We start from the raw sequence: 55,186 nt of genomic DNA, 5'->3' as shown, positions 1-55,186 counted from the left end.
GGTTTGCGAAGCGCGGCAATCACGCTACGATCCTCTCCAAGAAAAACAACGAGGCGAGCGATGCGTATGCGGTTTTTTCTGCCCGCGGTGGCAGGTCTGTTCCTGGGCGTTGGCGTGGCTGCGGCGGGACCGGTGGAACAGTCCCTGCGGCCCGAGTTGCGCCCGTTCGGAGCAGATCCACAAGTTTCCGATCACACCAGTCTGCGCCCAAGCGCCCGTCCGGCCGACCTGAGCACCGATCCCGTCGTATCGACGAAGAACGCGGCATTCCAGCGTTGGGTCGATCAATACAAGGCGCGTGCCCGGTCGCGCGGAATCAGCGCATCTGTGGTCAACCAGGCGTTTCGCGGCGTGCGCTACAATGCTGACGTGATCGCCAAGGATCGCAATCAGGCCGAATTCAAAAAGCAGATCTGGGATTACCTGGACAACGCCGTCAGTTCCGACCGCGTGGAAAAAGGCCAGCGCGCGCTGCGTGCCAACCGGCGCACCCTGGACCGGATCGAACAGGTTTATGGCGTTGAAAAGGAAGTTGTCACCGCCGTCTGGGGGCTGGAAACCTATTACGGCGAAAAGCGCGGCACGCTCGACGTGATCGAAGCGATGGCCACTCTGGCTTTTGACGGACGCCGCGGCGCGTTCTTTGAAAAGCAGTTGTTCGCCGCCCTGCAGATCCTGCAGTCGGGGGACGTGGCCCCGCGCAGCATGCAAGGATCCTGGGCTGGCGCGATGGGGCATACGCAGTTCATCCCGACATCCTACCTTGCCTATGCGGTGGATTTCACCGGCGACGGAAAGCGCGACATCTGGTCGAACAACCCGGCTGACGCGCTGGCCTCGACCGCGGCCTACCTGAAAAGGTTCGGATGGAAGAAGGGTCAGCCCTGGGGTGTCGAAGTACGCCTGCCGCAGGGGTTCACCCCAACCGGCGACACGCGCCGGATGCCGTCGGACTGGGCCGCGCGCGGCGTGGTCGCGATGAGCAACGGACGCGCGGTGCCCGACTATGGCGCAGCCGCCATCCTGTTGCCCGCCGGCACGCGCGGTGCGGCCTTCATGGTGTTCGACAATTTCAACGTCATCAAACGCTACAACAATGCCGATGCCTATGCGATCGGCGTCGGCCACCTGGCGGACCGGATCGCGGGCGGACCGCCGATCCAGGCGGAATGGCCGCGCGGCTACAAACCGTTGAATTTCGACCAGCGCAAGGAATTGCAGACCCGGTTGAAACGCAAAGGGTATGGCGTGGAAAAGATCGACGGCATCGTCGGCCCGAACACGGTTGCGGCGATCCGCGCCTTTCAGCAATCCGCCGGGGTCGAACCTGACGGCTATCCCAGCCAGGCGGTGCTGCAACTCTTGCGCAGCCGATAGGGCACGCGCCCCCTTTTCAAAACGGCGGATATCCCGTATACGCCCGCATCCGCTCGGGGAATCTCTCGTGCGGATACTCCATTGGACCTTGCTGGACGACATCCCGGCTTGTGCCCAGAACCCTTAGAACCAAGGAGACCCCGATGTCGATCACTGCAGAAGACAAAGCCCGCGTCATCAAGGAATTCGCCACCAAGGACGGCGACACCGGTTCGCCCGAGGTGCAGGTTGCAATCCTGACGTCGCGCATCAACACGCTGACCGAGCATTTCAAGACCCACAAGAAGGACAACCACGGTCGTCGTGGCCTTCTGAAGCTGGTTGCTCAGCGCCGCAAGCTGCTGGACTACCTGAAGGGCAAGGAAGAGAGCCGTTACCAGGATCTCATCCAGCGCCTCGGCATCCGCCGCTAAGCGCACCCGATCCGGGAATTCAAACGCCCGCCCTGAAAAGGGGCGGGCGTTTTCTTTTTCGCGGCGGTCCGTGCCTGCCTATCTCTGGCGGTCGAGTTTGCGGATCAGGGCCGCCACCCTCTTGCCGATTGCCGTGCTGCCCTTGACGGACGGATGGATGCCATCCGCGGCGTGGAACGAAGTGTCCCCATCGGGAACAAGATCGGCGTTCGACAGAAACCACACCCCTTCGATCTGGCGCGCCATGACGGACAGCCGCGCCTCGAACGCGTCGCCCTCGTTGCGGCAATGATCGATCACCGTGGTCCAGCCGGGGCTGCGCAGGTAGCCGACATAGATGACGCGCGCACCGGTCTGACGGATTCTGCGCATGAGATCGGGCACTGCGCCGGTCTTTCCATCGGGGCTGACCATGCGGTCCATGCGACGCTGGCACCGGCTGCACCCGCAGCCAAGCCACAGATCGTTGCCGCCCCCGGTGACGATAACCCAGTCGGGATTTTCCTTGCCGAACTGCGCGCTGATCCGCATGCCCATCGCGCCTGTTATCGGCAGCGCATAGATCATGTGCGCACCGGATACCGCACGGCTTTCCACCGGCTCCTTGAGGATCGTGGATACGACTTGCGGGATCGACCGTGCGGCAAGTGAGTTCCACGCCATAAGCGAGTCGCCGATTGCAAGGATACGCGCCGTGGGGCGCGCCGGTTCCTCGGCGCCCTGCGTGGCGGCCGGTCCGGGTAAGCATAGCGTGGCAACCAGAATGGCCGCGATCAAAGTCGACAGAAATCGCACCCCGACCCCTTTTGTATTCGGTTCCACGGTCGCCACCCAGCCGCGCCGCACAACATTGCCCCGACACGATACATAGCAAACAACCTACCGGGAGTTGAACCGCATATTCCCGAAATGCCGCCCGGTTTTCGGATTGCGCCTGAAAAGGTTGTTCACAACTCTTTGCTTTCAAAAAGTTGCAAAACACTGTAAGGCGCCCCCATCTGAGACGTGACGCTCTGACCCCGGCGCATGGAAGGATGAAGGGGTCGGCGGCAATGGGGCCGCCATTCAAACGGGGACCCGGGATACGCCCGGGAGTGCCCCAGACAGGAAACGATGATGTTCAAAATTACGACGAAAACGATGCAGTGGGGCGATGAGACGCTCACACTGGAAACGGGCAAGGTTGCCCGCCAGGCAGATGGCTCGGTCATCGCCACCCTCGGTGAAACCTCGGTGATGGCAAACGTGACCTTCGCCAAGGAACCCAAGCCCGGTCAGGATTTCTTTCCGCTGACCGTGCACTACCAGGAAAAATACTATGCCGCGGGCAAGGTGCCCGGCGGCTTCTTCAAGCGCGAGGCACGTCCGACCGAAAAGGAAACGCTGACCGCGCGCCTGATCGACCGTCCGATCCGTCCGCTGTTCGTGGATGGTTTCAAGCACGAAGTGCTGGTGATGTGCACCGTGCTGTCGCACGATCTGGAGAACGATCCCGATATCGTTGCCATGATCGCCGCAAGCGCCGCACTGACGATTTCGGGCGTTCCGTTCATGGGCCCGATCGCGGGCTGCCGCGTCGGCTTTGTCGATGGCGAATACGTGCTGAACCCGGCTGTCGACGACATGCAGGATCTGCGCCTCAAGCCTGAACAGCGCCTCGACCTTGTCGTTGCCGGCACCAAAGAAGCCGTGATGATGGTCGAATCCGAAGCTTACGAGCTGACCGAAGCGGAAATGCTGGGCGCCGTGACCTTTGCGCACGAGCAGATCCAGCCGGTGATCGACCTGATCATCGACCTGGCCGAAGATGCCGCGAAAGAGCCGTTCGACTTCCAGCCGCCGGATTACAGCGACCTGTACGCAGCCGTCAAAGCCGCAGGCGAAGACCAGATGCGCGCCGCGTTCGCGATCAAGGACAAGCAGGAGCGCACCGCAGCCGTTGCCGCCGCGCGCCAGGCGATCAAGGAAAAGCTGACCGAAGAGCAGCTGGAAGATTCCAACCTGGGATCGGCCATGAAAAAGCTCGAAGCCGGCATCCTGCGCGGTGACGTGGTCAAGGGCGGCAGCCGTATCGACGGCCGTTCGACCACCGATGTGCGCCAGATCGTCTGTGAAACCGGCCTGCTGCCGCGCACGCACGGCTCGGCCCTGTTCACCCGCGGGGAGACCCAGGGCCTCGTCGTGACCACGCTGGGCACCGGCGACGACGAACAGATCATCGACGCGCTGCATGGGAATTTCCGCTCGAACTTCCTGCTGCACTACAACTTCCCACCCTACTCGGTCGGTGAGGCTGGCCGCGTCGGCCCTCCGGGACGCCGCGAAATCGGTCACGGCAAACTGGCCTGGCGCGCGCTTCAGGCCGTGCTGCCGGCGCCGACCGACTTCCCCTACACCATCCGCGTCGTGTCCGAGATCACCGAATCCAACGGCTCCAGCTCGATGGCATCGGTCTGCGGCGGTTCGCTGTCGATGATGGACGCGGGCGTGCCGCTGAAATCGGCCGTCGCCGGCGTGGCGATGGGCCTGATCCTGGAAGACGATGGCGACTATGCGATCCTGACCGACATCCTGGGTGACGAAGACCACCTTGGCGACATGGACTTCAAGGTTGCAGGTACCGAAAACGGCATCACCTCGCTTCAGATGGACATCAAGGTCGCGGGCATCACGCCCGAGATCATGGAAAAGGCCCTGGCGCAAGCCAAGGAAGGCCGGATGCACATTCTGGGCGAGATGAACAAGGCGATCTCGGGTGCGGCGGACTTCTCGGTCCACGCACCGCGCATCGAAACGATGCAGATCCCGACCGACAAGATCCGCGAAGTGATCGGCTCGGGCGGCAAGGTGATCCGCGAAATCGTCGAAGTGTCGGGCGCAAAGGTCGACATCAACGACGAAGGCATCATCAAGATCGCATCGCCCAATGCCGAAGCCATCCAGAAGGCGTACGACATGATCCACTCGATCGTGGCCGAGCCGGAAGAAGGCGGTATCTACAAAGGCAAGGTCGTGAAGATCGTCGATTTCGGCGCCTTCGTGAACTTCTTTGGCAAGCGCGACGGTCTGGTGCACGTGTCCCAGATCGAAAACCGCCGCCTGAACCATCCTTCGGACGTCCTGAAGGAAGGCCAGGAAGTGTGGGTCAAGCTGCTTGGCTTCGATGACCGCGGCAAGGTGCGCCTGTCGATGAAAGTCGTCGACCAGGAAACCGGCGAAGAGGTCGCCAAGGAAGACGCAGCCGAATAAGGCCGCGCCCTTTCCCGAAAACCGAAAAGCCCCGGCTGTCATGCCGGGGCTTTTTCTTTTGGGCGTCGGGTGACGGGATCACGACCGCAGACCTGTGCGAAACAGGTTAGCCGTCGTGGCACTCCACAAGGCCGCGCGCCCGCATCTGCCCCAGAAGGGTGGAAAGGTCGCTTCGGATCATTTCGATCGGGGCGTCAGGGAAAACGTCATGCAGCGCAGATGCGATATCGGCACCCGAAGCTGGGTCTTCCAGCAAGGCCCAGATGGCGCCGCCAACCGGGTTGAGGCTGAAGAAATTCCGCCCGTCCATCTGCCATAGGAACGTGTCGGCCCCGATGATCCGCTCGACCACGCCTTCGGATTGGCCGAACACGCAATCCAGATCCGCAGGTTCGCTTTCCTCGAGGCGCGCCAACAGATCGAGAGGCGGGCCCAGATCCGTGATGCGTGGGGCAGCCCCTTCGCCAAAGGCGTCACACACCAGCGCGACGGCTTCTTCGATATCGGAATAGACCAGCGTCAGGCAGGTCATGCCTTGCGCCAGGGCGGCCACCTGGTCGTAGTGATCTTCGACTTCGCCCGGATCGGCGATGTTCTGGCGAATGAGATGCGCGGCGGCTTCGCTGGTTTCCAGCTTGTGAAACCGCGCCCTTTCGCCCTGCTGACGCGACAGCAGGATCAGCGCGGACAAAGGCGCGGTGGTTCCGAACTGTGCCTGGCTGGGCAAATCGACGTATCCGTACCGGTGATCGAATATCGTCAGGTTGTCGTTCACGTAATCCTTGAACACCCCGGACACGGCACCGGGCAACGGCAGGCGCAACCGCGGCTGGATACCGAGGGCCACCGCGCCTTGGGGCACTATCGGAAGCACGTCGTCGCAGAACAGCTCGCACCCCGGTTCAAGACCCAGCCGCGTGACCAGCGTGGTCTTTCCCGCGCGATAGGTTCCGGTAAACGCGATCAGTTGCCCGCCGACCCGAACGGCACCACAGTGCAGACCGAACACGCCGGGGCGCGCATCGAGATAGGCCTGCACCAGATCGGCGACCGCACCACAGGTCGCGCCGGCCAGGCCAAGCCGCGTCATCGGTTTCTGGGACCACCACGACCGGAAGCTGTAGCGATCGCCATCGCCCTGTATGATTGTGGTTGGGACTTCCAGCTGTCTCGCCGGGCCACCCTGTCTGATGCCCCAAGCGGGCAGGACCGTTGCAAGGGCATCGGCAACGCCGTCGCTGTCGGTCAACTCGACCACATGAGACAGGTCATCGAACTCCAGTCTGACCGGACAAGGTTCGGGGGCGCACTTGTCGTGCGCCCCTTCGTTCAGATCGTTCATGTCAGGATACATGGATCCCGTTAGCGGCGGGCGCCGGACGGTCCCGACGCGCCCGAAGGCCCGGATCCACCGTAATCGTCGCCAGAGCTGCTGCTCGATCCGCCACCCGAAGGACCGGAACTGCTGCCGCTGTTTCCGCCGCCGGATGCGCCCGACCCACCGCCGGATGCGCCCGAACCGCCGCCGGAGCCACCTGCACCGCCGCCCGAGCCACCGGCACCACCGCCAGAACCGCCACCTGCGCCACCGCCCGAGCCGCCGCCCGAAGCGTGCGCTGCGCCAAGATGCATCATGACAGGAGCGACATAGGCCGCGCCCGCTGCCAGCCCAAGCCGCGCAAGCATGCGACGGCGGGACAGGTCGGTCTTGGTGTCATTGGACATCATTTCTCTCCTCTTCGGTTTTCCCAGCCGTTTCGCACGGCCATGTAAGGTAAACGTCCTGAGCCAGAGTTTATTCCGAAGAAGCTGGCAAAAATTCGGCATCATTGGCAAAACATTGCCCGGGGGCCGCCACCAAGCCATGACCGAACACCGGATCACGGCCGGCTTCACCCAGATCCTTGGCGCAATTCTCCATTGCCGCCACCGTCTGTTGAAGCGGAAGGGTCGGCGCGCGCAACCGCTGCACTGCCAGCGATGCCGTCACGAAAGGCGCGGCGTAGGATGTGCCTGATTTCAGGCGGCCGCCAGAGATCGACGCGGCCACCCAAAGCCGCACACCCGGCGCCGCAAAGTTGATGTATGGCCCTTGGTTTGCCTGCCTGTACGCGCGTTCGTCGCTGTCGATCGCCGTAACCGCCAGCACGGGTTCGAATGCCGCGGGATAGGCCGGCTCGGCTCCGGGTCCGCCGTTTCCGGCCGCCGCGACGACGGCCACGTTTTGATCGACGGCACGTTGGATAATCTGCTCCAACACGTCATTGCGCGGACCCGAAAAGCTCATGTTGATGACGTTCACGCCAGATTCCAGGAGAATGTCCATGGCCGATGCCAACGAGAACACGTCGGCCTGATCGCCGTAATATCCGCGATAGAACGCCTCGACAGCGATCAGCTCTGCATTTGGCAGCAAGCCCGGCACCCGGTAGTCAAGACGCCCGATCAGCATCGAGGCGATGGCCGTACCGTGCTGCCGTCCCGACGCCGGACGGCCCGCCAGATCCGCCTGGTGCACGGTCAGCTTCTGACCTTCGAGCGCGGGGTGGTCCTTGTTGATCCCGGTGTCGATCATGCCGATGCGCGGCGCGTATATACTGGGCCAGCCGGACCAGCCGATCATTTCATGCGCACCGCAGCCTTCACCGTCGCACAGGAATTCGTCAGGGGTGTATATGTGGTTCTGGTCGATCCGTGCGCCGGGCAGGATGTTGGACAGCTCGGACTTGCCCTGATCGACGGATCGGCCTTGCGGCAGATCGATCCTGTACAGCGTTCCGCCCAGCACCCTGGTCGCCCTGCGGCCGCGCACCACGTAACCTTGTGCGCCGGCGCGGGAGATATCGACGCCATCCGGCACGAAGATAACGATCTCGGGTGGCGGTGGTGGGCCTCTGCGAACCGTGCGTTGCGGTTGGTTGGGGGAACCGGCGGCACCCCGCCCCCCGGACCCGCCCTGACTGTAGGCGCTGCCGCTGCCGATACCGCTGGCGCCCGAGCTTCCCGATCCGCCGCCGGATCCCGCACCACCCGAGCCACCACCACCGGACCCGCCGCCGTCACCGCCACCATCGCCACCGCCTGACGCATGAGCCATTCCCAGATGCGTCAATGCCGGGGCGGTATAGGCGGTCAAGCCGGCCAGGCTGATCCGTGTCAGCAGCCGGCGACGAGTCAAATCGGGGGATGAATCGTCCCTGTCAGTCATGAATGAGGGTTCCCTTGGTGCAAATTGACGGCGCTACAGAACAAAACGAACCAGCCCGCCTGATTATTCCGCCGTAACGATAACTTTTTTCTGCATCCTGTCGGGAATAAACTCGCCGCTGAGGCGTTTTGTTTGCAAGTGAGCGAAAAACCGCGGGTTCAGGGACGAAGGTGATTGGTTGTGGCAGCAGCGGACAAACAGCAGATCGTCGAATTGCTGCCACGGCTTCGTGCGTTCGCGAGATCGTTGGCGCCCAGTTGGGATCAAGCCGACGATCTTGTTCAACAGACCGTGGAAAAGGGGTTGGCGAACCTTTCGGGGTTTACTCCCGGAACGCGGCTGGACAGCTGGTTGTTTCGCATCATGCGCAACACTTGGGTCGACCATCACCGGGCAACCCGCAATGTCGTTCCGATCGAGGACGCCGAAGCGGCGCAATCGCTGATCGGCGAGGACGGCCGCCAGGTCACCGAGGCCCGGCTTGAACTGGCCCGCGTCAGGGCGGCGATGGATGACCTGCCGCAAGAGTATCGCACGGTGCTGATGCTCGTCTGTGTCGAAGGCATGCGCTACCGCGAAGCGGCTGAGGCGCTGGAACTGCCTGCCGGCACGATCATGAGCCGGTTGTCACGGGCGAGGCTGGCACTGGCGCAATCGTTGGAAGTCGCGCCCGTCGAGACGCGCAGCAAAGGAGAAGCGCGATGAATGGTTTTGAAACCGAGAAGGTAAGTGACGAGATGCTGATGGCCCTTGCAGATGGCGAACTTGCGCAGGCCGATGCTGCCGCACTGCGCGCCCGGATTGCGGCCGACCCCGCGCTTGCGGCCCGTTTCGCGGTCTTCGCCGAAACAGCCGACGCGCTGCGCAAGGCCTTTGTGCAGCCGGACATGCCCGAGCGCCTGACTTCCGCCATTCATGCGGGCGATCACCGCGCGCCTTCGGGTGGTTCCGTGGTCGTCCCATTCCAGTCGCGTTTCTTCGGCTCGCCAATGGCCCTGGCGGCATCGCTGGTGATCGGGCTTGGCCTGGGTTGGATCCTGAACGGTGGAAAAGAAACGGGAACCGCGATCGGACTGCCCCAGGCAGCGGCTGCCCTTGCGGACGTGGCGACTGGCGAAACGCAGATGTTGGCGGGACTCGGTGAAGCTCGCGTTCTCGGCAGTTATGAAACCATGCGTGGACTTTGCCGATTGATCGCGGTGCAACAGGACACCGGGCATACGACACGGTTTCTGTCCTGCAGGGACCAGGCCGGTTGGGATACCGCCCTCGTGATCTCGGATAGCGCGGAGAACGGTTTTGCGCCCGCATCCGAGGCCGGAACCGAAATGGTCGATATTTTTCTCGAATCCATCGGCTCTGGACCGGCTCTCACACCCGAGGAAGAAGCGGAAAAACTGAACTGACGGACGACCCGACCGCAGAGCCCGTGCGCCGGCCTAGCGAATTTCCTGCGCTTGTAACCAAAACACCACTTCTTGGGTCTTGATCGCGGCCCTACACACTGGGTAGTGTCCGCAGCGTAAGGTATGGGGGAATTTGCCGATGATGTCTCGTCGTGCCGTTCTGGGCGGTATCGCCGCCGGGGCGCTGCTTCCGAATGTGGGGATGGCCAGCAAAGGGCGGTATTCCGTCCCGGCCGGGTACCAGCCGCGGATCGTCGATCTGGACACGTATTACGCAGCAGGCGAAATCCACGTCGACCCGAATTTCTTTGCGCTCTACCTGATGCTTCCGGACTACCAGGCCTGGCGCTACACCGTGGCCGTGTCACAACCCGAATTGTGGGAACCGGGCACATATAACCTGAAATGGAAGGCCGAGTGGCCGCGCTGGCGCCCCACCAACGCGATGATCCGGCGGAACCCCGCCAAGTACGGCAAGTATCGCAACGGTATGCCCGGTGGGCCGAACAACCCGCTGGGCGCGCGCGCTCTCTACCTGTTCGACGGCGATCGCGATACGTTCCTGCGCATCCACGGCACCACCCAGCCCTGGACGATCGGAACGGCCAGTTCGAATGGCTGCGCCCGGATGGTGAACGACCACGTCATTCACCTTTATGACCGCGTGCAGAAGGGCGCGAAGGTGGTGCTGCATCCACGCTGGGACCAGGTCGCCTGACGGGCGTAATCGCACGTCAGATAATTTCGTCCTCGTCCCAAAGGGGCTGGGCCTCCATGTGGGCTTCCATTCCTTCCAGCGCGGCTTCGGCATGGGCCGGGCGTTTTGTCTGGGCGATGTGAAACAGCGCATCGCCTTCGTTGACGACCGGCATGTTGGTGCGCCCGACAACGATCCCCGCGCTGTCGGCCAGAACCTCGACCTCGGCAACGCCGAACGGGTCTGCGATTGCGCCCAGTACGTCCCCCTTTTCCACAAGGTCTCCGACGCCGCGCCAGGCCCGGAACAGCCCACCCGCCCCGGCCCGGACCCAGCCGGAATTGTCGCACAGCACGGGCCGGGCGCGGCCCTTGGGAACGCCGCGCGCGCCGATCATGCCTTGCTGCTGCATCACCCGCAGGATACCCGCCACGCCGGCACGCGCCGCCAGTTCGTCGAAGCGAAGGCCCTCGCCCGCCTCGTACAGCAGGACGTCGACGCCCATGTCCTCGGCCGCCATGCGCAGCGATCCATCCCGCAATTTCGACGTCATCATGACAGGCGCGCCAAACGCCTCGCCCATCTGCAGCAGGCGCTTGTTTCCGGCTGTCAGGCGAATTTGCGGCAGGTTGTTGCGCTGGATCGCTGCCGAATGCAGGTCGATCCCGAAATCGGCGCGGGCCACCACCTCGGACAGGAAGATATGCGCCAGCCGCGCCCCCAAAGACCCCGAGGGTGAGCCGGGAAAACATCGGTTCAGGTCACGCCGGTCGGGCAGGTAGCGCGAGTGGTTCAGGAACCCGAACGTGTTCACGATCGGCACCGCCATCAGGGTGCCCGCCATCGAAGCGAGCGGCTTGGCACGCAGCAAACGCCGCACGATGTCCACCCCGATCACCTCGTCCCCGTGAATCGCGGCGCTGACGAACATCACCGGACCGGGACGGCGGCCATGCACCACCTGCACCGAAAGGCTGACCGGGGTATGATCGGAAAACGCCGATACCGGCACCTCGATCACGCGCCGGGCGCCGGGCAACACTTCGTGGCCCGCCAGCACAAACGGGGCAGGCCGCGCCGTCATCCCTTGCCCTTGGTCTTGGTCGCGCCGTCGCGGGCGTTCTTGGCGATGAAATCGATGATCATGCCCGCGATGTCCTTGCCGGTCGCCTTTTCCACGCCTTCCAGGCCGGGCGAGCTGTTGACCTCCATCACCACAGGTCCGTGGTTCGACCGCAGCATGTCCACACCGCAGACGTTCAGCCCCATGGACTTGGCCGCGCGCACGGCGGTCGACCGTTCCTCGGGCGTGATCTTGATCGCCTGCGCCGACCCGCCGCGATGCAGGTTCGACCGGAATTCGCCTTCGGCGCCGGTCCGTTTCATCGCTGCCACGACCTTGCCGCCGATCACGAAGGCGCGGATATCCGTGCCGCCGGCTTCCTTGATGAATTCCTGGACCAGAATGTTCACGCCCGCGCCGCGGAACGCCTCGATCACCGACTTGGCCGACCGCGCGGTGTCGGCCAGAACGACACCGATGCCCTGCGTGCCTTCCAGCAGCTTGATCACGACCGGGGTGCCCCCGGCCAGCGACATGACTTCTTCGGCCTTCTTCGGATCATGCGCAAAGGTCGTCACCGGCAGACCGATCCCGTCGCGCGCCAGCAACTGCATCGAACGCAGCTTGTCGCGTGACCGGCCGATCGCCACGCTTTCGTTCAGCGGGTAGGTGCCCTGCATCTCGAACTGGCGCAGAACGGCCAGACCGTAGAATGTGATCGACGCCCCGATCCGGGGAATGACCGCATCGTATTTCGGCAGCTTCGATCCGTCGTAATAGATTTCAGGCCGACGCGAGGCGATGTTCATCGAACAGCGCAGCGTGTTGATCATCTCCAGCTCGTGGCCGCGTTCTTCGGCGGCCTCTTGCAGGCGGCGGTGGGAAAACAGACGCGGGTTTCGCGTCAGCATGGCTATTTTCATTACTGGACCTCCTTTCGGTCCTGTTCTTGTGTGTTCTTCGAGAGCGTCGGAACCGGTGCACCGGCAAGGAACGACCGCCCCGCATCCACGAGGATGCGCCGGCGCCTGATCGCGGTCCGGCCCAGGATGATCGGCATGGCCATGTTCGCGCGGTCGGCCAGCGTGACCTCGATATGCCAGTGACGGTTGCCCAGCACCAAAAGCGTTTCGATCACCATGCGGTCCTGCGGTTCGCCACTTGTATTCTTTACCGAACGTTCCCCCAGCAAAGGCGCCTCGACGTCGCGCGCCCGCAGGCCGCTGGCATGAGGAATGTGAAACCGAACCCAGTCCCGCCCGTCCCTTTCGAAAGGGCGGATATGCGTGGCATGTATGGCAGAGCTGCGCGCGCCCGTGTCGATCTTGGCCTGGACCAGCGGGATTCCCAGATCAGGCAGGGCGATCTTTTCCCGCCAGCCAATGATCATTGGTGATTTCTTCACGCTTGTGCGTGGTGACGTCATGCACGCCTCTCCTGTCGCGGCAACGGGGCCCAGCCTGCCACAGCCGCGCCCGCCGCGTAAGACCCGATTTCCCGACAAAAGAAAAGAGGCCCTGCAATTGGGCCTCTTTCGGTGTGCCAGTCGGTCGTTAAACCAATCAGACGGCGTGCTTCGTCGTGCGCAGATAAGGCAGTTTCACGTCGATCTCGCCGAACTTCTCACGCGCCTGTTCATCGGTCAGCGTCAGCGCAACGATCACGTCCTGACCGGCTGTCCAGTTCGCCCCGGTGGCGATCGGCGTGTTCCATGTCGCCTGCAACGCATCGAGCGCGCGCAACACCTCGGCAAAGTTGCGGCCGACCGACATCGGATAGGTCATGATCAACTGCACCTTCTTATCCGGGCTGATGATGAAGACCGACCGGACACTGGCCGAATCGGCTGCGGTGCGGCCATCGGGCAGATAAGCCTCGGCGGGCAGCATGTCGAACGCCTTGGACACGGCGAGGTCTTTATCGGCGATGATCGGGAAACCCGCCTTGGCACCGGCATAGCCTTCGATGTCGGATTTCCATTTTACGTGCTCTTCGACGCCATCCACCGAAAGGCCGATCACCTTGGTGCCACGCTTGGCCCACTCGTCGGCCAGTTGCGCTACGGCGCCGAATTCGGTGGTGCAGACGGGGGTGAAATCCTTGGGGTGCGAAAACAGGATCGCCCAGCTATCGCCGATCCAGTCGTGAAAGGTGATTTCACCCTGATCGGTCGCTGCGGTGAAATTCGGAACGATGTCGTTGATTCTCAGGCCCATGTTACCAACTCCTTTCAAAACCGTCGGTTCTATATCTGTTTCCTTAGATACGTTCTAAATTGCGAAATACCATAGCCCCTTGCTGCACAGATTGGCGCAGGGTGACAGGATGTCGCAAAGTCTGGCGAAAATCCGCTCTGCAGAAATTTGATCAAATCTGGATGACCCGGCTTGTCCTGCCCTCGCGACGGTGACAGAGTATGCCGAAACCCCCGACCGCGTGGTCGGTGATACACTGATTTGCGGAGGCTCCGACATGATCGAAAAACGCCAGTTCTACATCAATGGTGAATGGGTCGACCCGAAAGACGGGCGCGACCATCACGTCATCAATCCCACCACCGAAGAACCCTGCGCGGTGATCTCGCTGGGCGGGCAGGCCGACACTGACGCCGCCGTCGCCGCAGCCAAGGCGGCGTTCCCCGGCTGGATGGCCACCCCGGTCGAAGAGCGTATCGCGCTGGTCAAGAAACTGGCCGATGTCTACAAGGCCCGCGCCGAAGAGATGGCCCAGGCAATCAGCCTCGAAATGGGCGCGCCCATCGACATGGCCCGCACCCAGCAATGGGGCGCAGGTTACGGCCATATCAAGAACTTCCTGAAAGCGGCCGAAGGTTTCGAATTCATCAAGCCGCTGGGTGATCACGCGCCCAACGACCGCATCATCCACGAGGCCGTCGGCGTCTGCGCGCTGATCACGCCGTGGAACTGGCCGATGAACCAGATCACGCTCAAGGTGATCGCCGCCGCGATCGCGGGCTGCACCATGGTTCTGAAACCGTCCGAGGAAAGCCCGCTCGACGCGATCCTGTTCGCCGAAATGATGCACGAGGCCGGGTTCCCGAAAGGCGTGTTCAATCTTGTGAACGGCGACGGCCCCGGCGTCGGCAGCCAGCTGTCCGGCCATAAGGATGTGGACATGGTCAGCTTCACCGGTTCGACACGCGCCGGCATTGCGATTTCCAAGAACGCGGCCGAAACGCTCAAGCGCGTGCATCTCGAACTGGGCGGCAAGGGTGCGAACATCATCTTCGCGGACGCCGACGACAAGGCGGTCAAGCGCGGCGTTCTGCACATGATGAACAACACCGGCCAAAGCTGTAATGCACCCAGCCGGATGCTGGTTCAGAAGGGCGTCTACGACAAGGCGGTGGAAACCGCAGCCGAAGTGGCAAGCAGCATCACGGTCGGCCCCGCCAACGAAGAAGGCCGCCATATCGGCCCCGTCGTGAACGAGGCCCAGTGGAACAAGATCCAGGGCCTGATCGAAAAGGGCATCGAAGAAGGCGCGCGCCTTGTAGCGGGTGGCCCGGGCCGCCCCGAAGGCTTCAACAAGGGCTTTTTCGTACGTCCCACGGTCTTTGCCGATGTCACCAACGAGATGACCATCGCCCGCGAGGAAATCTTTGGCCCGGTGCTGTCGATCATCCCCTTCGAAACCGAGGAAGAGGCCGTGCAGATCGCGAATGACACGGTTTACGGCCTGACCAACTATGTCCAGACGCAGGACGGCGCGCGCGCCAACCGGCTGGCGACGCAGCTGCGTTCCGGCATGGTCGAGATGAACGGCAACCCGCGCGGCGCAGGCGCGCCGTTTGGCGGCATGAAGCAATCGGGCAACGGCCGTGAAGGCGGTGTCTGGGGCATCGAGGACTTCCTCGAGGTCAAGGCTGTCTCGGGCTGGAACGCCGCCTGAAACCGATAAGAAAGGGGCGCTTCGGCGCCCCTTTTCATTGCCGGAGGTTCCGATGCATCCCACGATCACCCGCATGATGGAGGTTGTCGCCAAGGGCGACGAAACCCTGATCGCCGACCTGCTGGCCGAGGATGTCAGATTCCTGCCTCCGACCTATTGGGCGACATGGACGGGCCGCGCACAGGTGGCCGCGGTGCTGGGCCATGTCGGGCAGGTGTTTTCCGATTTCCGCTATCGCCGCGTCATGGGCGACGGAAACGATTGGGCGCTGGAATTCCAGTGCAAGGTCGGTGATCTCGATGCCGTTGGCGTCGACCTGATCACGCTGAACGACGCAGGCGAAATCAACTTGTTCGAAGTCGCCATGCGCCCGCTGAAAAGCGTCGCGGCACTGCGCGAGGCGATGAATGCCCGCGTGCAGACCGACCCGCGGTTCATCGCGTTCCGCGAGGCGCTCAGCCAGGGTTAATCGGCCACGCGCTGATGCACTTCGACCACGTTGCCGTCGGGGTCGTAGAAAAAAATCTGCCACCAGCCCTTTACCGCCGTATGTCCCCAGTCAGAATAGGGGATGCCCTGCGCGTCCAGATGCGCCTTGAACGCCTCCATGTCGTCGGTGCGGAACGCGATATGGCCCCGATCCACCGGGTTGACGACATGCCCCGTGCGAAACCCCGCCTGCATGTCGCGCCGCGCAAGGTGCATCTGGATCGCCCCGTCGCTGCGAAACGCCACGTCCCCGGCATAGCCCTTGGTCTTTTCAAGCGCGGGCACATCCGCCTTGGGCACGTCCAGCCCCATCACATCGCGGTAGAAGGTGTCCATCTCTTCGACCTTGTCGGTCGCAAGGTTGATGTGATGCAGCGTCAGTTTCATTGGCAAGCTTCCCCTTTGCGGAAAGCCTATCCGCTGCGCGCGAACGGCGCCAGACGGCTCAGAACGGGGCTTTGGCCTTGAACGCCATACCCACGCCGCCATCGGGATGGCGCAGGCGCAATTCCTCGGAATGCAGCATCAGTCGGGGATGGTCGTCGCGCGCCGGGCCCGTGGCATAGAACGGGTCGCCAAGAATGGGATGCCCCAGTGCCTGCATATGCACCCGCAACTGGTGGCTGCGCCCGGTCTTCGGCATCAGCCGCACCCGCGTTTCGCCTTCGCCATAGCGGGTCACGCGCCAGTCGGTCATGGCGGGCTTGCCGGTTTCATGGCACACCATCTGCCGGGGCCGGTTCGGCCAGTCCACGATCAGCGGCAGATCGACCGTGCCCTTGCGCGGTTCCAGCCGTCCGGCCACACGTGCGACATAGGTTTTCTTTACCTGCCGCTTCTCGAATTGCAGGCCCAGGTGGCGCTGCGCATGGGGCGTCAGCGCGAACACCATCACTCCCGAGGTATCGCGATCCAGCCGATGCACCAGCAGGGCCTGCGGGAACGCCGCCTGAATGCGGCTCAACAGGCAATCGGCCAGGTGCGCGCCCTTGCCCGGCACCGACAAAAGGCCGGCAGGCTTGTTCACCACGAGGATTTCCATGTCCTCGTGCAAAACATCCAGGGGCGTGTCGGGGGGCGTGTACGCGTCGCTCATGCGCGGGTGTTTACCTTCGTGCGCAAGCCGCGTCCATGCCGACCGGCCAACGTGGCCGCTCTCGCGCATTCATATGGCACGCTCTGAAACGAAAACCGCGCCGGAACACGGCGCGGTTTCCAACCCTATCGGCAATCAGATCACGCCGCCAGATCGGCCATGATCCGGCTCAGGTGGTAATCGGTATCGCCCAGCTGCGCGTCCAGCATCACCAGCCGCTTGGCGTAGTGCGAGATCGGGTATTCCCATGTCATCGCGATGCCGCCATGCATCTGGATCGCCTCTTCGGCAATAAGGCGCGCGGCCCGGCCGATCATGTTTTTCGCCATCGAGGCAAAGCGCGCCGCGTCCGGGCCGTCCAGTTCGGATGCCGCCTTGATCGTGATCGAGCGGGCCTGCTCGATCTCGGTCAGCATGTCGACGGCGCGGTGCTGCAACACCTGGAACTTGGCGATCGGCACGCCGAACTGCTTGCGCTGCTTCAGGTAATCGACGGTGATCGCGTGGGTCACGTCCATCGCGCCCACGGCCTCGGCACACAGCGCCACGATCCCGGCATTCACCGCATCCTGGATGATCGCGCCGGCATCTTCGGCCAGCAGTGTCGCCTTGGTACCGTCCAGCAGCAATTCCGCCGCGCCGCCGCCATCCATCATCGGATAACCCACGACCTGCGCGTCGCCTGCCTGAACCTCGAACAGCGCGGGCTTGCCATCCAGCATGGCCGCCACGATGAACACGTCGGCCACCTGCCCGCCATAAACGGATGTCTTGCGGCCCGACAGAACATGGCTGTCGCCCGATGCCTTGGCCTCGCAATCCATGCCCGCGGGATCATAGGGTGCGTCGACCTCGGCCAGGGCCACGGCGTATTTCGTGGCACCCGTAAGCAGCGACTCCTGGTCGGCACCCAGTTTCGTCAGGATGCGCGCGGCCATGACCGCGCCCAGCAGAGGCTCGGGGCAGAGCGCCCGGCCCAGGGCCTCGAACACCACCGAGATATCGAACCCGGTGCCGCCGAACCCGCCCGCATCCTCGGGCGCCAGAGCGAACAGCGCGCCCAGCTCGGCGATCTCGTCCCATTTTTCAGGGTCGTGACACGGCAGGTCATAAGCCACCTTGTTGCGATGCTCGACCGGGTATTTGTCGCCAAGATACCGGTTCAGGCTGTCCGACAGCATCCGCCGGTCTTCTGTCAGGTTGAAATCCATCTCTTACAGCTCCAATGCGGCCTTGCTCAGGATGTTGCGCTGAATCTCGTTCGATCCCCCGAAGATCGAGGTCTTGCGATTGTTGAAATAGCGTGCGGCGTTGTGTTCCGTGCCATCGGGCCCGAACATGATGTTGCCCTCGGCCAGATAACCCGGGAACGGCGCGGCCACCGGCCCCAGCGCACGGCGCGCGAGGTCTTTCAGCTCCTGGTGGATGACCGTGCCCTTGATCTTGAGGATCGAGGTTTCGGGCCCCGGCGCGCCCATTTCCTGCGCCTTGAACAGCATCCGCAGGTTGGTGATCTTCATCGCCTCGAGGTCCACTTCGGCCTGCGCGATGCGCGCGGCGAACAGTGGGTCGTCGATCAGGCGCTTGCCGCCGCGCTTGACCTTGCGGGCCAGCGCCTTGACCTCTTCGAGGCTCTGCATCGAGAAACCGACACCGGCGATGCCCGTACGTTCATGCGTCAGCAGGTATTTCGCGATGGTCCAGCCCTTGTTCTCTTCACCGACAAGGTTGCCATAGGGCACGCGCACATCGGTAAAGAACACCTCGTTCACCTCGTGGCCGCCCTCGATCAGCTTGATCGGGCGCATTTCGATGCCGGGCGTGTCCAGATCGACAAGGATAAAGGAGATCCCTTCCTGCTGCTTGGCGTCCGGGTCGGTGCGGCACAGGCAGAAGATCTTGTTGGCGTGCTGTCCCAGCGTGGTCCAGGTCTTTTGGCCGTTGATCACCCACTCGTCGCCATCACGCACGGCGCGGGTTTTCAGGCTGGCCAGGTCACTGCCCGCGCCCGGCTCGGAATAGCCCTGGCACCACCAGTCGGTGGCGTCCAGGATGCGCGGCAGGATCTCGGCTTTCTGTTCCTCGGTGCCGAACTTGATCAACACCGGGCCCAACATGTTCAGGCCGAAAGGCACGATGCGCGGCGCATAGGCGCGGCAGCATTCTTCCTCGAAGATGTGGCGCTGCACCGGCGTCCAGCCGGGCCCGCCGTATTCCTTGGGCCAGATCGTCGCCAGCCAACCCTTGCGTTGAAGGATGGCGTGCCATTCCTCCATCATTTCCTTGGTCAGCTCGCCACCGCGGCGCACCGCATCGGAAATCCGCTCGGGAAGGTTATCCGCCAGATAGGCGCGAACCTCGTCGCGGAATTCCATTTCTTCCTTGGTAAAGCTCAGGTCCATGATCGGCTCCTCAGTTCAGGTCGGCGAATTTGGTGCCATCCTCGGCCATCTTCCTAAGGATGGGCGGCACCTGCCAGTAATGGGGATCTTCCTTGGCATAGGTTTCGATTCGCGAAACCAGCTCCTTGGCGCCGATCGTATCGGCGTAATGCAACGGCCCGCCCCGGAAACGCGGGAAACCATAGCCGAACAGGAACACCATATCGACGTCCACGGGCCGCTTGGCGGTGCCGTCCTCGACCACGCGGGCGGCCTCGACGATCATCGCGGTCATGTAGCGGTCGACGATTTCCTGATCGGTGAAGTCGCGCGGGGTGATGCCCTTTTCGGCGCGCACCGCGTCGATGATCTTGGCAACCTCGGGGTTCGGCACAGGCGCGCCACCGTCATAAAGGTAATACCCCTTGCCGGTCTTGCGGCCAAACCAGCCCTCTTCGCAGATGCGGTCGGCCACGTCGCCGGCATAGCGTTCATTCGGGTCGCGGGTCGCGGCCTTGCGCTTGCGCGTCATCCAGCCGATGTCCAGCCCCGCCAGGTCGCCCACCTTGTGCGGGCCCATGGCAAATCCGAAACCTTCCAGTGCATCATCCACCTGTTGCGGGCTTGCCCCGTCCAGCACCAGGTAACTGGCGGTCTTGGAATAATGCGCCAGGATGCGGTTGCCGATGAACCCGTCGCAGACCTGTGCCAGAACGCCGACCTTCTTCAGCTTCTTGGCCAGCGCGAAACCGGTTGCAAGCACGTCGGCGGCGGTCTTTTCGCCCTGCACGATTTCAAGCAGGCGCATCACATGGGCCGGCGAAAAGAAATGCAGGCCCAGAACGTCCTGCGGACGACCGGTGCAGGCGGCGATTTCGTTCACATCCAGATAGGATGTGTTCGACGCCAGGATCGCCCCGTCCTTGCAGATGCTGTCGAGCTTGGTGAAGATGTCCTTCTTGACGTCCATCTGCTCGAACACCGCCTCGATCACCAGATCGACATCGGACAGCGCCTCCATCTCAAGCGAGGGCGTCAGCATACCCAGAACGGCGTCCCGCTTGTCCGCGGCCAGCTTACCGCGGCTCACCGCGCCGTCGATATTCTTGGTGATGGTGGCAACGCCCCGGTCCAACCCGTCCTGCGCCACTTCGACCAGCGTCACCGGAATGCCCGCCAGCAGGCACGAGGTCGCGATGCCCGAACCCATCGTGCCGCCACCGATCACGCCGATCTTGTCCAGCGGGCGGGTATCGCCCTTGGCCTCGGGGATGCCCGAAACCGCGCGCTCACCAAAGAACGCGTGGATCATGCCCGCACGCTGCGGGGTGTCCATGCTGTCGACAAAGGCTTGCCGCTCGATCTTCAGCCCCTCGGCGCGCGGCAGGTAGGATGCACGCACCGCCTCGACGATCTTGTGCGGCGAGAACAGGTGCGCCTGTTTCTTCTTCAGCATCGCGGCGGTGTCTTCCAGCGCCTTGTCGTCCCTGGGGGTGTCCAGGTCGCAGGTGCGGCGGGTGGCCAGTGTGCCATCCAGCACATCCTGCGCCGCCTTCAGCGCCACGTCGCGCGGATCGCCGCTTTCCAGACGGTCGATCAGGCCCTTTTCCAATGCCGCCTTTGCCGAAACCATGCGTCCCGACAGCGCCATGTCCAGCGCCATGGGAATACCCGCAAGGCGCGGCACGCGTTGCGTGCCGCCGGCGCCGGGCAGAAGCCCGAGGTTGATTTCGGGCAGGCCGACGCGCAGCCCTTCGATGCCGATGCGGGCATGGGTCGACAGACCCAGTTCGAACCCGCCGCCCAGCGCCGTGCCATGCATGACCGATATCACTGGAATGGCGCTGTCCTCGATCACGTTGAACACGTCCGGCAGTGCGGGGGCTTTCGGCGGCTTGCCGAACTCGCGGATATCGGCACCCGCGACAAAGGTGCGCCCGGCGGCATAGATCGCGATGACCTTGGCGGTGCCTTCGGCATTGAGTTGCTCGATCGCCTGCTGTAGGCCTTCGCGCACCTGCTGTCCGGTGGCGTTCACCGGCGGGTTGTCGATGCAGACGAGCGCAATGTCGCCCTGACGTTCAATGGAAATAAGATCATTGACCTGATGGATATCGGCCATGCGCTCCCCCCGTGATCCAATATGTCTCGGGCCGCCTGCGCGGTCCTCGTTCAGGGCAAAAACCTAAAGCGGGGGATGTTGCCCGTCAACTAGTGGAAAATCGTTTCGCATTGCGAAAAACGCAGCGTCATGCCCGCTGCCCGATCCCGCGGAAAAGCGACGACAGCACAAAAAGCGCGGCCGCCACGCAGACGATGCTCGGGCCCGCCGGGGTGTCGTACTCCAACGATAGCGCAAGCCCGCCCAGCACCGAGATCACCGCCGAAACCGAGGCCCCGATGGCCATCTGTTCGGGCGTGCGCACGAACGGACGCGCCACTGCCGCCGGGATCAGCAGCATCGCCGCGATCAGCAGAACACCCACGACCTTGATCGCCACCGCGACGACCAGCGCAAGCGCAAGCGTCAGGATCAGTTGTTCGCGTCGTGGATCGAGCCCCCCGGCATAGGCCAGGTCGGGGTTCAGCGTTGCGGTCAGCAAGGCCTGCCACCGCCACGCCAGCAGCACCAGCACCAGCAACGCACCACTCCAGATCACCGCCAGGTCGGCATGACCCACCGCCAGGATATCACCGAAAAGATAGGCCATGAGGTCGATCCGCACATCGGTCAGGAACGACACGGCCACAAGGCCGAAGGCCAGCGCCGAATGCGCCAGAACACCCAGAAGCGTGTCCATCGAATAGCCCCGCCCGCTCAGCGTGCTGACTGTCAGCGCCATCACAAGCGCCACGGCGACCGCGCCACCGAATACCGGGATATCCAGCGCCAGCGCCAGCGCCACCCCCAGGATCGCCGCATGCGCCGTGGCGTCCCCGAAATAGGCCATCCGCCGCCAGACCACGAAACAACCCATCGGCGCCGCGGCCAGCGCAACGCCGATCCCGGCCAGCGCGGCGCGGATGAGGAAATCGTCAAGCAGGCTCATGCCTCTTCCTCGTGGCGGTGATGGGCGTGGTCGCAATCGCCTTCGTGGCTGTGGTTGTGGTCATGCCGGTAAAGCGCCAGCGCCCCTTGCGTGCCGGTGCCGAACAGCGCGCGGTATTCCGGCGCGCTTGCCACGATCTCGGGGGTGCCCTGGCAACAGACGTGACCGTTCAGGCAGATCACCCTGTCGCTTGCGGCCATGACAACGTGCAATTCGTGGCTGACCATCAGAACGGCGCAGCCCAGATCCTGGCGCAACTCTTCGATCAGGCGATAGAACGCGGCCGAGCCCGGCTGATCCAGCCCTTGTGTCGCCTCGTCCAGGATCAGCAGGTCCGGCGCCTCAAGTAGCGCCCGCGCCAGCAGCACGCGCTGGAACTGACCGCCCGAAAGGTCCGCCATTTGCCGGCCTTCCAGATGCGGCACCGCCACGCGCTCCAGCGCGCGGGACACGTCGGCCGCACCGCGCCGCCTTGGCAGCGACAGGAACCGCGCCACCGTCATCGGCAGGGTCGGGTCGATATGCAGGCGCTGAGGCACATAGCCTATGCGCAAGCCATGGGCACGGACGATTCGCCCTGAATTCAGCGGCTGCGCGCCGATCAGCGCACGTAAAAACGTGGATTTGCCCGACCCGTTCGGCCCGACGATCGTCACGATCTCACCCCGCTCTATCGCGAAATCGACGCCCGACAGCACCTCGTGCCCACCCAGCCGGACGCCCAGCTTTTCCGCCGATATCAGGCTCATGCCCCGGCCTCGCTGCATTTGGGGCACAGGCCCTGCGCCTCGATCACGGCCCGCTCGATGACAAAGCCGACCTCGCGCGCGGCCCGCCGCAGCGCGCCTTGCACCGGCTGGGCCATGGCCTCTTCGACCGCGCCGCAGGACCGGCAGATCAGGAAGGCCGGCACATGGTCTGCGCCCGGATGGGTGCAGGCGGTATAGGCGTTCAACTGTTCGATCTTGTGAACGAAGCCGTGGCTCACCAGGAAATCGAGCGCCCGGTAGACCACGGGCGGCTGCGATCCGAAACCTTCAGCATCCAGGTCCGACAGGATGTCATAGGCGCCCAGCGCCCGGTGTTTTTCCAGCAGGATTTCCAGAACGCGCCGCCGCACGGGCGTGAACTGCAGCTTGTTTTCGGCGCAATAGGCATCAGCCACCGACAAGGCGTCGGCGATGCAGGCGGTGTGGTCGTGGGCGTGAAAGGCGGTATTCGTCATGACGCGCCACCATAGGCCTGGCCAGAAAGGAATGCAATATTATAACATTTCACTTGTGATGTTATACTATCACATGTATCTGAACGTCGAACGCTCCGAATCCGAGGTATCCGATGCTCCGTCCTGCCCTTGCCGCCATTTTGCTGACCACCACCGCCGTCATGGCCGAGGTGCCCCGCGTCACCACCGATATCGCCCCGGTTCATTCGATCGTGGCCCAGGTGATGGGTGATCTTGGCGAACCCGCGCTGCTGGTGCGTCCAGGCGCGTCGCCGCATGGCTATTCGCTCCGCCCGTCCGAGGCCCGCGCGCTCGACCAGGCAGAACTCGTGGTGATGGTGGGCGAGTCGCTGACACCCTGGCTGATGCAATCGGTCGAAACGCTGGCCGGCGATGCGCATGTCATGCATCTGCTCGACGCTCCGGGCACGACGCTGCTGGAACAGCGCAGCGGCGCGACGTTCGACCGCCACGATCACGCGCATGATGACGAGGAACACGACGACCACTCCGCCGAGGCACATGACGACCACGACGATCATGGCGGCGCACATGGCCCGATCGACAGCCATGCCTGGCTCGATCCACGCAACGGGGCTGCCTGGCTTGATGCGATCGCGGCGCAACTGTCCGAACTCGACCCGGACAATGCCGCCACCTATCGTGCCAACGCCCAGTCAGGCAAAGACCGCCTTGCCGCGCTCGAATCCGAGATCTCTGCGTCGATCCCACAGGACTCGCCTGGTTTTGTCGTGTTCCACGACGCCTACCAGTATTTCGAAGCCCGCTTTGGCCTGTCCGCTGCCGGCTCCATCAGCCTGTCGGACGCCACGACCCCCAGTGCCGGACGGATATCCGACCTGCGCGACAAGATCGGCGACCTGAACGTCACCTGCGTCTTCACCGAACCGCAATTCGATGCGGACATCATCGCTGCGCTTGGCGTCGACGGGTTGGCCACGGCATCGCTCGATCCGATGGGAACGCTGGAAAACGCACCCGGTCCCGATCTTTATCCGCAAACCCTGCGCGCGATGGGCGCAGCCTTTGCCAAGTGCCTGGGCGGCCGGGGCTGAGGCGCCGCCCCTTGCCATTGCCGGAACTCTGCGCTTCCCTGCCGGCCATCGCCGCAGGGAGGGCAGACCATGAAAGCACTGGTAATGGATCGCTACGACAGCGCGCTGTCGCTTGAATCCGTGGACGATCCGACATGCCCGCCCGATGGCGTGGTGGTGCAGGTCATGGCCTGTGGTGTCTGCCGCTCGGATCACCACGCGTGGAAAGGCGCTGATCCCGATGTCGTCCTGCCGCATGTGATGGGGCACGAATTTGCCGGCACCGTGGCCGAGGTCGGCCGCGACGTGCGCGGCTTCAGGGTGGGCGACCGGGTGACCGCACCCTTCATCCTGGCCTGCGGGCATTGCCCCGACTGCCGCACAGGCGATCCCACGACATGCAACCACCAGGAGGTGATCGGATTCACCGGCTGGGGCGCCTTTGCCGAACGGCTGGCCGTGCCGCGCGCCGATTTCAACCTCGTGCACCTGCCCGACAGCCTGGGCTATGACGAGGCCGCCGGCATGGGCTGCCGGGTCACCACGGCGTTCCGTGCGGTGGTCGACCGGGGCGATCTGCGCCCCGGCGAATGGCTGGTCGTGCATGGCTGCGGCGGCGTCGGCCTGTCGGCGGTGATGGTCGGCGCAGCGCTCGGCGCGCGCGTCCTGGCCGTCGATGTGAAAGACGACGCATTGACGATGGCGCGCGATCTTGGCGCCACTGCGGTGCTGAACGTGACAGGCATCGACGATGTCGGCGCGGCGGTGCGTGACATGACGGATGGCGGCGCCCATGTCTCGGTCGAGGCGCTTGGCGTGACGGCCACCTTCGAAAACTCGGTCCGGTCGCTGCGCAAGCTGGGTCGCCATGTCCAGATCGGGATGCCGCTCGGGCGTCATGAAACCGTCAGCCTGCCGCTGCTGGAACTGGTTTATTCGCGCCAGATCAGCATCGCGGGATCGCGCGGCATGGCGGCACGGCGCTTCGACGCCCTGTTCGGGATGATCGCGGGCGGGCGGCTGGATATCTCGCGGCTTGTCACCGGGCGGATCGCGCTCGGGCAGGCCGAAGCCGCGCTGCGCGCGATGGACGATTTCCAGGGTGCAGGCGTGACGGTCATCACCGACTTCACGCGCTAGGCGGGCACTAGGCCCGCCTCACGAGGTAAATTCTTGGGAAAAACCAAGGTGAGAGGCTGGACAACGACCCAAGCGGGGCTCGTTACGGCTGCTTCCTTCCGGACCTGACCGGGTTGGCGAGGCGCTTGCCCGCGCCAACCTCTCACTGCCGCATATAGGCAGGCCCGCCCAGATTCGCAACCCGGCGCACCGTCAGAACCGCACCCGGAAACGCGCGAACCCGTCCGTGTCGATCCCATCGGGTTCCAACGCGGCGCTATCGGGCGGGGCCACGCCCGGACCGGTGCGCAAAACGGCCTGCACATCGGGCAAATCGGCAAAGCGCCACACCGGACTGCGATCCGCCGGCAGGCCATGGCCTGCCTGCAGGTACCGCTGCAGAATCTCGGAAATAGACTCGTTTGCCGCCTGGACACGCCCGGCCCCCGAAAGCGCGGCGAAATGTCCCCCGCCTTCGGCCCGGTAGCTGTTTGTCAGCACCCAGAATTCCGCGCCGAGATCAAGCGGCGCCCCGTTCCACGTAACCGCGCGCAGCCGCGATGCACCGGCGTCCAACAGGCGGCCCGCCGGGTTGAACCGCGGGTCACGGCCCGGATCGATCACATAGCGCAGCCCGTGCAGGATATCGAAATTGTAGCTTGGATAGTCCTCGCGCAGCAGGGCCTGTCCGGGGCAGTCAGTCTGCAGGCGGTGAAACTGTACGGCCGACTGTTCAAGCCAGTCCAGTATCTGCGCACCGTCAAGCGCGACGACCTGCAGCGTATTGGGAAAGGGGTAGATCGCGCTAATGTCCTTTGCGCGCACCGGGCCGGCGCGCAGGCTGGTGTAGTTTTCCGGCCCGCCCGTCCCTCCGCACCGGAACGGCGCGGCAGCGCTCAGGATCGGCGGATGCGCACGCCCCGCCAACATCGCCTTGGCCCGCCACGCCTGCGCGGCAGCGACAAGCGCACTGACGCGGCACGGCGCGACCTGCGAAAAATGCGTGGTCAGATCGGCATCGACATACCCGATTTCGCGCCGCATCCGGTCGAGCGTCGCGCGATGGGCCGGTTCGGCCAGCCGCAGGATCGCCGGCGCGTCCCTGACCCGTGGCACCTGCGCGCCTTTCACCCGGCGCGCGACCGGGCGCAACGCCGTCCGGTGGCCGGCAACCCGCCAGCCATCCGCATCCCGCACCAGACCGAGATCGATCACAGCCAGATGGCTGCCCCAGCATCCCGGCATCGCCGCGGGTTTGCCCGCCAGCGTTCCGGCCTGCGCATCCACGTTGGGCCGCCCGTCGTAGTGTGGCCCCGGGAAATGCTGATGCTTGTGCGCACACAACACCACGTCGGCATCGGTCAGGCGGGCAAGGGCCAATCCCGTGTTCTCGGCATCCGGCGCATCGCTGCCGTCCCCCAACCCGGAATGGTTCAGAACGATCACCAGATCGGCCCCGGCCGCGCGCAGGCCCGCAGCCTCGGTGCGGGCGGCGTCGACCATGCCGCGCGCCGCAACGCGCCCCGACAGATGGGCGGCATCCCATTGCATCACCTGCGGGGGCAGTACCGCCAGAACACCGATTGCCAGATCGTGCGGACGGCCGGCTTCGTCCAGCACGCTCTGCCGCAGGATCAATGACGGGCAGGCCGCGAACGGCACGTCCCGGTGCAGCGGTGCAAGATTCGTGCAAAGCAGCGGAAACCGCGCCTGCGCCACCGCTTCGTGCAGCACCTCCAGCCCAAAATTGAACTCGTGATTGCCTAGGGCCACGGCGTCATAGCCCAGCGCGTTCATCGCCGCGATGACGGGGTGTGGCTGCCTGTGGGCAGGCATCGCCACCCAGTCGTCGGACACGATATTGCCGAACAGGAAATCGCCGCCATCCAGCAAAAGGCTATTGCGCACCTCGCTGCGGGCCGATTCTATCAGGGCAGCGGTGCGAACCAGCCCGACGCCTGGCTGGGGACGGTCGGCCGCATAATCATAGGCCATAAGATGGCCGTGCAGATCGCTTGTCTGCATCAGCCGCAGACCCGCACGCACAGCGCCCCTGATATCGTTCCGTCCCGCCATGCTTGCCGACGCTCCCCCTTGCCCCCGCAGCGAATACAACCATTGGTAGACAGCTTTCACGACACCCGCAAGAACGGCGTCATGCGCGGGTTTTCTTTCCCCGCGCGCGCTGGCAATGTCGCGCCACCGGGACAGGGGACAGGATCAGGACAATGCGCATCGCGGAAACCGTGACTTTCGGGGGCTCGTCGCTTGACCGCGCGGCCGAATTGCGCGGCGACAGTGCGGCCCTCGCCACGGCGGCAACCGCCCCCGAGGCGCGCGCAATCGCGCTCTGGCGGGGCAAGCCCCTGGTGGCGGACACGCCCCCCGACGAAAGCGGCCGGCCCGGCGCGGCGCTGGTGCGCCTGCCGATGGATCACCCGATCTGGGCCGAGGCCGCCGGCAAGCCCCCGATCCTGCTGGGGCGCGAGGACGGGCATGCGGTCTTTGCGCACGATTTGTCCGCCTGGGATCCCGGCGGGGTGGACGATGCGGCGTTCAACAGCTTCCTCGATCGCAGCGAACAGCATCACCCGTCCCTGCCGCCCACCCACCGCTTTCGCGAACTGCGCGCGGTGATGACGGCGCTTTCGCCCCGCGACGCCGAACTGGCCGCCACCGCCCGCGCGCTGTATCTGTGGCACCGCAGCCACCGCTTCTGCGCGCGGTGCGGCGCAGAAAGCACCATCGGCCAGGCCGGCTGGCAAAGCGATTGCCCAGCCTGCGGCGCGCATCATTTCCCGCGCACCGACCCGGTCGTCATCATGCTGATCACGCGCGGCAACTCGGTCCTGCTGGGGCGCAGCCACGGCTGGCCACAGGGCATGTATTCGCTGCTGGCGGGCTTCGTCGAACCGGGCGAAACGATCGAGGCTGCGGTCCGCCGCGAAGTCTGGGAAGAGGCCGGCGTGCGCGTCGGGCCGGTGTCCTACCTTGCCAGCCAGCCCTGGCCATTCCCGGCCTCGCTCATGCTGGGTTGCCGGGGCGAGGCGACAAGCGACGAGATTTCCATAGACCCAGTCGAGATCGAAGAGGCGCTCTGGGTCACCCGCGAAGAAATGTTGTCCGTGATGGCCCGCCAACACCCGCGCATCATGCCTCCTCGTCACGGCGCCATTGCCGGCTTTCTGCTGCGCAACTGGCTTGCGGATCGGCTGGATTGACACGACAAGGCCCGATAGGCGAAACACGGCAAGGTATATCGCCCCGGTAAGGTAACGAGCAGTGCAATGAAATTCGCCTCCAAGGAAGACATCGCCGCACCCATCGATGCGGTGTTCACGATGCTGGCGGATTTCGACAGCTTCGAACGCGCTGCAATGCGCCGCGGCGCCGAAGTGCAGCGCACCGACAACCTGCGCGCACCCGGCCCCGGCATGAGCTGGAATGCCCGCTTCATGCTGCGCGGGCGCGAGCGCCGGATTTCGGTCGTGCTCAGCACCTATGACCCGCCCAACCAGATGGTGTTCACAGGCGGCTCGCCCGGACTCGAGGCCGAGATGGTGATCGATCTTGTCGCGCTGTCGCGGCAGCGCACAAGGATGAGCGTTTCGCTGAAACTCTCGCCCAAGACCCTGTCGGCCCGGCTGATGGTGCAATCGCTGAAACTGGCGCGGAGCAATCTCAACCGCAAGTTCCACCTGCGCGTTGCCGATTACGCAACCGACATCGAAGACCGCTACAGCCAGACGGCATAACGGCGCTCAGGCGAAACTGCCCTGGCAGAACCAGCCCGGACTCAGCGCCGCGCCATGGGCGAAGAACAACCATAGCCGCGCCCCGTCTTGCGTCGTGACGACCCAGTAATCCCGCGTGCCCGAGCGCCATTCGGGATCGTCCAGCCACCATTCCGGCGCGATGCGTTCGGGCCCGCGCGCATGGGCCACGCGAAAATCCTGCCGCCGCCAGCGAAACCGTTCGGGCAGGCGCGGCCGGTCGGGGGCCTGCACCGGTTCAGGGCGCCACATCAGCAGCGGGCGCGGCGCGGGCGGGTCCGGCCAGGGGCCGTCATGCGGGGCCGACCACGCGGCCGCCAGAACCTGTGCACCCTTTTCGGGAATGTGGCTTTCGCCCGGATGGCGGCGGGTGATCGCCTCCAGCCCGATCCGCGCGCCCATCCGGCCGATCAGGTCGTCCAGCGCATTGGCCTGTCCCATGCGGTCGCGCGCGGCCAGCGCCGCCTGGGCGTGGCCGGCATGGGCGGTGGCGTGAACAGGCTCGGCCTGCACCGCCTCGAGCCGCAGCATGTCGATGCCGAAACCGGCGTCCAGCTCGTCCAGCTTCATCGCCAGCAGCGGGCGGATACGGTCGGGATCGCGCGCGGGCCGGGCCAGCCCGACGCTGACCGCGCCCATCGTTCCATCCGCGCGATACGCCTGCAGGCGCACGGCCCGCGCACCCAGCCCGCGGTCGCGCAGCATCTCGCACAGGCGCGGGATCAGCCGGTCGAGCGCGGCCAGAATGTCCGCCTCCAGCCCGATCGGCTCGGGCAGGGTCAGGCGTGTGGCCAGCGCCGTGTCCTGCCGCGCCGGGCTGATCGGTTCGGGCACCGCGCCCAGCGCTTGGTCCAGCCGCTGCACCAGCCCGATACCGAACCGCCGCGCCAACCCGGCGCGCGGTTGCCCTGCCAGATCCCCGATGCGGCGCAATCCCAGCCGGCCCAGCTTTTCCACCGTGTCCGCCTCCAGCCGCAGGGCCGCCACCGGCAACGGCTCCAGCGCGCCGCGTGTCTGGCCGGGGGCCGCGATGCGATGGCGGGGCGCGCGGACGGCGCCCTGCACGGGCGCCGCGCCGCCACGTTCCCAATGCCGGCGCCTTGCGGCACGCGACCGGGTGGCCCGCGCCTCCTGGTCGATGGCGTCGCCGCTGCGGATATGGCCCGGCGCATCCCCCGCGAACCGCGCCAGCGCCCAGGCCGCACCGGGCGTGTCGGCGATACCGCACAGCACGCTCAGCCCGTGACGCGCGCAATCCGCCTCGATCCGGGCCATCATCGCCTCTTCGCCGCCGAACAGATGGCTGCAACCGGTGATGTCCAGCATCAGCGCATCCGCCCCCTGCTCGGCCACCCAGGGTGAAAACCGCGTGGCCCAGCGGCGCAGCGTCGTCAGGAACGCAGCCTCGGCCTGGGGGTTGTGCAGCCGCGTCATCAGCCCGGGGCACATCGCCATCGCATCGCGCATCGGCTGGCCCACCCGCAGCCCCGCCCGGCTGCCCGCCTCGTTCAGCGAGGCGATCACCTGCATCTGCCCGGTGTCGCGCAGCACGGCAAAGGGCACCGACCAGTCCGGCACGCGCAGCACGCGCAACAGACGTTCGGCGCCCAGACGCGGAAACCACAGGGAAAGCGCGCGTTTTCGGGACATCGGCAGCAGACTTGTTCGTGTTTTGTTCTTGGTATCGCCCGACGTGATTCGAGTCCAGACTGGCAATCCGGGGGTGGGCAGCCATATGTTCACGGGGAAACCCGAGACGGAGGACACATGCACCGCTATACGACCCTGCCCATCGCCGCGGCCCTTGTGGCCACCGCCGCCCTGGCCCACCAGGGCGTGCAAAACCCCGCCGTGAAGGCCAGGATGAACCTGATGGTCGAGGTAAAAGAGGCCACGGCCACGATCGGCGGAATGGTCAAGGGCGCGATCCCGTTCGACGCCGACCGCGCGGCCCAGGCCCGCGCAGACCTGATCGACCATGCAAGGCGGATTCCCGCAGCGTTCCAGGCCCGCGAAACCGATCCCGCATCCGAAGCGCGCCCCGAAATCTGGACCGACTGGGATGGCTTCACCCAGGCGGCAGAAGAGATGGAGCAGGCCGCCGCCGCCATCGACACCAGCGATCATGCCACGCTTCAGGATGGTCTGAGAAAGCTGGGCGCCAGCTGTTCCGGCTGCCACAAACCCTATCGCATCTCGAAATAGACCGGTGCTCAGCCCTGGGTGTCAGCCGCCCAGGCGTTGTCCCAGTGACCGGGTTCAAGGTCGCTGCCACGGATGAAGATGCCCAGGTCGCCCAGGTCACCCCACATCCAGCCGATCAGGTCGCTTGTGGGCAGCATCAGCAGCGGTACGGCCCCTGCCTCGACGTGCCCCTCAAAGAAAGAGCCTTCGGGGCAGCCACCCATATACCCGCTTTCGAATTCGGCATCCGACAACCACAGACGTTCGAAATAGGCCTTCTGCGCCTCCGGCAGCGCGGCCGGATCGGCGCAATAGATCTGCCGTGCGCGCATCTCGGCCAGCGGCAGGTACTGCCGCATCACCGTGCTCGATCCGATCACGGGCGAGGCCACGACCTTGCGGCCATCCTCGTCCCAGATTTCCACCTTGCGCTTGACGCGGCGCAGACCCTCGACGACCAGTTCCGCCGCCTCGTCGCTGAAACTGGCGCGCGCACGCGCGCCCTCCACGCCCTCGATCAGCCGGGCCACGCTGCGCGCGGCCGCCTCGCTGCTTTGCATCAGCTCCGCGGCGTCTTCCTCGCCCTTGGCCACGCGGTCACGATAGACGCCGGCCCACCGCTCCAGGTCTTCGGCCGCGCTGTGCAGCAGCAGCAGCGCCGATGCCCAGTCGAACGGATAGCGACCGGCGCTCATGCCGAAGTCGCGGTAACATTCCTGCCGGGGCAGATTCTTGCTGTTCAGCTTGCGCTCGATCCCGCTTTCGGCGGGCAGCTCGGCGATCTCTTCGACGATCACCGGCCAGCGCGGCGTCACGCCGAAATCCGGCCAGATGTCGCGCGACAGCGCCGCCGGCCAATTCATTCCATGCGGATAGTTCAGACCCTCGGGCGGCCGACGTTCCTCAAGCGTGCCATCGACATGGCGCACACACAGCTCCGACAGCCGGTCCTGCGCGACAAAGAATACCAGCCAGCCCTCGCGCGGGCCCGCCCCGCCCCACAGGTCCACCGGCAATTCGCTGCAGTCGATCTGCGCCAGGAACAGCGCGGGGTTGTCGCCAAGGACGGGCCAGGGCATTTCCGGCGGCAACGAGGGCAGCCCGCCGATCCAGCTACCCGACACTTCCTGTCCGGGCAACGGCATCACCGGGCGCAGGCGCACCGGACCGTCATGCAACGACACGGTCGGCCCTTCGGGCAACGGCGTGGTGTCGTGAAATTCCATGAATTCACGGCGCACCTGTTCGTCCCAGGCCGCTTCGTTCTCGGCCGTGGCATCCGCCCCGACCATTTCGGGGGTCTTTTCTTCGCGGGCAACCGCCTTTTTCAGCTTGTCCAGAAATCCGCGCATCTCTGCATCCTTCTGCCAATTCAGCCGTGATTTTTACCGTGGAATGTGGTCAATTTGCGGCTTTCCCCTGAAAATCCCGCGTCATGGCAGGGCAAGGTTCGGCGCTTGAATTACCCGCGCGATTGCCGCAGGGTTCGCGCGACTGCAAACCGGGGAGAAACAGGATTATGCGCACCAAAGCCGCCGTGGCCCTCGAGGCCGGCAAACCGCTGGAAATCATGGAAGTGAACCTCGAAGGCCCCAAGGCCGGCGAGGTGCTGGTCGAAATCAAGGCCACCGGCATCTGCCACACGGATGAATTCACCCTTTCGGGCGCCGACCCCGAAGGCATCTTTCCCGCGATCCTCGGACACGAGGGCGCAGGCGTCGTCGTCGAGGTGGGCGAAGGCGTCACCACGCTGAAACCCGGCGATCATGTGATCCCGCTCTATACGCCGGAATGCCGCGAATGCCCGTCCTGCCTGTCAGGCAAGACGAACCTCTGCACCGCGATCCGCAACACCCAGGGCCAGGGCCTCATGCCCGATGGCACCACGCGGTTCTCGATGCTGGATGGCACGCCGATCTACCATTACATGGGCTGTTCGACCTTCGCCAACCACACCGTCCTGCCGGAAATCGCGCTCGCCAAGGTGCGCGACGACGCGCCCTTCGAAAAGATCTGCTACATCGGCTGCGGCGTGACCACCGGGATCGGCGCGGTGATCAATACCGCGGGTGTCGAAATCGGCAGCACGGCGGCGGTGTTCGGTCTGGGCGGGATCGGCCTGAACGTGATCCAGGGCCTGCGCATGGCGGGCGCCGACATGATCATCGGCGTCGACCTGAACAACGACAAGGCCGAAATGGCGCGCAAGTTCGGCATGACCCATTTCGTCAACCCCAAGGAAATCGACGGCTCGGTCACGCAGGCGATCATCGATCTGACGAAAACCGAACGCGACCAGATCGGCGGCGTGGATTATTCCTTCGACGCCACGGGCAACGTGCAGGTGATGCGCGACGCGCTGGAATGTTCGCACCGCGGCTGGGGCGTGTCGGTCATCATCGGCGTGGCGCCGGCAGGTGCCGAAATCAGCACCCGTCCGTTCCAGCTTGTTACCGGGCGCACCTGGAAAGGCACTGCCTTCGGCGGGGCCAAGGGCCGCACCGACGTGCCGAAATTCGTCGACTGGTACGTGGACGGCAAGATCGAGATCGACCCGATGATCACCCACACCATGCCGCTGGAAAAGATCAATGATGCGTTCGACCTGATGCACAAGGGCGAATCCATCCGCTCGGTCGTGATCTACTGATCCGGCAGGCATGTCCCTGCAATTGGGCGCCGCCTTGCCTGGCGGCGCCTTTTCTATTTGCATAGCCAGCAGCACACCGTACGGGATGGACGCGATGCAGAACCGGATACGTGAACTCTACATGGGCGACAGCGACCGCGCCCACAGGTTCCGCTACGCGTTGCTGACCTTCGATGTCACGACGATCCTTTTCGTCATCGCCACATCCTTCACCGACCACGGCCCGGTGGTCGAAACGCTGGACGCCGTCTTCGGCGTCGTGATCCTGAGCGATTTCCTGGCCCGGCTCTGGGTGTCGACGAACCGCTGGCGGCAACTGACGCGGCTGACCACCATCGCGGACCTGATCGCGATCGTGTCCTTCATCGCGCCTCTCGCGGGCGAGGGGCTGGCCTTTCTGCGGGTGCTGCGCACATTGCGCCTGTTGCACACCTACCAGTTGTCGCGCCGCCTGCGCCGGGATTTCCCCTATTTCCGCCGGAACGAGGACGTGGTTCTGGCCGTTCTCAACCTCGCGGTTTTCATCTTCGTGATGACCGGGCTGATCTATGCCACCCAGTACAAGATCAACCCGCAGATCGGGAACTATGCCGACGCGCTCTATTTCACCGTCACGGCGCTGACCACCACGGGGTTCGGCGACATCACTCTGCCGGGCACGGCGGGACGGCTGATCTCGGTGCTGGTGATGATCTTCGGCGTCACCCTGTTCCTGCGGCTTGTGCAGGTGCTGTTCCGCCCCAACAAGGTGCGGCAACCTTGCGAAACCTGCGGGCTTGTGCTGCATGATGCCGATGCCGTGCATTGCAAGCATTGCGGCAGCGTGATCCACATCGAAACCGAAGGCCAGACATGAACATCCGCCCCGCCACCCGCGCCGATGACGAAGCCGTCTGGGCAATGCTGGAACCCGTGTTCCGCGCGGGCGACACCTATGCGATCGACCCCGATATTTCCCGCGAGGATGCGCTGGCCTACTGGTTCGGTCCCCAACGCCACGTGTTCGTGGCCGAGGATTCAGGCACGCCGCTGGGCACCTACTACATGGTGCGCAACCAGAAGGGCGGCGGCAGCCACGTGTGCAATTGCGGCTACGTCACATCGCCGGCCGCGCGCGGGCGGGGCGTGGCGCGCGCGATGCTGGCCCATTCGCTCGATGCCGCACCGGGTTTCGGGTTCCGGGCGATGCAGTTCAACTTCGTGGTTTCCACCAACACCCGCGCGGTCGCGATCTGGGAAGGCGCGGGGTTCGACATCGTCGGCCGCCTCCCCGGCGCGTTCCACCACCCGCAACAGGGCTATGTCGATGCGCTCGTCATGTTCCGGTCACTGGTTTAGGGTGCAGGGATGGATCGCATCCGCCTCCCTGCCCTGACCGCCGCCGCCCTGATGGCCATGCCCGTCCCGGCGCTGGCCGACAACAGCCCGTCCGCGGCCGTGTTGTCCCTGGAATCCGCCGAAGGAAAGCTGCGCCTCGGCCCTGCCGACATCGCCGAAGTGCAGCTTGCAAGCCCCGCGGCAAACGGGGTAGCCGGGATTCACCTGCGCGTCACGCCCGATGCCGCCGCGGCCCTGGCAGGGCTGACGGCCCGGTCGGTCGGACAGCCGATGCAGGTCCGCGCCTGCGGCCATCGTCTGACCGCGCCCGTGGTCCGCGAACGGATCGACAGCGGCGTGATTTACCTGCGGGAACAAGACGCCGCTCGCGCCCGCGCCCTTCATGCCCTATGGCGGGGGCGATCCACCTGCGCCGACCTCGACACGGAGATTTTCCAAGATGGCCAATGACACCCCGCTGCTCGCCGTTCTGATCGACGCCGACAACGTGCCCGCGAAATACGCCCATGCGATCCTGAAAGAGGTCACAAGCTTCGGCGAACCGGGCCTGCGCCGCGTGTACGGCGACTGGGGCAACAACCACCTGTCCGGCTGGACCAAGGTCGCGCAGGAACTGGGCCTCGTGCAGTATCAGCAGACGGCGGCGACCAAGGGCAAGAACTCGTCCGATATCGGGCTGGTGATCGACGCGATGGACATCCTGCATGCCGGGCATTTCGACGGTTTCGTCCTGGTCAGCTCGGACAGCGATTTCACCCGCCTCGCCAGCCGCATCCGAGAACAGGGCCTGACGGTCATCGGCATCGGCGAACAAAAGGCCCCGCCGGCGCTGAAAAACGCCTGCAACCGGTTCGTGGCGATTGAAAACATCGCGCAGGCCGACGAACCGAAACGCGACGGCCCCAAGCCCGGCCTCAGCCAGCAGGCGATGGCCGCCGCGCGGCAACTGATCTACGACGCGATGGAAAAGGTCGACCAGGACGACGAATGGTATCCACTGGGCCGCCTGGGTCAGCAGATTCAGGCCGACCATCCCGATTTCGACTCTCGCAGCTACGGCAAGCGCAAGCTCAGCGACCTGATCGCCGAGCTCAAGGTGTTCGAGACAAAGAAGGGCCCCGGAAACCAGCTTCTGGTACGCCGGATCGACTGAGCCTCAGCGTTCTTCGCGCAGGACGCACCGGTATTCCGTTCCATCCGGGTCGGGATCGCGATAGGTCGCCTCGTTCCCCTTGATCCAGATGAACCGGCCAAAGCTGCCGTCATAACGCGCGCCCGATGCGGTGCGTGTCAGTACCCCTACATCGATGCTGTCGCCGCGCTCGAACCGCAGGCTGGGCAGGTCGGTGTCAAAGAACATCGTGACCACCTCGTTGGCCGGGTTCCCGCCACACGCCCAGAAGGCCGTGTTCGTCGGCTCCTCCAGCATCCAGGTCGCCACCAGCTCGGCCTCGCGCCGCTGATAGGACGCCTGGACGCAGGCGCGCTGGTCGTCGGCTTTCCAGCATTCGTCACGCCCCTTGATCCAGCCCCGCTGGTAGGCGCGCAACTCCGCCTCGGCCTCGTCCGCCCCGGCATCCAGAGCCCGCGCCGCCGCCATCGCGGCGGCATAGCGGTCGGCCACCAGCCGGTCCAGCCGCGCCAGGTCCGCATCCGCGCAAACCATCTCTTCGGCGGATGTGCCCGCCTTGGCGCAATCGAATGACGGCCCTTCCTGCGCCACCACAGGCGCCGCAATCGCACAGAACGCTGCAACAAGGTATCTCATCATGTGTCTCCCGAACCAAAGGGCAGCCCACGCCGCCTAAACCCCGTAACGCGCCAGGAACGTATCCACGGCGCCATCGATCACCCGCGTCAGCTCGGCCCGCGAAAACTCGGTCTGCACACCAAAGGCCGACCGCGTCCAGACATGCGCCTTGCACAACTCGGTATATTGTTCCGCCGCCAGGTCGAAATCGCTGATACGCAGCTCGCCCCGCGCCACGGCCTCGCGCATGTATTCGGTCAGACGCGCGCGCCCCAGCTCCGGGCCGCTGTCGTAAAACGCCCGCCCCAATTCGGGAAAGCGGTCGGCCTCGGCCAGGCAGATGCGGAAAATGCGCCGCGCGAAATCCGACAGAAGAAACGGCACGATCTGCCACGCCACCATGGTCAGAACCTGTCGCGGCGGCGCGGTTTCGTCGATCCGGTCCAGCGCCAGTTCGGCCTGGCGTTCACATTCGGTGCGCACCACCTCGAAGAACAGGATCTTCTTGTCGGGGAAATAGGCATAAAGCGTTGCCTTGGACACGCCCGCCACCCGCGCGATGTCATCGACCGATGCGCGCTCGAACCCGTCCTGCATGAACACCTCGCGGGCGCCCTGCAACACCTGGTCGAACTTGCGCCCCCGGCGAATGGCCGCTGCGGCGGTTGCACCCATGGACAAATCCTCCCCTTGGCGCGAGCTTAAACCGTGCGGTTCAGTTTCGGCAAGCGCGGCCCTTGCATACCGGCGCGCTTCCGCTATTTTAGAACCATTCTAAAAGTGGGGACATCATGCGCTTCTTCACCCAACGCCGCCATTTCCGCGACCTCAGCGAACAAGAGGTTCTGGCCCTTGCCATCTCCTCGGAAGAGGACGACGCCCGCATCTACCGCTCTTACGCGGAAATGCTGCGTGCCGATTTTCCCGATACCGCAAAGATCTTCGACGGCATGGCCGCCGAAGAAGACCAGCACCGCCAGCGCCTGATCGAGCTGCACCGCAAGCGTTTCGGCGACGTGATTCCGCTGATCCGCCGCGAACATGTCGCCGGCTACTACGCGCGCCGCCCGATCTGGCTGGTGGAAAATCTCGGGATCGAACGCATCCGCGAAGAGGCCGAGGCGATGGAGCGCGATGCGGAACATTTCTACCTCGCCGCCGCGAAACGCACCTCGGATGCCGATACCCGGCAATTGCTAGGCGATCTCGCCGCCGCCGAAGCCGGCCACCAGACGAAGGCGGGCGAGCTCGAGGCCGAACACCTCACGCTGGACAGCCGCGAGGCCGAAGAACGCGCCTCGCACCGCCAGTTCGTGCTGACATGGGTCCAACCCGGCCTCGCCGGGCTGATGGACGGCTCGGTTTCGACGCTGGCACCGATCTTTGCGACGGCCTTCGCCACGCATGACACATGGACGACCTTCCTTGTCGGGCTCGCCGCATCTGTCGGTGCGGGCATCTCGATGGGCTTTACCGAGGCCGCTTCGGACGACGGCGAACTGTCCGGTCGCGGCAGCCCGGTGAAACGCGGCATCGCCGCCGGCGTGATGACCACGCTGGGCGGGCTGGGGCACGCGCTGCCCTATCTGATCCCGGAATTCTGGACCGCGACGATCATCGCCTTCGCCGTGGTGTTCATCGAATTGTGGGCCATCGCGTGGATACAGAACAAGTACATGGAAACGCCGTTCCTGCGCGCAACCTTCCAGGTTGTCCTGGGTGGCGCCCTCGTGTTCGCCGCCGGTGCGCTGATCGGCAGCGGCTAGCGCCTTGGGACAGGGCGCGCGACACCGCCGCGCGCCCGCCCGTCCTTATCCCTTGTAGCGGGTGATCTGCCCGGAGCGCAGACGCTCGACATAGCTGCCAAGCTCACCGCGCACGATGGGCATCAGCAGGTACAGCGCAATGATGTTCACGATCGCCATCGAGAACAGCATCGCATCCGAGAAATCGATCACCGGCCCAAGGTTCGCCGAGGCGCCGATCACGATGAACAGACAGAAGATCACCTTGAAGACGATCTCCTTGGCCGCACCCTCGCCGAACAGATAGGTCCAGGCCTTGAGCCCGTAATAGGACCAGCTGATCATCGTCGAGAACGCGAACAGCACCACCGCCACGGCCAGCAGCACCGGGAACCAGGCGAACGCCTTGGAATACGCGGCCGAGGTCAGCGCCACGCCGACCACTTCGCCCTCGGTCGAAATCCGTCCCGCTTCGGCGTTCCAGACATACAGCCCGGTATCCGGGTCGACATTCAGAACCCCGGTGATGACGATCACCAGCGCGGTCATCGTGCAGATCACCACCGTGTCGATGAACGGCTCCAGCAGCGCGACATAGCCTTCGGTCACGGGCTCCTTGGTCCGCACGGCCGAATGCGCAATGGCCGCCGACCCGATCCCGGCCTCGTTCGAAAACGCGGCCCGGCGGAAACCCTGGATCAGCGCACCGGTGAACCCACCGGCCACACCCAGACCGGTAAACGCCCCGGCAAAGATCTGGCCAAACGCCCAGCCGATCATGTCGGCGTTCATGATCAGGATGACGACCGACACCAACACGTAAAAGATCCCCATGAACGGCACGACCTTTTCGGTCACGCGGGCGATGGATTTCAGCCCGCCCACGATCACCATGAACGTGATCGCGGCGATCACCACGCCGGTGATCCATCCGGGAAAATCGCCGATGACGTTGGAAATCTGCGCATGGGCCTGGTTGGCCTGGAACATGTTGCCGCCGCCAAGCGCCCCGAGGATCGTGAAGACGCAGAACAGCACCGCCAGGATCGGCCCGCCAGGCAGGCCGCGCTCCTTGAAGCCCTTGGTGATGTAATACATTGGTCCGCCCGACACCGTGCCGTCGGGATACTCGTTGCGATACTTCACGCCCAGCGTACATTCGGTGAATTTCGTGGCCATGCCGAACAACCCTGCCACGATCATCCAGAATGTCGCGCCCGGCCCGCCGATACCCACGGCCACCGCCACACCGGCGATGTTTCCCAGCCCGACAGTGCCCGACAGCGCCGTTGCCAGCGCCTGGAAATGGCTGACCTCGCCGGCATCGTCAGGGTCCGAGTAATCCCCCTTCACCAGCCGGATCGAATGGACAAAGCCCTTGATCTGGATGAACCCGAAATAGAACGTGAAAATCAACGCGGCGACGACCAGCCAAAGCGCGATCCAGGAAAAGTTCGTGCCCGGCAGGTCGGCAAAGATCAGGCCGACATACCAGCCCGTATAGTCCGCGAAGATCCGGTTGATGGTTTCGTCGATGGATTGCGCGGCCGCCGGTCCCGACAGGGCGCAAAGTGCGGCTAGCGCCGCCAGAAAACGGTGATGGAACATGACTGGACCTCTCATTGCGGTACGATGACGGTCGGAACCGGTGCAACTTGTGCCAGCCCGATAGGAACCGACCCGAAGATGCGCGCGCCCAGCCCATTGCCACCGCCGCGCCCGACAAAGATCATCGTCGCCCCAAGCTTCTTGGCGGTTTCGGCCACGATCTCGACCACCTGGCCGTAACGGATCTTGCCCTCGGCTCTGACGCCCGCCGCCTCGACCCGCTTCACCGCGGGATCAATGATCGCGCTTTGCGCGCGCTCGGTTTCCTGGGTGCGGCGCTTGTGCCGCTCCTCCAGTTCCTGCGGTGTCAGGAATGTGTATGGCGACCATTCCAGTACATGGATGATGTACAGGCTTGCGCCCGATTTCTTCGCCTGCTGAACAGCATAATCCAGCACATGCTGGCCTTCGCTGTCCTCATAGGCGACCACGTAGGTCTCGTTGCTCATCTCAGGGTGCCCTCCGTCCATTGTGACGACCGCATCCCCGATCCACGCGGTCCGGGCCGCGATCTTCCGACAAATCTGCGCCGTTTGTCGCACTTTGAACAAGGAAAAAGCGCCCTAAAGGCGAAATAAACACTCTTGACACATCTTTTTCCTGATCACCCGCCCGTCAAGACCCGTCCAGCCTCTGCAACAGGCGCCGCAAGGCATCGTGCCCACCCAGCCGGACCAGCATCTGTTCGATCTGTCGCTCCGTGCTCTGCCCGCCCGCACGTTCCAGCGCGTCCAAATCGGCCACCCGCACCAGCGCGGCCATTTCCTGCCTGTTGTTGAAAATGATGAACCTCTGCCCCTCATGCGCCACCGCCCGGATCAGCGTTCCGGGGCGGCGACGCAGGTCGGCCATCTGGATCGGTCGGGCAACACCTGGTTTCGCCATCTCGCACCTCGTGCTGTTTCGGGCAGTCTCGGCGCTCGGGGTTAACGGCGGATGTTTCGGCCGCGCGCGGGATTAGGAACCGCGCGCTGCAATCGAAAAACCGCGCGGTTGGCTGAAATCAGCGGTCTGGCCCGGTGTCGAACGGTCAATGGCCGCGGTCCCGGGTGGGCGTTTCTGCCTTTGGCAACAGGGGCCGATCACGCGCTCTGCCCCAATGGCAAAGTGCTTTGCGAACCGCGCGGTTTCAGGTCGAAAGCGCGCGGCGGCCCGGCAGTGATTGGCGGATGCATGTCGCCCATTGACCGTGCCGCCCCCCATGCTACGAAGGTGCGCATGATCCAGATCTTTCTTCAGACGCTGCCCTTCTTCGCCCTGATCGGATTGGGCTATGGCGCTGGAAAGACAAGATTTTTCACCGAAGAAGCCACCGCCGTCCTGACCAAGTTCGTGTTTTACTTCGCGCTTTCGGCGATGCTGTTCCGCTTCTCCGCCAACCTTTCGTTAACAGAGGTTTTCGACCTCCGTTTCGTCATCGCCTACCTGTGGGGCACCGCATTCATCTACGGGATCGCGACGGCAGTGTCCTTCCTGCGCGGCCTCAGCGTCGAAGAGGCCGCAATCGAGGCGCAATGCGCGGTCATCGGAAACGTGGGATTCCTGGGAATTCCCATGCTTGTCATGCTGTTGGGCGAACAGGCCATCGCACCGGTGATGCTGGTTCTGGCGGTGGACCTGATCGTTTTCGGCTCGCTCATCGTGATCCTGATCACCGGTGCGCGCGATGGCCGCGTCAGCATCGGAATCCTGCGCACCGTGGGCTTGGGGCTTTTGAAAAACCCAATGATCGTAAGCATTTGCGTCGGCCTGACCTGGTCGGCGCTGCAAGTGCCGATCCCCGATCCGCTGAACGATTTCGTCTCGATCCTCGGCGCCGCCGCCACCCCGGGCGCCCTATTCGCCATCGGCGCAAGCCTCGCATCGAAATCCGCCGAGCGCCTGACCGTCGCGGGTTGGCTGAGCTTTTGCAAGCTGATCCTGCACCCCGCCGCCGTCGCCTTCGGCGCGCTGGTGCTGTTCCCGGTCGAACCTTACGCGGCCGGTGTCATGATCGCCGCCGCGGCCCTGCCGGTGGCCGGAAACGTCTATATACTGGCGCAACACTACGGTGTTGCACCACATCGTGTGTCTGCCTCGATCCTGATCTCGACCGCTTTTTCGATCTTCACCGTATCGGCCGTCATCGCCTGGATCTCGGGCTTCTGAGCCTTGCCGCACCGGCGCGGCTCCGATAGCCATAGGCCAACAGGAAGAAAGGGATATCCCATGGAAACCGTTTCCGAAAACCGCTGCTTCGGCGGTGTGCAAGGCGTTTACAAACACGCATCCAAAGCCACCGGTTGCGACATGACTTTCGGGCTGTTTCTGCCCGAAGAAGCGCAGGATGGCCCGGTGCCGGTCCTGTGGTACCTGTCGGGCCTGACCTGCACGCATGAAAACGCGATGGTAAAGGCGGGCGCGCAGGGTTGGGCCGCGGAACAGGGTATCGCCTTGATTTTCCCGGATACTTCGCCGCGCGGAGAGGGTGTCGCCGACGACGAAGCCTATGACCTGGGTCAAGGCGCGGGGTTCTATGTCAACGCAACCGAAGCCCCCTGGGCACCGCATTTCCGCATGTGGGATTACATCGCAACGGACTTGCCGGAACTGGTGTTCGATGCCTTCGCACTGGACCCGGACAGGCAGGCCATCACCGGCCATTCGATGGGCGGGCACGGGGCGCTGACCCTGGCCATGGGACTGCCGGGGCGGTTCAGGTCGGTCAGCGCGTTCAGTCCGATTTGCCACCCGACAAATGGCGACTGGGGCCGCAAGCAACTAAGCGCCTATCTGGGCGGCAATGAGGCCAAATGGGCCGCGCATGACGCCACGCTGATGATGCGCGACAGGGGTCTGGACATCCCGCTGCTGATCGACACCGGCAGCAGCGATCAGTTCATCGACCTGCTTCAGCCCCAGGCGCTGGCCGAGGCGGTGAATGCCCGGCGCATCCCCGCCACCCTGCGGCTGCAGAAGGGGTACGACCATAGCTATTTCTTCGTTTCGAGTTTCATGGAAGACCACGTCGCCTTTCATGCCGAAGCCCTGTACGCCTGAGCATCGCAATGGCGGATTATGATCTGATCATCATCGGCTCGGGCCCGGCAGGACGCGCCGCGGCCATCCAGTCGGGCAAGTTGCGCCGCAAGGTTCTTGTTGTCGACCGCAAGACCAGGATGGGCGGCGTTTCGGTTCATACCGGCACGATCCCGTCCAAGACGCTGCGCGAAACGGTACTGAACCTTTCCGGCTGGCGTGAGCGCAGCTTTTACGGACGATCCTACCGGGTAAAGGACGACATCGCGGCAGATGACCTCAAGGCGCGGTTGCATATGACGCTCGAACACGAGGTCGATGTGCTGGAGCATCACTTCAACCGCAATCATGTCGATACGTTGCACGGAACGGCCCGTTTCACCGGCCCGAACGAAATCGAGGTTGCGACCGAGGCGGACGAAACCCGCCGCGTGACCGGAGAAAAGTTCCTGATCGCCACCGGCACCCGCACGTATCGCCCCGATTACGTCCCCTTCAACGGGCGAACGGTTCTGGACAGCGACGAGTTCCTGGACATGGCGGAAATCCCCCGCTCGCTTGCCGTGGTGGGGGCCGGCGTTATCGGCGTGGAATACGCCACGATGTTTTCCGCGCTGGATGTGCGGGTGACGCTGATCGAGCCGCGCGAAACCTTTCTGGATTTCATCGACAAGGCGCTACTGTCCGACTTTACCCACCAGATCAAGGAAAACGGGGTCGATCTGCGGCTTGGGTCGAAGGTTGAAAAGATCGAAGACACCGATGGGCATGTCGAGATCAGCCTGGACAACGGCCGCCATGTCCGGGCCGAAATGATGCTGTTCGCGGCCGGGCGCATGGGTGCGACCGAAAAGCTCGGGCTTGATGCGGTCGGGCTGGAAACGGATCATCGCGGGCGTCTGAGCGTCGATCGCAAGACCTATCAGACATCCGTGCCGCACATTTACGCGGCCGGTGACGTGATCGGGCATCCTTCGCTTGCGTCGACATCCTTGCAGCAGGGGCGCGTAGCGGCCTGTCATGCGCTGGACACGCCCACGCTGCCGGAAAGCCCGTGGTTTCCTTACGGCATCTATTCGGTCCCCGAGATCAGCACATGCGGCATGAGCGAAGAGGAAATGCAGGAACGCGGCATCCCATACGAGGTCGGCGTAGCACGGTTTCGCGAAACCAGCCGCGGGCATATCATGGGGCTCGAACATGGCATGCTGAAGATGCTGGTCAGTTTGAAAACCCGGCGTGTGCTGGGTGTTCAGATCGTCGGCGAAGGCGCGACCGAACTGATCCACATCGCGCAGGCGGTGCTGAACCTGAAGGGCACGGTGGATTACTTCGTGCAGAACACGTTCAATTATCCGACACTGGCCGAAGCCTATCGCATCGCGGGGCTGGATGCGTTCAACCGCATGCCCATCCCCGACGAATACAAGGCGCCCAAGGCCAGGAAAGGATCATGACGCTTTACATCGATGCGGACGCCTGCCCGGTGAAGGCCGAGGCCGAGCGCGTGGCCACGCGCCACAAGATGCCGATGAAGCTGGTCAGCAATGGCGGGCTGCGGCCATCGCAGAACCCGCTTGTGGAAACCGTGATCGTGCCCGCAGGCCCGGACGTGGCCGACATGTGGATCGCCGAGCGCGCCGGGCCGGGCGACGTTGTCGTGACCGGGGATATCCCGCTGGCCGCGCGCTGCGTCGAAAACGGTGCGTTGGTACTGAAACCGAACGGTGAGGCGCTGACCGCCGCCAATATCGGCAACATCCTTGCCACGCGCGACCTGATGGCCGACCTGCGAGCATCGAACCCGTTCATGCAGGGGGGCGGCAAGGGGTTTACAAAGGCCGACCGCTCTCGTTTTCTCGATGCGCTGGAACGCGCGATCCGCGCCGCAAACCGGAGTTGACATGACTGTTCCCTTCATTCCTTTCGCCGAGGGCGAAAAGCTGCTGGACTGGATCGCGCTGACCGAAGCGTTCGACGCTGGACACAGGCTGCCGAAAGCAAAAATCGACGACATCTTTCTTTACCGTGATCCCGACACGTTGCTGAACCGCGCGGCCTGGATCGACGGGATGGGGCTGGCGGTGAAGTCGGCCACAGTGTTTCCGGGCAATCCCAGCCACGGCAAACCGATGGTCAATGGCGCCGTGACACTGTTCGACAATGCCACCGGCGAGCTTGAAGCATTGGTGGATTTCCATCTTGTGACAAAGTGGAAGACGGCCGGGGATTCCCTGTGTGCCGCGCGCAAGCTGGCGCGGCCCGATAGCCGCAACATCCTGATCGTGGGCGCGGGCACAGTGGGACGGTCTCTGGCCGAGGCCTATGGCGCGGCCTTTCCCGGCGCGCAGTTCACGATCTGGAACCGAACGGTGACGAATGCCGAAAGCATGGCGGCCGAGTTTCCCGGCATGGAGGTCGCGACCGATCTCGAGGCGGCGGTACGCGCGGCCGACATCGTGACCAGCGCCACGATGAGCACCGAGCCGGTGTTGAAAGGGGCCTGGTTCCAGCCAGGCCAGCATATCGACCTGATCGGCGCCTACCGGCCCGACATGCGCGAAGCGGATGACGACGCGATCCGCCGGGCGCGTGTCTTTGTCGACAGTTATGACACGACGGTGGGGCATATAGGTGAAATCAAGATACCGCTTGAAAGCGGTTTGATCGCGCGGGGCGACCTTGTGGCAGATTACTACGAGCCCGAAAAATTTGCCCGCGCGTCTGAGGACGAAATCACCCTGTTCAAGAATGGCGGCGGCGCGCATCTGGACCTGATGACCAGCCGCTACATCCTTGATGCCTGGAGGGCCGCGCAATGACCTGGGCGCTGGTTGCTCTGGCCGCGATCGCAGCCGCGCCCTTCGTGATCGAGCTGCTGCGCCGCCGGATGACCCAGACCGCCCGCGCGGCGGCGCCAGGCGGGTTTGCCCGTCTGTCGGATGGCGTGACGCATTACCGCTGGATCGGGCCCGAGCGCGGCAGGATCGCGGTTTGCGTGCATGGGCTGACCACGCCTTCGCTGGTGTGGCAGGCAGTGGCCGAAGGTTTGGCCGAAGACGGATACCGGGTGCTGCTCTACGATCTTTATGGACGCGGATATTCCGACCGGCCGCGCAAACCGCATGACAGGCACCTGTTTCATCGGCAGTTGAACGATCTTCTGCACAATCTCGGAATCACCGAGCCGGTGACGCTGCTCGGCTATTCGATGGGCGGGTCGATCAGCGCATCCTGGGCGGCGGCGCAGCCCGAACGCATCGAAAAGCTGATCCTGCTGGCCCCTGCGGGCATGGGTCATGATCTTGGCCGGGTCGCGCGAATCACGCGTGACTGGCCGGTAATCGGAGACTGGCTGATGCTGGCCATGTTCCCGCGCAACCATCGCAAGGGGACCGCGTCGGAACGCGCCATCGCGCGGGACGTTCCCGGCATCATCGACTACCAGCAGGACGAGCTGCGGTGGCGCGGCTTTGTCCCGGCGGTTCTTTCGTCCCTGCGCGGGATGCTGGCCGAGGTGCTGGAGCGCGATCACAAGGCGATCCGGCAGGCGGGCCTGCCGGTGCTGGCGATCTGGGGCCGCGTGGATCGCGTGATCCCGATCAAGGCGATGGGCGTCATGGCGCAATGGAACCCCGATGCCGAACACGCGGTGATCGAGGGGGCCGGTCATGGGTTGGCCTATACCAATGCCGGAGAGGTGGTGCAGGCGATCCGCGACTGGCGGGATCAGGCGGGCGCGGTCAGCTGACGCTCTTTCACCGGAAGGTGGACGATGGCGGAAAACGCGCCCACGGCCACTCCGACCCACCAGACGAACGTGTAGTCGCCGTAAACGTCGTACATGCGTCCGCCCAGCCACACGCCAAGGAACCCGCCAAGCTGGTGGGAAAAGAAGACGATCCCATAAAGCGTGCCCATGTAGCGCAGCCCGTAGATATGCGCGATCAGACCGCTGGTCAGCGGCACCGTGGCCAGCCAGAGCGCGCCCATAGAGACCGAAAAAAGCAGAACTGTCGCCGGCGTGATCGGGAACAGGATAAAGGCCGCTGCCACGATGGTGCGCGCGGTGTAGATCCCGGCCAGCAGGTATTTCTTGGAATAGCGCTTGCCCAGCCAGCCCGCGGTCAGGGTGCCTGCAATATTGGCCAGTCCGATCAGCGAAATCGCCACCGCGCCCAATGCCGAGGTGGTGCCGATCCCGATGGAATCCAGCAGGCCACCCGGCGCGATTGGGCCACACATCTCGGTCACGAATGCAGGGAAATGCGCGGTGATGAACGCAAGCTGATATCCGCACGAAAAGAAGCCGAGGAAGATGAGCGTATAGCTTGGGTCGCGGAAGGCACGGCGCAGGATCGTGCCCATGCTTTCCTCGATCTCGGCACGGCTGGCCATGGGTGCGCGCATCGCTGGCAGAAGCAAGAGCGTAGCCAGGATCGCGGCCGCGAAAACCAGGAACACTTGCTGCCAGGGCATCATCGACAGCAGCCATTCGGCCACGGGTGCGCCAAACACCTGGCCCGCCGACCCCGCAGCGGTCGCGATGGCAAGGCTCATCGAGCGGTTTTCATCGCTGCTGGCGCGGCCAACGACCGCGAGGATCACGCCGAACCCCGTACCCGCGATACCGAAGCCGACCATGATTTCAAGCAGCTGGTGCGCCTCGGGCGTCACCGCGAATGACGACAGGACCAGCCCGGCGGCATATGTCAGGGCACCGATGACGATCGCCATGCGGTCGCCGATCTTTTCTGCCACGGCCCCGAACAAGGGCTGCCCAATCCCCCAGGCAAGGTTCTGAATGGCGATAGCAAGGCTGAATTCGGCGCGCAGCCAGCCGAATTCCTGCGCGATGGGAATCTGGAACACGCCAAAGCTGGCACGGATTGCAAAGCCGACAAGGATGATCGCGCAGCCAACGATCAAAACGGGGTTCAGTATCGGTGTTCTGGTATCCATGGTCGTCTCCTGCCACGCGGGGCGACTTTGATCCGGGGCGCAAGCAAGGTCAATGCGATTTACCTTTTCTGCATGCCGGAAACCGACCGTCGGGAAGGGTCGCGTTTGTGGCTGGGGATGCCCGCCAAGAACAGGAAAAGGGCCGGGGCAACGCTGCCCCGGCCCCTTGTTTTCCAGCCCTTCAGCCTCAGTCCAGTTCTTCGGGCAGGACGAGGTTGAGGATGATCGACAGCGCCGCCGCCGGAAGCAGGCCGCTTGTCAGCAGGATCTGCAAGGTGCGTGGCAGGTGTTGCAGCGCGCCGGGTTCGAGCTGCAGGCCAAGGCCCACCGAAAGGGACACGGCGAAGATCACCATGTTGCGGCGGTTCCAGGCCACATCGGCCAGCATGTTGACACCCGCCGCGGCGACCATCCCAAACATGACGATGACACCACCGCCCAGCACGTTGATCGGCACGGTTGCCACGATGGCGCCGATCTTGGGCACCAGTCCGCAGACGATCAGGAACAGCGCACCGATGGTGACGACGTGGCGGCTCATGACGCCGGTCATGGAAATCAGTCCGACATTCTGGCTGAACGAAGTGTTCGGCAGGCCGCCAAAGACCCCTGCAATCGCCGTTCCGAGACCGTCGGCGAAGGTTGCGCCGCTGATTTCCTTGTCGGTCGCCTCACGCCCGGCGCCACCCTTGCAGATGCCGCTGACGTCGCCCACGGTTTCGATGGCCGAGATAACGGCCATGAAGCACATGCCGATGATGATCGCGCTGTTGAATTCGATTCCCCATTTGAACGGGATGGGCGGGGCGAAAGCCGCGGCACGCCCGACATTGCCGAAATTCACCTGCCCCATGGCCAGCGCGACAAGATAGCCGGCGACCAGGCCCACCAGAACGGCGGCAACCGAGATCAGCCCACGGGTAAAGAACTTGAGCGCAAGCGTGACGATGATCACGACGAGCGCCGGAATCCACATCGCGGCCGATCCATATTCGGGCTTGCCGATCAGCGGAACACCCCCGGCCGCGTACTGAATGCCCACCTTGATCAGCGAAAGACCGATCATCAGAACGATCAGCCCGGTCACAAGCGGCGGCAGGGCGAACCGGATGCGCCCGATCACCGTACCGAGCAAGAAATGGAACATGCCGCCGATCACCACACCGGTCATCAGCCCTGCAAGCCCGGCGATGCCCTGTCCGGCAACCGCGGGGATCATAACTGGCAAAAAGGCGAAGGACGTGCCCTGCACGATGGGCAGGCGCGCACCCACCGGCCCCATGCCGATCGACTGGAACAGCGTGGCGATGCCGGCGAACAGCATCGACATCTGGATCATGTAGATCATGTTAGGGAAGTCCGGGCTGTTCGAACCAAAGCCGAACCCTGCCGCGCCCGCGACGATGATCGCCGGTGTCACGTTGGACACGAACATTGCCAGCACATGCTGAATGCCCAGCGGAACCGCCTGCGCGATTGGTGGCGTGTAATTCGGATCGCGGAGCTGTTCCGCCGTTCCCAGTGATGTGTCTGCCATTGTCCCTGTGTCTCCTTGTTGGGTGCCCATTTTTCCGGGCGCTTTGTTTTAAGGTTCGATCATGATTGGCGGATCGAGATTGTATTCTTCGAGGTTCGGGGTCGTGCCGATACGGTCGACCACCGCAAACAGGCCCGGTTCATGCAGCGGGGTCAGAACGCCATGCCAGGTGCCTTTGTGGAAATTGACGCCCTGCCCCGGCGCCGCACGGAAGGCGCGGAAACTGGCGGGGGTTCCACCCGCGTCCCCGGCCACGATCACCAGCCATTCGTTCTGATGCATGGGCAGGAAGGCCTGGCTGCCATCCGGGTGCCGCTCGACAAGGTCGAGCCTGTAAGGAAATGCGCGCGGCCGCGCGTTGAAGATACTGATGCCTGCGCGGCCATCCGGGCCGAAATCAAGCTGCGCCCGGTCGTGCCAGCGCCCGCAGAACCCCTGATTGATGATCTTGTCAGGATCGCCTGTCGCGTCGAGCACATCGCCAAAAGCGGCGAAAGCGGCAGCCGTCAGGGGTTCTGTTCGGATCACTGTCATGGGCGCATCAAATCATCAGCCGCGGATGGCGGTTGACGTCCTTGTAGAGAAGATAGCGAAAAGGCTCGTCGCCGGTGGCGATGCAGGCTTGCGGGCAGAAGGCGCGCAGCCACATGAAATCGCCCGGGCCGACCTCGACCCAATCCTTGTTCAGCAGATAGCGCGCCGTGCCTTGCAACACGTAAAGGCCATGCTCCATCACGTGGGTTTCGGCAAACGGGATGCGCCCGCCCGGAAGGAAGGTCACGATATTTGCGTGCATGTCGTGGCGCAGGTCCGAGGGGTCGACAAAGCGGGTCGTGCCCCATTTATCCGTGTTCGGCATCCAGTTGACCGGTGTTTCCTTATCCGAGGTCACGAAGCTTTCGGGCCAGTCGATCCCCTGCACCGGTTCATACCGTTTGCGAATCCAGTGGAACTGCAGCGGGGTGGTCCCGGTGTTACGAACCGACCAGGCCGCACCGGGGCGGATGTAGGCATAGCCACCAGACGTCAGCGTATGGTTTGTGCCATCTATCGTCAGCGTCATCGTCCCGTCAGCCAGGAGAATTGCCGCCTGAGCGCCGGTGTCGGGCTCGGGCGCATCGGATCCGCCGCCGGGGGCTACCTCGACCGCGTATTGGGCAAAGGTTTCCGCAAAGCCGCTGAGCGGACGGGCGATGATCCAGACGCGTGTATCCGACCAGCCGGGCAGGTAACTGGTGACGATGTCGCGCATCGTGCAGGCGGGCAGAACGGCATAAGCCTCTGTAAAGATGGCGGTTCCTTCGGGGTTTACCGATTGATCGGGCAAGCCGGCGGGCGGGAAGGCATAGGTCATAGCATGTCCTCCAGTCGCAGGCGCGCGATGCGTTCCACCTGTTTGCAGGCGGTTTCGAATTCGGTTTCGGCATCATTCGCGATGCGCGCCTCGAAGGCGGCGAGGATCGACGCCTTGGTGTTGTCGCGCACGGCTATGATGAAGGGAAAGCCGTGCTTGGCCACGTAAGCAGTGTTCAGTTCGGTGAACCTTGCGCGTTCTTCATCGGTCAGGGCGTCCAATCCGGCACTTGCCTGTTCGGCGGTGGACTCGGCGGTCAGCCGTTTGGCCGCGGCAAGCTTGCCGGCAAGATCGGGATGGGCGGTCAGAACGCCGAGCCGTTCATCTTGCGAGGCGCTGCGGAAGATCCGGGCCAGCGCGTTGTGCAAGCCAGCGGCCGTGTCATGGGCCGGGCCCAGTTCCAGATCGAAGGCGCGTTCGGCGATCCAGGGGGAGTGTTCGAATACGCCACCGTATGTTTCGACGAACGTCGCACGGTCCATCCGGCTTGGCCTTGCCTTGCGGCGGTGCGGGTGCGTTTCGGCCCAGTGGCGCGCGATGTCGATGCGGCGGGGCGTCCAGACACCTTCGAAACCGGCGATATAGTCGATGAACCGTTTGAGCCCGGCCAGTTTGCCCGGCCGCCCGATCAGACGGCAATGCAATCCGACGCTCATCATTTTCGGCGCACCTTCCTGACCTTCGGCATACAGCATGTCGAATGCATCCTTGAGGTAGGTAAAGAACTGTTCGCCGGTGATGTATCCCGGCGCGGTGGCAAACCGCATGTCATTTGCTTCAAGCGTGTAGGGGATGATCAACTGATCGCGGTCACCCACTTCCAGCCAGTAGGGCAGATCGTCGTCGTATGTGTCCGATACGTAGGCGAATCCGCCCTCTTCGGCGACAAGGCGCACGGTGTTTTCGCTGCAGCGGCCTGTGTACCAGCCAAACGGGCGTTCGCCCACGACCTCGGTGTGCAAGCGGATGGCCTCGGCGATCTGGGCGCGTTCCTGATCCTCGGGCATATCGCGGTGTTCGACCCATTTCAGCCCGTGCGACGCGATTTCCCAGCCGGCGTCCTTCATCGCCTCGACCTGTTCGGGACTGCGGGCCAGGGCCGTCGCCACCCCGTAGATCGTGACCGGGATGGCCGCGCCCGTGAACAGGCGATGCAGCCGCCAGAAACCGGCGCGCGCGCCATATTCGTAGATCGATTCCATGTTCCAGTGGCGCATACCGGGCCACGGCGCAGCGCCGGCGATATCGGAAAGGAACGCCTCGGATGCTGCGTCGCCGTGAAGCACGCAGTTCTCTCCGCCCTCTTCATAGTTGAGGACGAATTGCACCGCGATTTTCGCGCCTCCGGGCCAGCGGGCGTCGGGCGGGTTGGCGCCGTATCCGATCATGTTGCGTGGGTAGCGTTGCATTTATCTTCCTTCACAATTGAATAAATTTTAATGCAGCCGCCCCTCTGGCAGCTTTCAAAAAATCTTTGAAACACTTTCGGGCGGCCTCTTTGAGCGTTTTTGCCTGCACAGGCGACGCGCTTTCGCTAGGCTGGCTTAAAAAAGGAGCGTTTCATGCCCGAAGGTTACCTGACCACGCATGTGCTGGACACCGCGCGCGGCTTACCGGCAGCGGGCGTCAAGATTGCGCTTTATGCGATCAGCGGCAATTCACACCGCAAGATCGCGGAAACCGAAACGAATGCCGATGGGCGCACCGATGCCCCTATCCTGCCGCGAGACAGGTTCCAGACAGGCACGTACGAGCTGGTGTTTTTCGCCGGGGATTACCTGCGGGCCACGGGGCAAGCGGGTGACGATCCGCTGTTTCTGGATGAGATCCCGATCCGGTTCGGCATGGCGGACGGCGACGCGCATTACCACGTGCCGCTTTTGCTGTCGCCCTATGGGTATTCCACCTATCGCGGCAGTTAATCGTCGAATCGTTTGAGCATCCTGCCAAGGACACGCCCGCCCAGCACATGGACATGCAGGTGGGGCACCTCCTGAACGCCGGCTTCGCCCGCGTTCGAGATCAGCCGGTAACCGCCGCCGTCATTGCCTGGCGCTACGTCGACGATCCTGCACACTTCGGCGATTGCACGGGAGTAATCAGCGATTTCGGCATCGGACGCTTCGGCGGCAAAATGATCGTAGGTGACATAAGGCCCCTTGGGGATCACCAGAACATGGACCGGCGCCTGCGGCTGGATATCGTGAAAGGCAAGGCTGTGTGCGCTTTCATAGACCGTTTTGTTGGGAATCTCGCCGCGCAGGATTTTCGCAAAGATGTTCTGATCGTCATAGGCGTAGGGCATCGGTTACCTCAGTCAGCAAAGAGATGGTCGGTTTCCGCGATTTCGCGTGCCTTGTCATTGGTAATCGACAGGAATTGGGCGATCGACTCGGCGTTTTCTTCGGGGCTGTCGGCCTCGCGGATGCGGTTGTGGTTCTCGAAATTCGCGTCGCGGATCCGGTCGATTTCAAAGGTGATGTCCTGCCGGATGGTCGGCAACAGCCGCTCGAGCGTTTCGCGCGGCGTCTGTTCACCGGCAAGACCGACACGTTTCGCGTGGCCGATCAGGAAATCGTCGGTGAACTGGCATTGCACCTCAAGCAGGCGGGTGGTCGAACGATCACCCGAGAAGTCATGCAGCAAGTCGATGTTGTTTGGGTCCATGCAAACGATCAACCTGTCAGTTTCGTAATAGTCGAACAGCATGCGCATCAGCGCCCGGCGGTGGCGTGTGCGCTTGCCCAGTGTCGACTGGATGCCCCCAAGATCGGGAAGTTGCGTGCTTTCCTCGTTGAACAGGTATTCGATCGCCGGGATGTTCGTGATCTGGCGGATGCGGTGCAGCAGCCGTTTGGCGACGTGCCATTTCTTGCACACGATGATCATCAGTTCGCGTTCGCGGCCAAGCGTGGATTCGGTTTCCCAGAACCGGGTCGCAAACCTGCGCCCGATCCGTCCGCGTCCTGCCAGGAACTTGAACAGGCTCCGACCTTCGTTCGATATCTTGAAATCGACGTTTTCGGCGGCATAGAGAGCGCCAAGCCGCGCCTTGAGTTCGGTCGCTTCGGGGCTGATCTTGCGCGCGAAGAGAAAGTCCTGGCTAAGCAGCATGTCATAGTGATCGTTGTAGAAAACGACAGGCATGCCGTAGTCGGTGAACATCAGGAATGTCAGCGTTCGCGACTGAATTTCACTTTCCGGCACAAGGTGGCGCACCAGCGTCTGAAAGAACGTTTCGTCCGGGATCCAGGTCGTGCGGAAGAACCGCATGACATCCTTCCGTTCGCGGGTGAAGTTCAGGATCCATTCGATCGTGCGCCGCCGCAGACACCACCATTGGCTGCCGATCATCACCTGGATATCGCTTGGAATTTCGCGCGTCAGCCCAAGACGCTTTTGCGCATTGAACATCCAGTAGAACCGCTTTTTCTGGGTGCGTTCGTTGAACCAATGGCGGTAGACAAGCCGCTCTTCCTTCCAGCCGGTCTTGATCCAGTCGCTGTCGAAATAGTCGAAGCTTTCGA

57 protein-coding genes and 1 other RNA gene (1 of these 58 only partly in view) are annotated in these 55,186 nt (G+C 63.9%); 26 read left to right on the top strand and 32 right to left on the bottom strand.

Annotated features, from left to right (window positions below):
• The first annotated feature begins 60 nt into the window (after positions 1–60).
• Together BLT50_RS13975 and rpsO are read left to right on the top strand one after the other, a co-directional pair.
• Positions 61–1,377: a lytic murein transglycosylase gene (locus BLT50_RS13975; protein ID WP_090029322.1), complete on the top strand. Its 1,317-nt coding sequence runs from the start codon at positions 61–63 to the stop codon at positions 1,375–1,377.
• Positions 1,378–1,520: 143 nt separating this feature from the next.
• Positions 1,521–1,790, top strand: coding sequence for a 30S ribosomal protein S15 (rpsO, locus tag BLT50_RS13970; RefSeq protein ID WP_090029321.1), 270 nt, complete (start codon positions 1,521–1,523; stop codon positions 1,788–1,790).
• Between the two features lie 78 nt (positions 1,791–1,868).
• Here rpsO and BLT50_RS13965 read toward each other — a convergent pair whose 3' ends face one another.
• Positions 1,869–2,585 (bottom strand): SGNH/GDSL hydrolase family protein, encoded by a 717-nt coding sequence (locus tag BLT50_RS13965; RefSeq protein ID WP_245723395.1) that lies wholly within the window; start codon positions 2,583–2,585, stop codon positions 1,869–1,871.
• Positions 2,586–2,906: 321 nt separating this feature from the next.
• Between BLT50_RS13965 and pnp the strand changes: the two genes are divergently transcribed.
• A complete protein-coding gene (gene pnp, locus BLT50_RS13960) occupies positions 2,907–5,039 on the top strand; it encodes a polyribonucleotide nucleotidyltransferase (RefSeq protein ID WP_090029399.1) in 2,133 nt (710 codons plus the stop codon).
• Positions 5,040–5,145: 106 nt separating this feature from the next.
• Here the strand turns inward: pnp and BLT50_RS13955 are convergent, their stop codons facing one another.
• The 3 genes from BLT50_RS13955 to BLT50_RS13945 form a co-directional block, all read right to left on the bottom strand.
• Entirely contained in the window at positions 5,146–6,381 is a 1,236-nt protein-coding gene (locus tag BLT50_RS13955) for a PqqD family protein (RefSeq protein ID WP_245723394.1), read from the bottom strand.
• Between the two features lie 20 nt (positions 6,382–6,401).
• The gene (locus BLT50_RS13950) at positions 6,402–6,764 is read right to left on the bottom strand and encodes a hypothetical protein (protein WP_139170529.1); all 363 of its coding nucleotides are present in this window, start codon (positions 6,762–6,764) and stop codon (positions 6,402–6,404) included.
• A gap of 70 nt (positions 6,765–6,834) precedes the next feature.
• Positions 6,835–8,247, bottom strand: a complete 1,413-nt coding sequence (locus BLT50_RS13945) for a S8 family serine peptidase (protein ID WP_245723393.1) — start codon at positions 8,245–8,247, stop codon at positions 6,835–6,837.
• A gap of 180 nt (positions 8,248–8,427) precedes the next feature.
• On the opposite strand from BLT50_RS13945, the gene BLT50_RS13940 reads away from it, so the two are divergent.
• The 3 genes from BLT50_RS13940 (at position 8,428) to BLT50_RS13930 (ending at position 10,371) form a co-directional block, all read left to right on the top strand.
• On the top strand, positions 8,428–8,952 hold the full coding sequence (locus tag BLT50_RS13940; RefSeq protein ID WP_090029319.1) for an RNA polymerase sigma factor: 525 nt from the start codon (positions 8,428–8,430) through the stop codon (positions 8,950–8,952).
• Positions 8,949–9,653 (top strand): hypothetical protein, encoded by a 705-nt coding sequence (locus BLT50_RS13935; protein WP_090029318.1) that lies wholly within the window; start codon positions 8,949–8,951, stop codon positions 9,651–9,653. The genes BLT50_RS13940 and BLT50_RS13935 overlap by 4 nt, the downstream gene beginning before the upstream one ends.
• Before the next feature lie 139 nt (positions 9,654–9,792).
• A complete protein-coding gene (locus BLT50_RS13930) occupies positions 9,793–10,371 on the top strand; it encodes a L,D-transpeptidase (protein ID WP_090029317.1) in 579 nt (192 codons plus the stop codon).
• A 16-nt stretch (positions 10,372–10,387) separates the two neighbouring features.
• On the opposite strand, the gene BLT50_RS13925 is transcribed toward BLT50_RS13930, so the two are convergent.
• The 4 genes from BLT50_RS13925 to BLT50_RS13910 all read right to left on the bottom strand — a co-directional run bounded on the left by BLT50_RS13925 (position 10,388) and on the right by BLT50_RS13910 (position 13,629).
• Positions 10,388–11,434, bottom strand: coding sequence for a succinylglutamate desuccinylase/aspartoacylase family protein (locus tag BLT50_RS13925; RefSeq protein ID WP_090029316.1), 1,047 nt, complete (start codon positions 11,432–11,434; stop codon positions 10,388–10,390).
• The gene (gene rimK / locus BLT50_RS13920) at positions 11,431–12,336 is read right to left on the bottom strand and encodes a 30S ribosomal protein S6--L-glutamate ligase (RefSeq protein ID WP_090029315.1); all 906 of its coding nucleotides are present in this window, start codon (positions 12,334–12,336) and stop codon (positions 11,431–11,433) included. The genes BLT50_RS13925 and rimK overlap by 4 nt, the downstream gene beginning before the upstream one ends.
• Positions 12,336–12,839 carry an ATP-dependent zinc protease family protein gene (locus BLT50_RS13915; RefSeq protein WP_090029314.1) on the bottom strand — a complete coding sequence of 168 codons (504 nt, stop codon included), beginning with the start codon at positions 12,837–12,839 and terminating at the stop codon, positions 12,336–12,338. Before BLT50_RS13915 ends, rimK begins: the two co-directional genes overlap by 1 nt.
• A gap of 136 nt (positions 12,840–12,975) precedes the next feature.
• Complete coding sequence (locus tag BLT50_RS13910) at positions 12,976–13,629, bottom strand: peroxiredoxin (protein ID WP_090029313.1); 654 nt, start codon at positions 13,627–13,629, stop codon at positions 12,976–12,978.
• Positions 13,630–13,885: 256 nt separating this feature from the next.
• On the opposite strand from BLT50_RS13910, the gene BLT50_RS13905 reads away from it, so the two are divergent.
• The gene (locus BLT50_RS13905) at positions 13,886–15,325 is read left to right on the top strand and encodes an aldehyde dehydrogenase family protein (RefSeq protein ID WP_090029397.1); all 1,440 of its coding nucleotides are present in this window, start codon (positions 13,886–13,888) and stop codon (positions 15,323–15,325) included.
• Positions 15,326–15,377: 52 nt separating this feature from the next.
• Positions 15,378–15,794: a nuclear transport factor 2 family protein gene (locus tag BLT50_RS13900; protein ID WP_090029312.1), complete on the top strand. Its 417-nt coding sequence runs from the start codon at positions 15,378–15,380 to the stop codon at positions 15,792–15,794.
• Here the strand turns inward: BLT50_RS13900 and BLT50_RS13895 are convergent.
• From BLT50_RS13895 to BLT50_RS13860, 8 genes are all read right to left on the bottom strand, one after another.
• Positions 15,791–16,201, bottom strand: a complete 411-nt coding sequence (locus BLT50_RS13895) for a VOC family protein (protein ID WP_090029311.1) — start codon at positions 16,199–16,201, stop codon at positions 15,791–15,793. The two genes, BLT50_RS13900 and BLT50_RS13895, sit on opposite strands and share 4 nt — an antisense overlap.
• A 58-nt stretch (positions 16,202–16,259) precedes the next feature.
• Positions 16,260–16,910, bottom strand: coding sequence for an RluA family pseudouridine synthase (locus tag BLT50_RS13890; protein ID WP_090029396.1), 651 nt, complete (start codon positions 16,908–16,910; stop codon positions 16,260–16,262).
• Between the two features lie 140 nt (positions 16,911–17,050).
• Positions 17,051–18,121 (bottom strand): acyl-CoA dehydrogenase family protein, encoded by a 1,071-nt coding sequence (locus BLT50_RS13885; protein WP_090029310.1) that lies wholly within the window; start codon positions 18,119–18,121, stop codon positions 17,051–17,053.
• Positions 18,122–18,124: 3 nt separating this feature from the next.
• Positions 18,125–19,312, bottom strand: a complete 1,188-nt coding sequence (locus BLT50_RS13880) for an acyl-CoA dehydrogenase family protein (RefSeq protein ID WP_090029309.1) — start codon at positions 19,310–19,312, stop codon at positions 18,125–18,127.
• A gap of 10 nt (positions 19,313–19,322) precedes the next feature.
• Positions 19,323–21,413 carry a 3-hydroxyacyl-CoA dehydrogenase NAD-binding domain-containing protein gene (locus tag BLT50_RS13875; protein ID WP_090029308.1) on the bottom strand — a complete coding sequence of 697 codons (2,091 nt, stop codon included), beginning with the start codon at positions 21,411–21,413 and terminating at the stop codon, positions 19,323–19,325.
• A gap of 127 nt (positions 21,414–21,540) precedes the next feature.
• Positions 21,541–22,341, bottom strand: coding sequence for a metal ABC transporter permease (locus tag BLT50_RS13870; RefSeq protein ID WP_175491481.1), 801 nt, complete (start codon positions 22,339–22,341; stop codon positions 21,541–21,543).
• On the bottom strand, positions 22,338–23,090 hold the full coding sequence (locus BLT50_RS13865) for an ATP-binding cassette domain-containing protein (RefSeq protein WP_090029307.1): 753 nt from the start codon (positions 23,088–23,090) through the stop codon (positions 22,338–22,340). The genes BLT50_RS13870 and BLT50_RS13865 overlap by 4 nt, the downstream gene beginning before the upstream one ends.
• Positions 23,087–23,566: a Fur family transcriptional regulator gene (locus BLT50_RS13860; RefSeq protein ID WP_090029306.1), complete on the bottom strand. Its 480-nt coding sequence runs from the start codon at positions 23,564–23,566 to the stop codon at positions 23,087–23,089. Before BLT50_RS13860 ends, BLT50_RS13865 begins: the two co-directional genes overlap by 4 nt.
• A 113-nt stretch (positions 23,567–23,679) precedes the next feature.
• On the opposite strand from BLT50_RS13860, the gene BLT50_RS13855 reads away from it, so the two are divergent.
• Entirely contained in the window at positions 23,680–24,642 is a 963-nt protein-coding gene (locus BLT50_RS13855) for a zinc ABC transporter substrate-binding protein (RefSeq protein WP_090029305.1), read from the top strand.
• Positions 24,643–24,711: 69 nt separating this feature from the next.
• Positions 24,712–25,761: a zinc-dependent alcohol dehydrogenase family protein gene (locus BLT50_RS13850; RefSeq protein WP_090029304.1), complete on the top strand. Its 1,050-nt coding sequence runs from the start codon at positions 24,712–24,714 to the stop codon at positions 25,759–25,761.
• Between the two features lie 46 nt (positions 25,762–25,807).
• Here the strand turns inward: BLT50_RS13850 and ffs are convergent.
• Together ffs and BLT50_RS13840 are read right to left on the bottom strand one after the other, a co-directional pair.
• Positions 25,808–25,906: signal recognition particle sRNA small type (gene ffs, locus BLT50_RS13845), an RNA gene on the bottom strand.
• 47 nt (positions 25,907–25,953) lie between these two features.
• On the bottom strand, positions 25,954–27,816 hold the full coding sequence (locus BLT50_RS13840) for a bifunctional 2',3'-cyclic-nucleotide 2'-phosphodiesterase/3'-nucleotidase (RefSeq protein WP_090029303.1): 1,863 nt from the start codon (positions 27,814–27,816) through the stop codon (positions 25,954–25,956).
• Positions 27,817–27,968: 152 nt separating this feature from the next.
• Here BLT50_RS13840 and nudC point away from each other — a divergent pair, with 152 nt between their 5' ends.
• On the top strand, positions 27,969–28,961 hold the full coding sequence (gene nudC, locus BLT50_RS13835) for an NAD(+) diphosphatase (protein WP_090029302.1): 993 nt from the start codon (positions 27,969–27,971) through the stop codon (positions 28,959–28,961).
• Positions 28,962–29,027: 66 nt separating this feature from the next.
• A complete protein-coding gene (locus BLT50_RS13830; protein WP_090029301.1) occupies positions 29,028–29,495 on the top strand; it encodes an SRPBCC family protein in 468 nt (155 codons plus the stop codon).
• 6 nt (positions 29,496–29,501) lie between these two features.
• On the opposite strand, the gene BLT50_RS13825 is transcribed toward BLT50_RS13830, so the two are convergent.
• The gene (locus BLT50_RS13825) at positions 29,502–31,163 is read right to left on the bottom strand and encodes a Y-family DNA polymerase (RefSeq protein WP_090029300.1); all 1,662 of its coding nucleotides are present in this window, start codon (positions 31,161–31,163) and stop codon (positions 29,502–29,504) included.
• Between the two features lie 117 nt (positions 31,164–31,280).
• On the opposite strand from BLT50_RS13825, the gene BLT50_RS13820 reads away from it, so the two are divergent.
• A complete protein-coding gene (locus BLT50_RS13820) occupies positions 31,281–31,718 on the top strand; it encodes a c-type cytochrome (protein ID WP_090029299.1) in 438 nt (145 codons plus the stop codon).
• Positions 31,719–31,726: 8 nt separating this feature from the next.
• Here BLT50_RS13820 and BLT50_RS13815 read toward each other — a convergent pair whose 3' ends face one another.
• Positions 31,727–33,049 (bottom strand): DUF1963 domain-containing protein, encoded by a 1,323-nt coding sequence (locus tag BLT50_RS13815; RefSeq protein WP_090029298.1) that lies wholly within the window; start codon positions 33,047–33,049, stop codon positions 31,727–31,729.
• A 167-nt stretch (positions 33,050–33,216) separates the two neighbouring features.
• Here BLT50_RS13815 and BLT50_RS13810 point away from each other — a divergent pair, with 167 nt between their 5' ends.
• The 5 genes from BLT50_RS13810 (at position 33,217) to BLT50_RS13790 (ending at position 36,838) form a co-directional block, all read left to right on the top strand.
• The gene (locus BLT50_RS13810; protein ID WP_090029297.1) at positions 33,217–34,347 is read left to right on the top strand and encodes an S-(hydroxymethyl)glutathione dehydrogenase/class III alcohol dehydrogenase; all 1,131 of its coding nucleotides are present in this window, start codon (positions 33,217–33,219) and stop codon (positions 34,345–34,347) included.
• Positions 34,348–34,441: 94 nt separating this feature from the next.
• The gene (locus BLT50_RS13805; protein WP_090029394.1) at positions 34,442–35,203 is read left to right on the top strand and encodes a potassium channel family protein; all 762 of its coding nucleotides are present in this window, start codon (positions 34,442–34,444) and stop codon (positions 35,201–35,203) included.
• Positions 35,200–35,685 (top strand): GNAT family N-acetyltransferase, encoded by a 486-nt coding sequence (locus BLT50_RS13800; RefSeq protein WP_090029296.1) that lies wholly within the window; start codon positions 35,200–35,202, stop codon positions 35,683–35,685. Before BLT50_RS13805 ends, BLT50_RS13800 begins: the two co-directional genes overlap by 4 nt.
• A 9-nt stretch (positions 35,686–35,694) precedes the next feature.
• A complete protein-coding gene (locus tag BLT50_RS13795) occupies positions 35,695–36,135 on the top strand; it encodes a hypothetical protein (RefSeq protein ID WP_090029295.1) in 441 nt (146 codons plus the stop codon).
• The gene (locus tag BLT50_RS13790; RefSeq protein WP_090029294.1) at positions 36,125–36,838 is read left to right on the top strand and encodes an NYN domain-containing protein; all 714 of its coding nucleotides are present in this window, start codon (positions 36,125–36,127) and stop codon (positions 36,836–36,838) included. Before BLT50_RS13795 ends, BLT50_RS13790 begins: the two co-directional genes overlap by 11 nt.
• A 3-nt stretch (positions 36,839–36,841) precedes the next feature.
• Here the strand turns inward: BLT50_RS13790 and BLT50_RS13785 are convergent, their stop codons facing one another.
• Together BLT50_RS13785 and BLT50_RS13780 are read right to left on the bottom strand one after the other, a co-directional pair.
• Entirely contained in the window at positions 36,842–37,453 is a 612-nt protein-coding gene (locus BLT50_RS13785; protein ID WP_175491480.1) for an MliC family protein, read from the bottom strand.
• 36 nt (positions 37,454–37,489) lie between these two features.
• Positions 37,490–38,110: a TetR/AcrR family transcriptional regulator gene (locus BLT50_RS13780; protein ID WP_090029292.1), complete on the bottom strand. Its 621-nt coding sequence runs from the start codon at positions 38,108–38,110 to the stop codon at positions 37,490–37,492.
• A gap of 116 nt (positions 38,111–38,226) precedes the next feature.
• Here BLT50_RS13780 and mbfA point away from each other — a divergent pair, with 116 nt between their 5' ends.
• Entirely contained in the window at positions 38,227–39,201 is a 975-nt protein-coding gene (gene mbfA, locus BLT50_RS13775) for an iron exporter MbfA (RefSeq protein WP_090029291.1), read from the top strand.
• A 45-nt stretch (positions 39,202–39,246) separates the two neighbouring features.
• Here the strand turns inward: mbfA and BLT50_RS13770 are convergent, their stop codons facing one another.
• From BLT50_RS13770 to BLT50_RS13760, 3 genes are all read right to left on the bottom strand, one after another.
• A complete protein-coding gene (locus BLT50_RS13770) occupies positions 39,247–40,788 on the bottom strand; it encodes an alanine/glycine:cation symporter family protein (protein WP_090029290.1) in 1,542 nt (513 codons plus the stop codon).
• Between the two features lie 11 nt (positions 40,789–40,799).
• Entirely contained in the window at positions 40,800–41,237 is a 438-nt protein-coding gene (locus BLT50_RS13765; RefSeq protein ID WP_090029289.1) for a universal stress protein, read from the bottom strand.
• Between the two features lie 166 nt (positions 41,238–41,403).
• Positions 41,404–41,640 carry a type II toxin-antitoxin system Phd/YefM family antitoxin gene (locus BLT50_RS13760; RefSeq protein WP_090029288.1) on the bottom strand — a complete coding sequence of 79 codons (237 nt, stop codon included), beginning with the start codon at positions 41,638–41,640 and terminating at the stop codon, positions 41,404–41,406.
• A 366-nt stretch (positions 41,641–42,006) separates the two neighbouring features.
• Here BLT50_RS13760 and BLT50_RS13755 point away from each other — a divergent pair, with 366 nt between their 5' ends.
• Genes BLT50_RS13755 through BLT50_RS13730 form a run of 6 tightly spaced genes read left to right on the top strand, consistent with a single transcriptional unit; the run spans position 42,007 to position 47,557 of the window.
• Positions 42,007–42,936 carry an AEC family transporter gene (locus BLT50_RS13755; RefSeq protein ID WP_090029287.1) on the top strand — a complete coding sequence of 310 codons (930 nt, stop codon included), beginning with the start codon at positions 42,007–42,009 and terminating at the stop codon, positions 42,934–42,936.
• Between the two features lie 60 nt (positions 42,937–42,996).
• Positions 42,997–43,827, top strand: coding sequence for an S-formylglutathione hydrolase (gene fghA, locus BLT50_RS13750; RefSeq protein WP_090029286.1), 831 nt, complete (start codon positions 42,997–42,999; stop codon positions 43,825–43,827).
• An 8-nt stretch (positions 43,828–43,835) separates the two neighbouring features.
• The gene (sthA, locus tag BLT50_RS13745; protein WP_090029285.1) at positions 43,836–45,263 is read left to right on the top strand and encodes a Si-specific NAD(P)(+) transhydrogenase; all 1,428 of its coding nucleotides are present in this window, start codon (positions 43,836–43,838) and stop codon (positions 45,261–45,263) included.
• A complete protein-coding gene (locus BLT50_RS13740; protein WP_090029284.1) occupies positions 45,260–45,709 on the top strand; it encodes a YaiI/YqxD family protein in 450 nt (149 codons plus the stop codon). Before sthA ends, BLT50_RS13740 begins: the two co-directional genes overlap by 4 nt.
• 1 nt (position 45,710) lies before the next feature.
• Entirely contained in the window at positions 45,711–46,628 is a 918-nt protein-coding gene (locus BLT50_RS13735) for an ornithine cyclodeaminase family protein (protein ID WP_090029283.1), read from the top strand.
• Positions 46,625–47,557 carry an alpha/beta fold hydrolase gene (locus BLT50_RS13730; RefSeq protein ID WP_090029282.1) on the top strand — a complete coding sequence of 311 codons (933 nt, stop codon included), beginning with the start codon at positions 46,625–46,627 and terminating at the stop codon, positions 47,555–47,557. Before BLT50_RS13735 ends, BLT50_RS13730 begins: the two co-directional genes overlap by 4 nt.
• Here the strand turns inward: BLT50_RS13730 and BLT50_RS13725 are convergent.
• The 5 genes from BLT50_RS13725 to puuE form a co-directional block, all read right to left on the bottom strand.
• Positions 47,536–48,768: an MFS transporter gene (locus BLT50_RS13725; protein ID WP_090029281.1), complete on the bottom strand. Its 1,233-nt coding sequence runs from the start codon at positions 48,766–48,768 to the stop codon at positions 47,536–47,538. The genes BLT50_RS13730 and BLT50_RS13725 overlap by 22 nt on opposite strands.
• Before the next feature lie 187 nt (positions 48,769–48,955).
• Complete coding sequence (locus tag BLT50_RS13720) at positions 48,956–50,305, bottom strand: uracil-xanthine permease family protein (RefSeq protein ID WP_090029280.1); 1,350 nt, start codon at positions 50,303–50,305, stop codon at positions 48,956–48,958.
• 48 nt (positions 50,306–50,353) lie between these two features.
• Positions 50,354–50,839: an ureidoglycolate lyase gene (locus BLT50_RS13715; RefSeq protein ID WP_090029279.1), complete on the bottom strand. Its 486-nt coding sequence runs from the start codon at positions 50,837–50,839 to the stop codon at positions 50,354–50,356.
• A 7-nt stretch (positions 50,840–50,846) separates the two neighbouring features.
• Positions 50,847–51,659 (bottom strand): bifunctional allantoicase/(S)-ureidoglycine aminohydrolase, encoded by an 813-nt coding sequence (locus BLT50_RS13710; protein ID WP_090029278.1) that lies wholly within the window; start codon positions 51,657–51,659, stop codon positions 50,847–50,849.
• On the bottom strand, positions 51,656–53,068 hold the full coding sequence (gene puuE, locus BLT50_RS13705; protein WP_090029277.1) for an allantoinase PuuE: 1,413 nt from the start codon (positions 53,066–53,068) through the stop codon (positions 51,656–51,658). The genes BLT50_RS13710 and puuE overlap by 4 nt, the downstream gene beginning before the upstream one ends.
• A 153-nt stretch (positions 53,069–53,221) precedes the next feature.
• On the opposite strand from puuE, the gene uraH reads away from it, so the two are divergent.
• Entirely contained in the window at positions 53,222–53,581 is a 360-nt protein-coding gene (uraH, locus tag BLT50_RS13700) for a hydroxyisourate hydrolase (protein ID WP_090029276.1), read from the top strand.
• Here uraH and BLT50_RS13695 read toward each other — a convergent pair.
• On the bottom strand, positions 53,578–53,964 hold the full coding sequence (locus BLT50_RS13695; RefSeq protein ID WP_090029275.1) for an HIT domain-containing protein: 387 nt from the start codon (positions 53,962–53,964) through the stop codon (positions 53,578–53,580). The two genes, uraH and BLT50_RS13695, sit on opposite strands and share 4 nt — an antisense overlap.
• Positions 53,965–53,972: 8 nt before the next feature.
• Positions 53,973–55,186, bottom strand: partial view of a DUF5928 domain-containing protein gene (locus tag BLT50_RS13690; protein WP_090029274.1) — the 3' portion only. 364 nt of this gene lie beyond the right edge of the window; the window shows 1,214 of its 1,578 coding nt (coding positions 365–1,578); the start codon falls outside the window, past its right edge — the gene reads right to left on this strand; it ends in the stop codon at positions 53,973–53,975.

This window comes from Lutimaribacter saemankumensis (genome assembly GCF_900100005.1).
Classification (GTDB): domain Bacteria; phylum Pseudomonadota; class Alphaproteobacteria; order Rhodobacterales; family Rhodobacteraceae; genus Lutimaribacter; species Lutimaribacter saemankumensis.
This window is presented reverse-complemented; position numbering and strand designations above follow the sequence as displayed.

Bases quoted from the DNA above. Each gene is read 5' to 3' on its own strand.
- BLT50_RS13860 (WP_090029306.1), bottom strand. From the start codon at position 23,566: ATGACGAATACCGCCTTTCACGCCCACGACCACACCGCCTGCATCGCC.
- rpsO (WP_090029321.1), top strand. From the start codon at position 1,521: ATGTCGATCACTGCAGAAGACAAAGCCCGCGTCATCAAGGAATTCGCC.
- BLT50_RS13790 (WP_090029294.1), top strand. From the start codon at position 36,125: ATGGCCAATGACACCCCGCTGCTCGCCGTTCTGATCGACGCCGACAAC.
- BLT50_RS13905 (WP_090029397.1), top strand. From the start codon at position 13,886: ATGATCGAAAAACGCCAGTTCTACATCAATGGTGAATGGGTCGACCCG.
- BLT50_RS13730 (WP_090029282.1), top strand. From the start codon at position 46,625: ATGACCTGGGCGCTGGTTGCTCTGGCCGCGATCGCAGCCGCGCCCTTC.
- BLT50_RS13710 (WP_090029278.1), bottom strand. From the start codon at position 51,659: ATGACCTATGCCTTCCCGCCCGCCGGCTTGCCCGATCAATCGGTAAAC.
- BLT50_RS13820 (WP_090029299.1), top strand. From the start codon at position 31,281: ATGCACCGCTATACGACCCTGCCCATCGCCGCGGCCCTTGTGGCCACC.
- BLT50_RS13900 (WP_090029312.1), top strand. From the start codon at position 15,378: ATGCATCCCACGATCACCCGCATGATGGAGGTTGTCGCCAAGGGCGAC.
- BLT50_RS13850 (WP_090029304.1), top strand. From the start codon at position 24,712: ATGAAAGCACTGGTAATGGATCGCTACGACAGCGCGCTGTCGCTTGAA.
- BLT50_RS13770 (WP_090029290.1), bottom strand. From the start codon at position 40,788: ATGTTCCATCACCGTTTTCTGGCGGCGCTAGCCGCACTTTGCGCCCTG.
- BLT50_RS13840 (WP_090029303.1), bottom strand. From the start codon at position 27,816: ATGGCGGGACGGAACGATATCAGGGGCGCTGTGCGTGCGGGTCTGCGG.
- BLT50_RS13975 (WP_090029322.1), top strand. From the start codon at position 61: ATGCGTATGCGGTTTTTTCTGCCCGCGGTGGCAGGTCTGTTCCTGGGC.
- BLT50_RS13805 (WP_090029394.1), top strand. From the start codon at position 34,442: ATGCAGAACCGGATACGTGAACTCTACATGGGCGACAGCGACCGCGCC.
- BLT50_RS13715 (WP_090029279.1), bottom strand. From the start codon at position 50,839: ATGACAGTGATCCGAACAGAACCCCTGACGGCTGCCGCTTTCGCCGCT.
- BLT50_RS13755 (WP_090029287.1), top strand. From the start codon at position 42,007: ATGATCCAGATCTTTCTTCAGACGCTGCCCTTCTTCGCCCTGATCGGA.
- mbfA (WP_090029291.1), top strand. From the start codon at position 38,227: ATGCGCTTCTTCACCCAACGCCGCCATTTCCGCGACCTCAGCGAACAA.
- BLT50_RS13785 (WP_175491480.1), bottom strand. From the start codon at position 37,453: ATGAGATACCTTGTTGCAGCGTTCTGTGCGATTGCGGCGCCTGTGGTG.
- BLT50_RS13795 (WP_090029295.1), top strand. From the start codon at position 35,695: ATGGATCGCATCCGCCTCCCTGCCCTGACCGCCGCCGCCCTGATGGCC.
- BLT50_RS13825 (WP_090029300.1), bottom strand. From the start codon at position 31,163: ATGTCCCGAAAACGCGCGCTTTCCCTGTGGTTTCCGCGTCTGGGCGCC.
- BLT50_RS13815 (WP_090029298.1), bottom strand. From the start codon at position 33,049: ATGCGCGGATTTCTGGACAAGCTGAAAAAGGCGGTTGCCCGCGAAGAA.
- BLT50_RS13765 (WP_090029289.1), bottom strand. From the start codon at position 41,237: ATGAGCAACGAGACCTACGTGGTCGCCTATGAGGACAGCGAAGGCCAG.
- BLT50_RS13720 (WP_090029280.1), bottom strand. From the start codon at position 50,305: ATGGCAGACACATCACTGGGAACGGCGGAACAGCTCCGCGATCCGAAT.
- BLT50_RS13885 (WP_090029310.1), bottom strand. From the start codon at position 18,121: ATGGATTTCAACCTGACAGAAGACCGGCGGATGCTGTCGGACAGCCTG.
- sthA (WP_090029285.1), top strand. From the start codon at position 43,836: ATGGCGGATTATGATCTGATCATCATCGGCTCGGGCCCGGCAGGACGC.
- BLT50_RS13870 (WP_175491481.1), bottom strand. From the start codon at position 22,341: ATGAGCCTGCTTGACGATTTCCTCATCCGCGCCGCGCTGGCCGGGATC.
- rimK (WP_090029315.1), bottom strand. From the start codon at position 12,336: ATGAAAATAGCCATGCTGACGCGAAACCCGCGTCTGTTTTCCCACCGC.
- BLT50_RS13800 (WP_090029296.1), top strand. From the start codon at position 35,200: ATGAACATCCGCCCCGCCACCCGCGCCGATGACGAAGCCGTCTGGGCA.
- BLT50_RS13880 (WP_090029309.1), bottom strand. From the start codon at position 19,312: ATGGACCTGAGCTTTACCAAGGAAGAAATGGAATTCCGCGACGAGGTT.
- BLT50_RS13915 (WP_090029314.1), bottom strand. From the start codon at position 12,839: ATGACGTCACCACGCACAAGCGTGAAGAAATCACCAATGATCATTGGC.
- fghA (WP_090029286.1), top strand. From the start codon at position 42,997: ATGGAAACCGTTTCCGAAAACCGCTGCTTCGGCGGTGTGCAAGGCGTT.
- BLT50_RS13935 (WP_090029318.1), top strand. From the start codon at position 8,949: ATGAATGGTTTTGAAACCGAGAAGGTAAGTGACGAGATGCTGATGGCC.
- BLT50_RS13910 (WP_090029313.1), bottom strand. From the start codon at position 13,629: ATGGGCCTGAGAATCAACGACATCGTTCCGAATTTCACCGCAGCGACC.
- BLT50_RS13735 (WP_090029283.1), top strand. From the start codon at position 45,711: ATGACTGTTCCCTTCATTCCTTTCGCCGAGGGCGAAAAGCTGCTGGAC.
- BLT50_RS13740 (WP_090029284.1), top strand. From the start codon at position 45,260: ATGACGCTTTACATCGATGCGGACGCCTGCCCGGTGAAGGCCGAGGCC.
- BLT50_RS13865 (WP_090029307.1), bottom strand. From the start codon at position 23,090: ATGAGCCTGATATCGGCGGAAAAGCTGGGCGTCCGGCTGGGTGGGCAC.
- BLT50_RS13780 (WP_090029292.1), bottom strand. From the start codon at position 38,110: ATGGGTGCAACCGCCGCAGCGGCCATTCGCCGGGGGCGCAAGTTCGAC.
- BLT50_RS13855 (WP_090029305.1), top strand. From the start codon at position 23,680: ATGCTCCGTCCTGCCCTTGCCGCCATTTTGCTGACCACCACCGCCGTC.
- BLT50_RS13950 (WP_139170529.1), bottom strand. From the start codon at position 6,764: ATGTCCAATGACACCAAGACCGACCTGTCCCGCCGTCGCATGCTTGCG.
- nudC (WP_090029302.1), top strand. From the start codon at position 27,969: ATGCGCATCGCGGAAACCGTGACTTTCGGGGGCTCGTCGCTTGACCGC.
- BLT50_RS13760 (WP_090029288.1), bottom strand. From the start codon at position 41,640: ATGGCCGACCTGCGTCGCCGCCCCGGAACGCTGATCCGGGCGGTGGCG.
- BLT50_RS13925 (WP_090029316.1), bottom strand. From the start codon at position 11,434: ATGACGGCGCGGCCTGCCCCGTTTGTGCTGGCGGGCCACGAAGTGTTG.
- BLT50_RS13945 (WP_245723393.1), bottom strand. From the start codon at position 8,247: ATGACTGACAGGGACGATTCATCCCCCGATTTGACTCGTCGCCGGCTG.
- pnp (WP_090029399.1), top strand. From the start codon at position 2,907: ATGTTCAAAATTACGACGAAAACGATGCAGTGGGGCGATGAGACGCTC.
- puuE (WP_090029277.1), bottom strand. From the start codon at position 53,068: ATGCAACGCTACCCACGCAACATGATCGGATACGGCGCCAACCCGCCC.
- uraH (WP_090029276.1), top strand. From the start codon at position 53,222: ATGCCCGAAGGTTACCTGACCACGCATGTGCTGGACACCGCGCGCGGC.
- BLT50_RS13695 (WP_090029275.1), bottom strand. From the start codon at position 53,964: ATGCCCTACGCCTATGACGATCAGAACATCTTTGCGAAAATCCTGCGC.
- BLT50_RS13930 (WP_090029317.1), top strand. From the start codon at position 9,793: ATGATGTCTCGTCGTGCCGTTCTGGGCGGTATCGCCGCCGGGGCGCTG.
- BLT50_RS13890 (WP_090029396.1), bottom strand. From the start codon at position 16,910: ATGAGCGACGCGTACACGCCCCCCGACACGCCCCTGGATGTTTTGCAC.
- BLT50_RS13725 (WP_090029281.1), bottom strand. From the start codon at position 48,768: ATGGATACCAGAACACCGATACTGAACCCCGTTTTGATCGTTGGCTGC.
- BLT50_RS13895 (WP_090029311.1), bottom strand. From the start codon at position 16,201: ATGAAACTGACGCTGCATCACATCAACCTTGCGACCGACAAGGTCGAA.
- BLT50_RS13955 (WP_245723394.1), bottom strand. From the start codon at position 6,381: ATGAACGATCTGAACGAAGGGGCGCACGACAAGTGCGCCCCCGAACCT.
- BLT50_RS13810 (WP_090029297.1), top strand. From the start codon at position 33,217: ATGCGCACCAAAGCCGCCGTGGCCCTCGAGGCCGGCAAACCGCTGGAA.
- BLT50_RS13875 (WP_090029308.1), bottom strand. From the start codon at position 21,413: ATGGCCGATATCCATCAGGTCAATGATCTTATTTCCATTGAACGTCAG.
- BLT50_RS13830 (WP_090029301.1), top strand. From the start codon at position 29,028: ATGAAATTCGCCTCCAAGGAAGACATCGCCGCACCCATCGATGCGGTG.